The 55689-nt window shown below is 67.2% G+C and carries 56 protein-coding genes, 1 tRNA gene and 1 pseudogene (2 of these 58 cut by a window edge); 15 read left to right on the top strand and 43 right to left on the bottom strand.

Annotation, left to right across the window (positions count from 1 at the left end; genetic code table 11):
• The 8 genes from ABDZ81_RS04390 to ABDZ81_RS04425 all read right to left on the bottom strand — a co-directional run.
• On the bottom strand, positions 1-1270 hold the 5' portion of the coding sequence (locus ABDZ81_RS04390) for a nitrite/sulfite reductase (RefSeq protein WP_343772654.1). 470 nt of this gene lie to the left of the window's left edge; 1270 of the gene's 1740 nt are visible here — the first part of the coding sequence; it begins with the start codon at positions 1268-1270; its stop codon lies off the left edge, out of view.
• Positions 1271-1448: 178 nt separating this feature from the next.
• Entirely contained in the window at positions 1449-2132 is a 684-nt protein-coding gene (locus ABDZ81_RS04395) for a haloacid dehalogenase type II (RefSeq protein ID WP_343772655.1), read from the bottom strand.
• Positions 2133-2199: 67 nt separating this feature from the next.
• On the bottom strand, positions 2200-3474 hold the full coding sequence (gene ftsY / locus ABDZ81_RS04400) for a signal recognition particle-docking protein FtsY (RefSeq protein ID WP_343772657.1): 1275 nt from the start codon (positions 3472-3474) through the stop codon (positions 2200-2202).
• Positions 3475-3477: 3 nt separating this feature from the next.
• Positions 3478-3945 (bottom strand): prefoldin subunit alpha, encoded by a 468-nt coding sequence (gene pfdA / locus ABDZ81_RS04405; protein ID WP_343772659.1) that lies wholly within the window; start codon positions 3943-3945, stop codon positions 3478-3480.
• Entirely contained in the window at positions 3942-4115 is a 174-nt protein-coding gene (gene rpl18a, locus ABDZ81_RS04410) for a 50S ribosomal protein L18Ae (RefSeq protein WP_256391877.1), read from the bottom strand. The genes pfdA and rpl18a overlap by 4 nt, the downstream gene beginning before the upstream one ends.
• A 114-nt stretch (positions 4116-4229) precedes the next feature.
• The gene (locus ABDZ81_RS04415) at positions 4230-4895 is read right to left on the bottom strand and encodes a translation initiation factor IF-6 (protein ID WP_343772661.1); all 666 of its coding nucleotides are present in this window, start codon (positions 4893-4895) and stop codon (positions 4230-4232) included.
• A 2-nt stretch (positions 4896-4897) separates the two neighbouring features.
• A complete protein-coding gene (locus ABDZ81_RS04420; protein WP_343772663.1) occupies positions 4898-5176 on the bottom strand; it encodes a 50S ribosomal protein L31e in 279 nt (92 codons plus the stop codon).
• Positions 5176-5328, bottom strand: a complete 153-nt coding sequence (locus ABDZ81_RS04425) for a 50S ribosomal protein L39e (RefSeq protein ID WP_256391880.1) — start codon at positions 5326-5328, stop codon at positions 5176-5178. Before ABDZ81_RS04425 ends, ABDZ81_RS04420 begins: the two co-directional genes overlap by 1 nt.
• 201 nt (positions 5329-5529) lie before the next feature.
• On the opposite strand from ABDZ81_RS04425, the gene ABDZ81_RS04430 reads away from it, so the two are divergent.
• The gene (locus ABDZ81_RS04430) at positions 5530-6261 is read left to right on the top strand and encodes a class I SAM-dependent methyltransferase (RefSeq protein WP_343772664.1); all 732 of its coding nucleotides are present in this window, start codon (positions 5530-5532) and stop codon (positions 6259-6261) included.
• 81 nt (positions 6262-6342) lie between these two features.
• Positions 6343-7005: an MBL fold metallo-hydrolase gene (locus tag ABDZ81_RS04435; protein WP_343772665.1), complete on the top strand. Its 663-nt coding sequence runs from the start codon at positions 6343-6345 to the stop codon at positions 7003-7005.
• A 78-nt stretch (positions 7006-7083) separates the two neighbouring features.
• Here ABDZ81_RS04435 and ABDZ81_RS04440 read toward each other — a convergent pair whose 3' ends face one another.
• The 6 genes from ABDZ81_RS04440 to ABDZ81_RS04465 all read right to left on the bottom strand — a co-directional run bounded on the left by ABDZ81_RS04440 (position 7084) and on the right by ABDZ81_RS04465 (position 10541).
• The gene (locus ABDZ81_RS04440) at positions 7084-7524 is read right to left on the bottom strand and encodes a hypothetical protein (protein ID WP_343772666.1); all 441 of its coding nucleotides are present in this window, start codon (positions 7522-7524) and stop codon (positions 7084-7086) included.
• 112 nt (positions 7525-7636) lie between these two features.
• Positions 7637-8389, bottom strand: a complete 753-nt coding sequence (locus tag ABDZ81_RS04445; RefSeq protein ID WP_343772667.1) for an MBL fold metallo-hydrolase — start codon at positions 8387-8389, stop codon at positions 7637-7639.
• A gap of 109 nt (positions 8390-8498) precedes the next feature.
• Positions 8499-8744: a hypothetical protein gene (locus tag ABDZ81_RS04450; protein WP_343772668.1), complete on the bottom strand. Its 246-nt coding sequence runs from the start codon at positions 8742-8744 to the stop codon at positions 8499-8501.
• Between the two features lie 13 nt (positions 8745-8757).
• Positions 8758-9234, bottom strand: coding sequence for a DUF7112 family protein (locus ABDZ81_RS04455; protein ID WP_343772669.1), 477 nt, complete (start codon positions 9232-9234; stop codon positions 8758-8760).
• A gap of 26 nt (positions 9235-9260) precedes the next feature.
• Positions 9261-9971, bottom strand: a complete 711-nt coding sequence (locus tag ABDZ81_RS04460; protein WP_343772670.1) for a hypothetical protein — start codon at positions 9969-9971, stop codon at positions 9261-9263.
• A 153-nt stretch (positions 9972-10124) separates the two neighbouring features.
• Positions 10125-10541 (bottom strand): 30S ribosomal protein S6e, encoded by a 417-nt coding sequence (locus ABDZ81_RS04465; protein ID WP_343772671.1) that lies wholly within the window; start codon positions 10539-10541, stop codon positions 10125-10127.
• Positions 10542-10640: 99 nt separating this feature from the next.
• Here ABDZ81_RS04465 and ABDZ81_RS04470 point away from each other — a divergent pair, with 99 nt between their 5' ends.
• Complete coding sequence (locus tag ABDZ81_RS04470) at positions 10641-11873, top strand: MBL fold metallo-hydrolase (protein ID WP_343772672.1); 1233 nt, start codon at positions 10641-10643, stop codon at positions 11871-11873.
• 38 nt (positions 11874-11911) lie between these two features.
• Entirely contained in the window at positions 11912-12217 is a 306-nt protein-coding gene (locus tag ABDZ81_RS04475) for a cupin domain-containing protein (protein ID WP_343772673.1), read from the top strand.
• Positions 12218-12223: 6 nt separating this feature from the next.
• Here the strand turns inward: ABDZ81_RS04475 and ABDZ81_RS04480 are convergent, their stop codons facing one another.
• The 3 genes from ABDZ81_RS04480 to ABDZ81_RS04490 form a co-directional block, all read right to left on the bottom strand.
• On the bottom strand, positions 12224-12793 hold the full coding sequence (locus ABDZ81_RS04480) for an endonuclease dU (protein ID WP_343772674.1): 570 nt from the start codon (positions 12791-12793) through the stop codon (positions 12224-12226).
• The gene (locus tag ABDZ81_RS04485) at positions 12790-12963 is read right to left on the bottom strand and encodes a DUF5786 family protein (RefSeq protein ID WP_343772675.1); all 174 of its coding nucleotides are present in this window, start codon (positions 12961-12963) and stop codon (positions 12790-12792) included. Before ABDZ81_RS04485 ends, ABDZ81_RS04480 begins: the two co-directional genes overlap by 4 nt.
• A 176-nt stretch (positions 12964-13139) precedes the next feature.
• Positions 13140-14093 carry an aminopeptidase gene (locus tag ABDZ81_RS04490; protein WP_343772676.1) on the bottom strand — a complete coding sequence of 318 codons (954 nt, stop codon included), beginning with the start codon at positions 14091-14093 and terminating at the stop codon, positions 13140-13142.
• 422 nt (positions 14094-14515) lie between these two features.
• Here ABDZ81_RS04490 and ABDZ81_RS04495 point away from each other — a divergent pair, with 422 nt between their 5' ends.
• Complete coding sequence (locus ABDZ81_RS04495) at positions 14516-14917, top strand: hypothetical protein (protein WP_343772677.1); 402 nt, start codon at positions 14516-14518, stop codon at positions 14915-14917.
• A gap of 37 nt (positions 14918-14954) precedes the next feature.
• On the opposite strand, the gene ABDZ81_RS04500 is transcribed toward ABDZ81_RS04495, so the two are convergent.
• From ABDZ81_RS04500 to ABDZ81_RS04515, 4 genes are all read right to left on the bottom strand, one after another.
• A complete protein-coding gene (locus ABDZ81_RS04500) occupies positions 14955-16232 on the bottom strand; it encodes an MFS transporter (protein ID WP_343772678.1) in 1278 nt (425 codons plus the stop codon).
• A gap of 86 nt (positions 16233-16318) precedes the next feature.
• On the bottom strand, positions 16319-16855 hold the full coding sequence (locus ABDZ81_RS04505) for a GNAT family N-acetyltransferase (RefSeq protein WP_343772679.1): 537 nt from the start codon (positions 16853-16855) through the stop codon (positions 16319-16321).
• Between the two features lie 83 nt (positions 16856-16938).
• Positions 16939-18420: an MATE family efflux transporter gene (locus tag ABDZ81_RS04510; RefSeq protein WP_343772680.1), complete on the bottom strand. Its 1482-nt coding sequence runs from the start codon at positions 18418-18420 to the stop codon at positions 16939-16941.
• Between the two features lie 108 nt (positions 18421-18528).
• Positions 18529-18741, bottom strand: a complete 213-nt coding sequence (locus ABDZ81_RS04515; RefSeq protein ID WP_343772681.1) for a hypothetical protein — start codon at positions 18739-18741, stop codon at positions 18529-18531.
• A gap of 325 nt (positions 18742-19066) precedes the next feature.
• Here ABDZ81_RS04515 and ABDZ81_RS04520 point away from each other — a divergent pair, with 325 nt between their 5' ends.
• Positions 19067-21118: a DEAD/DEAH box helicase gene (locus ABDZ81_RS04520; RefSeq protein ID WP_343772682.1), complete on the top strand. Its 2052-nt coding sequence runs from the start codon at positions 19067-19069 to the stop codon at positions 21116-21118.
• 101 nt (positions 21119-21219) lie between these two features.
• On the top strand, positions 21220-21381 hold the full coding sequence (locus tag ABDZ81_RS04525; protein ID WP_343772683.1) for a hypothetical protein: 162 nt from the start codon (positions 21220-21222) through the stop codon (positions 21379-21381).
• A 13-nt stretch (positions 21382-21394) separates the two neighbouring features.
• Here the strand turns inward: ABDZ81_RS04525 and ABDZ81_RS04530 are convergent, their stop codons facing one another.
• From ABDZ81_RS04530 to ABDZ81_RS04545, 4 genes and pseudogenes are all read right to left on the bottom strand, one after another.
• On the bottom strand, positions 21395-21970 hold the full coding sequence (locus ABDZ81_RS04530) for an NUDIX hydrolase (protein ID WP_343772684.1): 576 nt from the start codon (positions 21968-21970) through the stop codon (positions 21395-21397).
• A 97-nt stretch (positions 21971-22067) separates the two neighbouring features.
• Positions 22068-22349: pseudogene (locus ABDZ81_RS04535) on the bottom strand (WNWW family protein); the annotation flags it as partial.
• Positions 22350-22374: 25 nt separating this feature from the next.
• Complete coding sequence (locus ABDZ81_RS04540) at positions 22375-22791, bottom strand: DUF5809 family protein (RefSeq protein WP_343772686.1); 417 nt, start codon at positions 22789-22791, stop codon at positions 22375-22377.
• Between the two features lie 25 nt (positions 22792-22816).
• The gene (locus ABDZ81_RS04545) at positions 22817-23275 is read right to left on the bottom strand and encodes a DUF5810 domain-containing protein (protein WP_343772687.1); all 459 of its coding nucleotides are present in this window, start codon (positions 23273-23275) and stop codon (positions 22817-22819) included.
• A gap of 700 nt (positions 23276-23975) precedes the next feature.
• Here ABDZ81_RS04545 and pyrE point away from each other — a divergent pair.
• The 3 genes from pyrE (at position 23976) to ABDZ81_RS04560 (ending at position 31763) form a co-directional block, all read left to right on the top strand.
• Entirely contained in the window at positions 23976-24500 is a 525-nt protein-coding gene (gene pyrE / locus ABDZ81_RS04550) for an orotate phosphoribosyltransferase (RefSeq protein WP_343772688.1), read from the top strand.
• 339 nt (positions 24501-24839) lie between these two features.
• Positions 24840-26789, top strand: a complete 1950-nt coding sequence (gene thrS / locus ABDZ81_RS04555) for a threonine--tRNA ligase (protein ID WP_343772689.1) — start codon at positions 24840-24842, stop codon at positions 26787-26789.
• A 342-nt stretch (positions 26790-27131) separates the two neighbouring features.
• Complete coding sequence (locus ABDZ81_RS04560) at positions 27132-31763, top strand: outer membrane protein assembly factor BamB family protein (protein ID WP_343772690.1); 4632 nt, start codon at positions 27132-27134, stop codon at positions 31761-31763.
• Positions 31764-31846: 83 nt separating this feature from the next.
• Here the strand turns inward: ABDZ81_RS04560 and ABDZ81_RS04565 are convergent, their stop codons facing one another.
• The gene (locus ABDZ81_RS04565) at positions 31847-32383 is read right to left on the bottom strand and encodes a YqaA family protein (protein ID WP_343773368.1); all 537 of its coding nucleotides are present in this window, start codon (positions 32381-32383) and stop codon (positions 31847-31849) included.
• 203 nt (positions 32384-32586) lie between these two features.
• Between ABDZ81_RS04565 and ABDZ81_RS04570 the strand changes: the two genes are divergently transcribed.
• Entirely contained in the window at positions 32587-33306 is a 720-nt protein-coding gene (locus ABDZ81_RS04570; RefSeq protein ID WP_343772691.1) for a phosphoribosyltransferase family protein, read from the top strand.
• Here ABDZ81_RS04570 and ABDZ81_RS04575 read toward each other — a convergent pair.
• From ABDZ81_RS04575 to ABDZ81_RS04600, 6 genes are all read right to left on the bottom strand, one after another.
• Positions 33303-33533 (bottom strand): DUF8002 family protein, encoded by a 231-nt coding sequence (locus tag ABDZ81_RS04575; protein WP_343772692.1) that lies wholly within the window; start codon positions 33531-33533, stop codon positions 33303-33305. The genes ABDZ81_RS04570 and ABDZ81_RS04575 overlap by 4 nt on opposite strands.
• Positions 33534-33585: 52 nt before the next feature.
• On the bottom strand, positions 33586-34239 hold the full coding sequence (locus ABDZ81_RS04580; protein ID WP_343772693.1) for a helix-turn-helix domain-containing protein: 654 nt from the start codon (positions 34237-34239) through the stop codon (positions 33586-33588).
• 241 nt (positions 34240-34480) lie between these two features.
• Positions 34481-34565 (bottom strand) — tRNA-Leu (locus tag ABDZ81_RS04585).
• A 40-nt stretch (positions 34566-34605) separates the two neighbouring features.
• A complete protein-coding gene (locus tag ABDZ81_RS04590) occupies positions 34606-34950 on the bottom strand; it encodes a ferredoxin (protein ID WP_343772694.1) in 345 nt (114 codons plus the stop codon).
• Positions 34951-35015: 65 nt separating this feature from the next.
• On the bottom strand, positions 35016-35855 hold the full coding sequence (locus ABDZ81_RS04595) for a formate/nitrite transporter family protein (RefSeq protein ID WP_343772695.1): 840 nt from the start codon (positions 35853-35855) through the stop codon (positions 35016-35018).
• Between the two features lie 502 nt (positions 35856-36357).
• Positions 36358-37203, bottom strand: coding sequence for a formate/nitrite transporter family protein (locus ABDZ81_RS04600; protein WP_256391834.1), 846 nt, complete (start codon positions 37201-37203; stop codon positions 36358-36360).
• Positions 37204-37722: 519 nt separating this feature from the next.
• Between ABDZ81_RS04600 and cynS the strand changes: the two genes are divergently transcribed.
• Positions 37723-38187 carry a cyanase gene (gene cynS, locus ABDZ81_RS04605; protein WP_343772696.1) on the top strand — a complete coding sequence of 155 codons (465 nt, stop codon included), beginning with the start codon at positions 37723-37725 and terminating at the stop codon, positions 38185-38187.
• A gap of 191 nt (positions 38188-38378) precedes the next feature.
• Here the strand turns inward: cynS and ABDZ81_RS04610 are convergent, their stop codons facing one another.
• From ABDZ81_RS04610 to ABDZ81_RS04630, 5 genes are all read right to left on the bottom strand, one after another.
• Positions 38379-38741 (bottom strand): hypothetical protein, encoded by a 363-nt coding sequence (locus ABDZ81_RS04610; protein WP_343772697.1) that lies wholly within the window; start codon positions 38739-38741, stop codon positions 38379-38381.
• 159 nt (positions 38742-38900) lie between these two features.
• Positions 38901-40334, bottom strand: a complete 1434-nt coding sequence (locus ABDZ81_RS04615; protein WP_343772698.1) for a proton-conducting transporter transmembrane domain-containing protein — start codon at positions 40332-40334, stop codon at positions 38901-38903.
• A gap of 194 nt (positions 40335-40528) precedes the next feature.
• Entirely contained in the window at positions 40529-43186 is a 2658-nt protein-coding gene (locus tag ABDZ81_RS04620) for a DUF2309 domain-containing protein (protein WP_343772699.1), read from the bottom strand.
• 249 nt (positions 43187-43435) lie between these two features.
• Positions 43436-45208: a nitrite/sulfite reductase gene (locus ABDZ81_RS04625; protein WP_343772700.1), complete on the bottom strand. Its 1773-nt coding sequence runs from the start codon at positions 45206-45208 to the stop codon at positions 43436-43438.
• Between the two features lie 383 nt (positions 45209-45591).
• Positions 45592-46134 (bottom strand): peptidylprolyl isomerase, encoded by a 543-nt coding sequence (locus ABDZ81_RS04630; RefSeq protein WP_343772701.1) that lies wholly within the window; start codon positions 46132-46134, stop codon positions 45592-45594.
• 543 nt (positions 46135-46677) lie between these two features.
• On the opposite strand from ABDZ81_RS04630, the gene ABDZ81_RS04635 reads away from it, so the two are divergent.
• On the top strand, positions 46678-46836 hold the full coding sequence (locus tag ABDZ81_RS04635) for an HVO_A0556 family zinc finger protein (protein ID WP_343772702.1): 159 nt from the start codon (positions 46678-46680) through the stop codon (positions 46834-46836).
• Positions 46837-46847: 11 nt separating this feature from the next.
• Here ABDZ81_RS04635 and ABDZ81_RS04640 read toward each other — a convergent pair whose 3' ends face one another.
• The 4 genes from ABDZ81_RS04640 to ABDZ81_RS04655 form a co-directional block, all read right to left on the bottom strand.
• Positions 46848-47819, bottom strand: coding sequence for a cobalamin-binding protein (locus tag ABDZ81_RS04640; protein ID WP_343772703.1), 972 nt, complete (start codon positions 47817-47819; stop codon positions 46848-46850).
• A 94-nt stretch (positions 47820-47913) separates the two neighbouring features.
• A complete protein-coding gene (locus ABDZ81_RS04645; protein ID WP_343772705.1) occupies positions 47914-49737 on the bottom strand; it encodes a S9 family peptidase in 1824 nt (607 codons plus the stop codon).
• Between the two features lie 105 nt (positions 49738-49842).
• Positions 49843-51357, bottom strand: a complete 1515-nt coding sequence (locus ABDZ81_RS04650; protein WP_343772706.1) for a carboxypeptidase M32 — start codon at positions 51355-51357, stop codon at positions 49843-49845.
• Positions 51358-51486: 129 nt separating this feature from the next.
• Positions 51487-52605, bottom strand: a complete 1119-nt coding sequence (locus tag ABDZ81_RS04655) for a M20 family metallopeptidase (protein WP_343772708.1) — start codon at positions 52603-52605, stop codon at positions 51487-51489.
• A 274-nt stretch (positions 52606-52879) separates the two neighbouring features.
• On the opposite strand from ABDZ81_RS04655, the gene ABDZ81_RS04660 reads away from it, so the two are divergent.
• Together ABDZ81_RS04660 and ABDZ81_RS04665 are read left to right on the top strand one after the other, a co-directional pair.
• Positions 52880-53995: a GNAT family N-acetyltransferase gene (locus tag ABDZ81_RS04660; RefSeq protein ID WP_343772709.1), complete on the top strand. Its 1116-nt coding sequence runs from the start codon at positions 52880-52882 to the stop codon at positions 53993-53995.
• Between the two features lie 147 nt (positions 53996-54142).
• A complete protein-coding gene (locus tag ABDZ81_RS04665) occupies positions 54143-55219 on the top strand; it encodes a TylF/MycF/NovP-related O-methyltransferase (protein ID WP_343772710.1) in 1077 nt (358 codons plus the stop codon).
• Here the strand turns inward: ABDZ81_RS04665 and ABDZ81_RS04670 are convergent, their stop codons facing one another.
• Complete coding sequence (locus ABDZ81_RS04670) at positions 55220-55540, bottom strand: DUF7553 family protein (protein WP_343772711.1); 321 nt, start codon at positions 55538-55540, stop codon at positions 55220-55222.
• Positions 55533-55689 carry the 3' portion of a glutathione S-transferase N-terminal domain-containing protein gene (locus tag ABDZ81_RS04675; protein WP_343773369.1) on the bottom strand. 98 nt of this gene lie beyond the right edge of the window, so the window shows 157 of its 255 coding nt (coding positions 99-255); its start codon lies off the right edge, out of view; the stop codon is at positions 55533-55535. Before ABDZ81_RS04675 ends, ABDZ81_RS04670 begins: the two co-directional genes overlap by 8 nt.

The following is a 55689-nucleotide window of genomic DNA, read 5'->3' on the forward strand; positions in this document are numbered from 1 at the left end:
CGCTGCCCGTGCAGCCCACCGCGCCGCGCGAGAACGGGCCGGGATCGGGCTGGTAGTCCGCCGCGAACGGTTCCGCGAGGAGGTCGTCGACGTTCTCCGCCGGAATATGGGTGATCAGGAAATTCTGGTCGGTCGCGAGGCGGACCGTCGACTCGTCGGTGCCGTACTCGCGGGCCGCCCGCGCCGCCGCGGCGAACTCGTCGCCGCCCATCCGGCCCGTGATCACGTTGAAGCCGACGTATTTGAGCCCGTCCTCGCGCTGGTCGTGGACGCCGACGTGGTCGCCGGCGTACCCCTCGGTGAGGTCGGTGCCCCGCTCGTGCAGGTCGACCGAACAGCGCTCGCGGATGGCTTCCTCGAATTTCTCGGGACCGAGCTGCTCGACGAGGTAGCGCATCCGGCAGACGCCGCGGTTGTTCCGATCGCCCAGCTCTTTGAACGTCTGGGCGACCGCGCGGCAGAACTCGACGGCGTCCTCGGGCAGGACGAACACGTCCAGGTTCGAGGCCATCCGCGGACCGTCAGAGAGCCCGCCGCCGACGCGGGCGTGGAAGCCGTAGTACTCCTCGCCACCGTCGGACCCGTCCGACGAGCCTCCGGCTTCGCCGGAGACGTCGATCTCCTTCCTGGCGGGCGTCATGCCGACGTCGTTGATCTGGGACTGCGCGCAGTCGTGCTTGCAGCCGGTGATCGTCATCTTGAACTTCCGCGGAAGGTTGCCGTACTCCCGGTTCTCGGTGAAAAAGTCCGAAACTGTGTCGATGACGGGCTGGGCGTCGAAGCACTCGTGGTCGTCCAGCCCCGCGGCGGGACAGCCCAGCACATTGCGCGCCGAGTCGCCGCAGCCCTGGATCGTCGTCAGCCCGACCTCGTCGTACCGGTCCCAGATCTCGGGGACGTCCTCGATCTCGACCCAGTGTTTCTGGATGTCCTGGCGCGTCGTGATGTCGAGGTAGGCGTCGCCCCACAGCTCGTTCTGCTCGGCGCCGCCGTGTTCGTCGGGCGCGGTGGCGTACTCGTCGGCGACCTCGCCGATCACCTCGGCCTGCTCGGGCGTCAGGCGCCCGCCCGGCACCTTCGTCCGCATCATGTAGTAGTCCTCGTGCTTCCCGTGGGCGTACATCCCGGCCCACTTCAGGCGCTCGAACTCGCCGTCGTCCTCGGCCGCGACGATCTCCTCGAACCCCAGCCCCTTCTCGGCGTACTCCTTGACGTCCTCGATGACGTCCAGCGGGTGCTTGTCCTGCTTCCACTGCTCTACCGTATTCATTTCAAGCACCTCCGTTCAACGCGTTTCAGAACCGTGATACTCGTTGCCATTTGTCGTAGGACGAAACTACGCCCACGCCTAAAGCCCCCCGCGTCACGGCGACACCTGACGCCGGTCCGGGGTGCAGGCGAGTGTCTCCGCTATCTATGATGGTCGTTGCTGATAGTATCCGTGCCGCTCAGGCGTCCAACTCGTCGGCCAACTCGTGGAACGACTCGACCGGCACGTCCGGCTCGATCTCGTAGGGACCCCACATCGTCCCCGATCGGTTCACCCACGCACCCTGCATCCCGGCGTCGACGGCGCCCGGCACGTCCCACCAGCCCGCCGCGGCGAACGCGACGTCCTCGATCGGCTCGCCGATCCGGTCGGCGGCGTGGCGGTACACCTCGGCGTCGGGCTTGAACGTCTCCACCTCGGCGACGCTGATCGCGTCCTCGACGTACTCGTCGATGCCGGCGTGATCGAGCAGCGTGTCGAGCATCTCGGGGCTGCCGTTCGAGAGGACGTACAGGTCGTAGCCCGCCTCGTGAAGCCGTTCCATCCCTTCCGGGGCGTCCTCGAACACGTCCAGTTCGTCGTACGTCGAGAGGATCGCCTCGCGCTCCTCGGCGGTCGTCTCGGCGCCCGCGGCGTCCAGCGCGTACTCCAGCGCGGCGCGGTTGTACTCGTAGAACGAGTCGTACTCGCCGACGTGGTTGGCGACCATCGCGTAGTTGAGCGAGCGCTCGCGCCAGATCTTCGAGACGAGTTCGGGCGAGTCGACGTGCTCGGCGAGCGGTTCTTCGACGGTCGTCACGTCGACGATGGTGCCGTAGGAGTCGAACGCGACGGCCTCGACGGCGTCCGGATCGAGCGACATGGGCCGGACTTCGACGCGCTCCGAAAAGAAACGTGGGGCGCCCGTGCGCCGGCGGCGGGCGACCGCGCTACCCGTCGATGCCGAGCAGGCGATCGACGAGTTCCTCGGGGTCGAACGGCTCGATGTCGTCGTACCCCTGACCGGTCCCCAGGAAGAGGATCGGCTTGCCCGTCACGTGGGCGATCGAGATCGCCGCGCCGCCCTGCGCGTCGGCGTCGGCCTTCGTCAGGACGGCGCCGTCGATCTCGGCGGCGTCGTTGAACTGCTTGGCGCGCTGGACGGCGTCCTGCCCGGCGACGGCCTCGTCGACGAACAGCGTCATGTCGGGATCGACCACGCGGTCGATCTTCGAGAGCTGCTCCATCAGGTCGTCGCTGGTGTGGAGGCGCCCGGCCGTGTCGCCGAGCACGACGTCGACGTCGTTGGCCTCGGCGTACTCGACGGCGTCGTAGATCACCGCGGCGGGGTCCCCGCCCTGCTCGTGGGTGATGATCTTCTTGTCCAGCGCCTCGGCGTGCTCCTCGATCTGCTCGTTGGCGCCGGCGCGGTACGTGTCGCCGTTGGCCAGCACCGTCGAGAGCCCGCGCTCCTCGAAGTAGCGGGCCATCTTGGCGATCGAGGTGGTCTTGCCGACGCCGTTTACCCCCGTAAACACGATCGTCAGGGGCTTGTCGGCCTCGGCGACGCGCTCGTCGAAGTCGAACTGCCCGACGCTGATCACTTCCAGCAGGGCGTTCTTGAGCGCGCGCTGGACGACGCCGGTCGTCGACTTCGTGAACCGGTGGGTCTCGCCGACCAGCTCCTCGCGGAGCGTCGCCATGATCTCCTGGGCGACGCTGAACTCGACGTCGCTCTGGAGCAGCGCCATCTCGAGCTCCTCGAGGGGCGCTTCGAGGTCTTCCTCCTCGATGACGGTCTGGCCGGTCGCGAACGACTTCGCGCGCTTGGCGAAGCCCGGTCCGCCGTCCTCCTCGTCCTCGGCGACGGTGTCGGTGACGGCGCCGGCGACGTCCGCGCCGCCGTACTCGTCGGCGTCGCTCGACGCCTCGGCGTCCGTCGACTCGCCGGCGTCGGCCTCGATCTCTGTTTCGGCTCCGTGCTCGGCGTCGTCGCCCTCAGGCTGGGTCGCGTCGGACCGGGCCGCCGCGGCGGCCGCTTTGGCGTCTGCGGCATCCGAATCGGCGGCACCAGCGTCGGCTTCCGCGGCGTCATCCTCGGTCTCCTCGACCGCTTCGGCTTCCGCGGCCGCGTCCTCGCTCTCGGCTTCCGCCGCCTTCTCCTCGGCGGTCTCCTCGACGTCCTCCCGGAAGCTCCCGAGCTTGTCCTTCAGGCTGTCGAACATGCGCTACTCGTCGCCTTCTTCCTCGCCCTGCATCTGCTGCATCTGCTGTTGCATCTGCTGCTGCTGGAGCTGCTGAGCCTTCTGCTCGAGCTGCTCGCTCTCGGTCTCGAGTTCGGCGATCTCCTCGTTGACCTCGTCGATGCGGTCGTCGAGCGTCTCCTTCTTGTTCTCGAGCGTGTCGACGGCGTCGCCCTGCTCCTGCTCTGCCGCGTAGCCGCCGCCGAGACTGACGATGACCTCGTCGATGTCCTGGACCTCCGCGCGGAGGTAGGCGTCGCCGCCCAGCGGGACCTGCACGGTCGAGCCGGTCTCGAGCGTCTCGATGGCCTCGATGGCCTCGTCGACCTCGGTCTTCTCCTGCTGCAGATCGTCGACTTCGCCCTCAAGGGCCTCGATCTGCTCCTGGAGCTCCTGGAGCTGCTGGCTGAGTTCCTGCAGTTGCTGCTGACCGCCGCCGCCACCGCCCATCATTGTGCCACCTCGTCGATCTCGATCTGGCGGCGCTTCAGACCGTGCTTGCTGCCGAAGTTCGAGTAGACGTACTCCTCGGCGACGTCGTCGTTCTCGGCCTCTACCTCTGTCTGGAACGTTTCCCACCCGTCGCGGGCCTCGAACCGTCCGCTAACCGAATACTGGTTCATGTCCTAACCTGCGTCGGGGAGTCGGAAGAATCTTCCCTTCCGTACCGGGTCGAGGATCGGCGATCGGAGCGTCGAAATCTGCAGGACAGCGGCGTCGCGGCCGGCGTTGGCCGATCAGTCGATGTAGCCCAGCGCCGACTCGATCCGACCCAGCTCGGGGCCGGTGGTGTCCTGGCCGACGACGTAGCCGTGCTCGTTGGCGAGCAGGCCCGAGCCGACCAGCGGCGCGCCGTAGTTGATCGTCCCGACGTCGGCGCGGACGTCGAGCAGGTCCTCGAGGTAGTCGAGTTCGGAGTCGGACGTCTTGGGGTGACAGAGCACGCCCTCGTCGTTGACGACGGCGGCCGTCCCGACGGTCCGGACGCCCGCGAGGTCGCCCTGCTCGACCGGGACCTCGAGCGCGCGCTCGACGGCGTCGATCGCTTCCTCGGGCAGCTCCGGGTGGGCGTACGCGCCGTAGTCGTTGGCGAGTACGACGTTCCCGGCGGCGTTGATCCGACCGGGCAGTTCGACGATCGGGGCGTCGACGGCCTCGGCGAGCCGGTCGCGCTCGCGGTCGGTGACGCGACTGCTGACCAGCAGTCCGTTCTCGTTACCGACGGCGAGCGCGCCGACGGTGGCCGAGCCGGCGATCGTCGTGGGCGTGGCCGGCACGCCCAGCTCGTCGCCCAGATCTTCGATCAGATCGTCGTCGGCGTCGGGACGCACCAGCAGGTGATCGTCCGTGGCGCGCGCGAAGACGCCGACGTACGCCGATCCTGTGAACGCGGCGCGAAGCAAAGTTACTCTGCGTGCTCGGCTTCGACGATTGCCTCGCCCTCTTCCTCGAATCGGGCGGCGCGCACGCGGAGCTTGCTCGGCGGTTTCTTGCGGCCCTGGGACCAGATCGCCTCGTTGATCGAGGGGTCGAGGCGGACCTGCTCTCCGTCGACGGAGAAGTGCTTGGCGAGGTGCTCGCGGAGGAGCTTCATCGCCTTGTCGGCGGCTTCGTGCTTGGGTGCGGCCTTGGCGTCGCGCAGGGGAACGGTCATGACCCGCTCCTCGAACTCACCGGCGCTCATTATTCGTCAGTGCTCTGGCGCCGCCAGTTGCGCCGCTTGGGGTTGCGAGTGACTTCACGGTCCGTCTTCAGCATGACCCACGCCGGAACGCGGCTGTTCTGGCGCTCCAGCTTGGAGAGGCGCTTCTTCTTGGCCTTCGATTTCTTACCCATAGTGGGCGCATCTACCCGACCGTAGCTTAAAATCTTGTTCCTTTGCGGGCGGAGCCCCGCCGCGGGCACCGAGGGCGCCGGGGAGCCACGTCGACGCCGTCGGAGCGACGTCGCGTCGCGCGCTCGCGGTCGACTGCCGCCAACGCTGTTTCTTCCGGCGATCGAACCGATGAAGTGACCGCCGGGCGAACGCCCGATCGCATGGATTCGTCCGCGCGCGAACGCTCCGGCCCGTTCGGCCGCATGGTCTGGGACTACCACGAGGGCGAGCTCGACGAGCAGCCCCGCCACCGTCGGGACGACGGCGAGGAGAGCGAGGCGCCTCTGGAGTGGTACTTTTCCGGTCCCGATGCGTGGCCCGAGGTCGAACACGAGGCCTTCGCGGACGTCAGTGGACGGGTGCTCGACGCCGGTTGCGGCGCCGGGCGCACCGCGTTGTGGCTCCAAAAGCAGGGGTACGACGTCGTCGGCGTCGACCGCAGCCCCGGCGCCGTCGCGGTGGCGCGCGATCGGGGCGTCGAGAACGCGGTCGTCGGCGACATGGGCGACCCCGGACTGTTCGGGGACAGCTTCGACACGGTGCTCGTCGCCGGCCAGCAGGTGGGCGTCGCCGGCGATCGGAACGGCGTCCGCGAGCTGTTCGACGCCTTCGCCGAGCTCACGGGGCCGGACGGACGGGTGATCGCGGACGTCTCGGACCCGACAGAGGCGCCGCCGGAGTTCCGCGAGTACCTCGGCGACGTCTCGGACGGCACCGCGACGCGGACGTTCCGTACCGTCTACGACGGAGCGATCGGCGATCCGATCACCCTGATGATGTTCTCTCCCGACGCGCTCCGTGAGCTCGTCGCCGAGACGCCGTGGTCGATCGAGACGCTGTACGGCGTGGACGAGGAGGGCGGGCACTTCTACTTCGTGCTGGATAAATCGTAGCCGGGATCGGCGTCGGCACGACGCCGATGGCCCTCGCCGCAACCCCACCGTTTTTCGACGCTGGCGTCCGTCCACCCGCGCATGGACGTCGTCACCGTCACGGCCGACGCCGAGAGTTTCACCTGCAACGCCTACCTCGCGCTGGGCGAGCGCGACGTGCTGGTCGACGCCGGCGCGATGCCGGGCGTCGAGGACGTCGTCGCCGAGCACACCGATTCGCTGGACGCCGTCGTGCTGACCCACCAGCACGGCGACCACGTCCAGGAGCTCGACGCCGTGCTCGACGCGTTCGGCGCCGAGCTGTACGCTTACGCCGACCACCCGCGCCGGACGCACGAGATCGCCGACGGCGACGAAGTGGCGATCGGCGACGAGTCCTTCGACGTGGTCCACACGCCCGGGCACGCGGACGATCACGTCTCGCTGCTCAGCGAGTCGACGATCTTCAGCGGCGACGTCGTCGTCCACGACGACGGCGCGTTCGACTACGGCAGCTTCGGTCGGACCGACATGGCCGGCCAGTCCCGCGAGGTGCTGATCGAGAGCATCGAGCGGATTCTGGAGCGGCTTCCCGACTCGGTTAGCGCGAGCGAAGCGAGTGCTGGCTCGTCAGACCGACGGTCTGACGGTGTCGAGCACATGTACGCCGGCCACGGCGACGAGTTCCACGGGGACGTCGAGGACGTGATCCGGACGGCGCTCGAACGGGCCGAGAAGCGCGAGCCGAAGTACCCCGACGAGTAATAGCGTTCTCCGGTCCGAACTGGTCGATTTCGTGATCCGGGCAGCCTGAACGACCGACGAGTGGAGTCGGTGCGATCGTCACTCCATCGTCACGTGCTGGCAGTCCGCCCCCATGCGGAGCTCCGGCGTCCCGTCAGTCCCAGTTTCGATCCAGAGTTCGATCCCGGCCCAGTTGGGATCGTCGCAGGGGAGCTCGGGCTGCTCGAACCCCGGCCAGTCGCGTTCGAACCGGGTTCCGTCGACCGTCACGACGACGGTCTCGGGGTCGGTCGCCTCGGGAAACGGAGCGTGCTCGTCGGCCTCGTTGCTGTCCGAAAGGGCGTAGTCCTTCTCGAAGACGGCGTCGCCGCTGTCGTCTCTCACGGTGACGCCGACGTCGTACGTCTCTTCACGGTCGGCGAGATACACTGTCACCCAGTGGGCGGGCGTCGGCGACGAACTCTGGGTGGTACACCCCGAGACGCCGACGAGTGCCGCCCCCGCACCGGCGAGCAGCGATCGTCTGTGTATGGAGGGCATCCACCGGGAGAAGTCAATTGTCTTACCTTAATCCTGCTATGAGGAGTACATAGCCGAACGTACTCTCACCTCGATTTCGCAGACTAATTGCTACTGATTCCGATGGATCTACTCAACCCAGATACGTCTCGAAATCCTGTCCCAACTCGAACCCGTGTTCTTCGGCGGTTTCGACCATCGTTTCCGTCGGACCGTCGAAAAATTCGTTGACGTGGACGAGGACCGTTCGATCCGCCGCCGCTTCGCCGACTATCTCCACGAAGTCGATCTCGTCGTACAGGTCCTCTTGAAGGATCGGCGACCCCTCCACGAACAGGAGATCGGCGTCCCGGTATTCGGCGCCTGCAGGTCGATCGGGACAGAATCGTTCGACGTCCGGAGCGTACACCACTTTGGTCCCCTCGTGATACACCGCGAATCCGACCGTATCGAACTCCGGTCGACCGTGCGCGACCGGGAACGGAACGACGGTGAGATCTCCGACTGTGACCTGATCACCGTGTTGGATGGTCTCAACGTCGATATCGTCGACCAGGTACTCGCGTTCGTTTCGGAGATGACTGATTGCAGTTTCGGTCATACGAACGTCGGTCCCCACGTGCGGCACGAGGAGACCGAGGTCGTCGATGCCGCCGGCGTGATCGTGGTGGAAATGCGTCACGAACGCGGCGTCGAGCGTGTCGATCTGGGCTTCGAGGACCTGTTCGCGCACGTCAGGACTGACGTCGAGCATGACGGTCGCCGCCGCAGTTTCGACGAGGAGTCCCGGCCGACGGCGTCGTCGTTCGGCGCCGATCGACTCCAGGTCCGTGAACATCGGCGGGACGCCCGTCATTTCTCCGCTTCCCAGTAGAGTGACATTCATATCTTTTCTCTCGAAGAGTCTCTGAAAAGCGTGCTGGTGGGTGGCCTGCTTACGCGTTTGCTCGCTACTCGGTGATTGGCCACTGAATTCCGGTCGGCCTTTCGGCGATTCACTCGTCGGAGTCTGGCAGTTCGACCCGGTAGTCGTCGGGATCGTACGAATCGACGAGCGAGAGCAGTAACAGGACGGAAAACGCAACGACGGTGACGTAGAACGCGTCCAACGACACCGGTCCGACGCCGATTCGGTGGATGCCCGGTTCGTGGAACGCCAGCGTGTAGGCCAGTCCGACGGCCCCGATCACGGGATGGTGGTAGTAATCGATCTTCGACAGAATCCGGAGCCAGCGTTCCATGCTGTAGCCGACCTCAGTTGTCTTCCAGTTGCTGTGCGATCGACGCCAGGCTGTCGTCGGGCGCCTCGGTGGCGTCGTAGAAGACGCGCTCGCCGGGCTCGCGGACGCCGTACTTGAACCCCTCCTCGATCACGTCGACGAGCACCGACTGGCCGAGTTCCAGCCCCTTGTCGTCGGCCCACTCGACGAGCCGGTTCGACGCCGAGTCCGGATCGCGCGCCATCGAGGGCGCGTCGTAGGCGCCGGGGATCGACCGGTCGCCGGCGTACTCCTCGATCTTCGCGTGGCGCTCGCTCCCGTCCACGACGAGGCGGACGACCTCGCCGGCGGGGAACGCGTCGGCGTCCCGACGAGACGACGCCGAGTCGGGGCTCGACGAGCTTTGCTCGTCGGGAAGTTCGATCGCCGGGCGGCTCGTCGACCCGCGCCGGGCCAGCGTGGCGCGGACGGTCGTGATCGACTCGTGGTCGGAGGCGACGCGGTCTGCCATCACCGGTTGGTCCGGTCCCGCTGCGCTTAAAACGTGCGTCGCCAGATCGCCAGCGCGCCGACGCCGAGCGTCGCCATCGCCCCGCCCAGCGCCGCGAGCGCGCCGGGGAGCAGCCAGCCGGCGCCGAACGCCGGTTCCCGGGAGACGGCCCGCGTCAGGCGCTCGGGCGGCGACCGGAGCCCGTCCGGAACGTCGAGCAGCGACACGTCGATCGGGTCGCCGCCGATCGATCCGGGCGCGTCGGCGTCCGCCGGCGATCCGTTGGCTGTCGCGCCCGCGACGCCGTCGACGCCCGTGAGGTTCTCCGCGGCGACGAGATCCGACGACCCGTTCGAGAGATCGATGCCGTCGACGGACACGTTCTCGAAGCCGGCGTCGGACAGATTTCTGATGTCGATCCCATCAGGGAACTCGTCGATCGATGGTGCGGATTCGGCATCGTCACGTTCCGCGTCGCCGCGATCGCGGTCGAGTTCGGTCACGACGGTTTCGGTCCCGGTGTCGGTATCGAGGACGACGAGGAGTACCGCCCGGCCGTCGTCGAGTTCGTTGACCGAGGCGTCGACGACGTGCGGTTCGGCAGCGTCGCTCGCAGTGGCGTTTTCGCCCGCTGTCGCGGAGGCCGAACCCGCGACCGCGCCGACCGACGCCGTCGCTACCAGAACGACGCCGACGACGATCGCGATCCTGCGGGCGACGCGACCCGCCGCCGCGGATCGATGCCGAAGCTCCCCCACGTTGTCTCGTAATCATCGACTTCCGTCATTAGTATGCGCAGCGTGAGGAACGGTAGACGGCGTCTGAACGGGAGTAAAGAGCTTCTACGGCAGTTGCGATCCGAGGAACGGTGCCGCGGCTGTCGGGCGTCGATCGACGAAAAAGTCGGGGAGTTACTCCTCGTCGTCGGCGTCCTCGGCGTCCTCGCCGCCCTCGCCGAGCAGCTCCTCGACGTCGGTGGAGCCGCGACCGGTGATCTTGGCGTTGATCTGGGCGACCGCGTCGCTGACCTCGGCGCCGCGGACGGTGACGCGCTTGCGCTCGCCGTCGCGGGAGGGGTCGTAGCCGACGCCGCCGGTCAGCAGCACTTCGCGGAGGTCCGGCCCGTCGACGTCCTCGCGCATCGGGCGCCCGGCGTCGTCGGAGCCGCCGGTGAGTTCGAGCGTGTAGCCGTCGAGGCCGACGGCGCCGCCGTCGACGTCCTGACCGAGCGATCGGCCGATGAAGCGGTTGGCGTCCTGTCCGTCTACGTCGCGCTGGTACGTCGCGCCCGTTTCGGGGTCCGCGACGACGACCTGAAAGCTTGCCATGAGCGAAAAGAGCGGGTGGCGACTCAAAAGCGTATTGAAACGGCGTTCGGGGCGGGGCGACCGACGAAGGGAAGCCGCTCGGGTCGCTTTACTCCGGCAATGGAACTCCGGATTCTGGGCGGTGCCCGCGAGGTCGGCCGCAGCGCGATCCTCGTCAACGACTCGCTGCTGCTGGACTACGGCGTCCTGACGGACAACCCACCGCGGTACCCCGTCGGCGACGTCGATCTGGACGCCGTCGTCGCGAGCCACGGCCACCTCGATCACGTCGGGGCGATCCCGTCGCTGCTGAGCGGGAGCGCCCGACCGCCGATCCACTGGACGCCGCCGACCCGGGAGCTCGCGCTGACGCTCGCGCGGGACACGTTGAAGCTTCACGGCGGAACCATGCAGTGTCCGTTCACCGAGAACGACGTCCGGCGCGTGACGCAAGTTTCGGAGCCCCACGGCTACCGGGAGACGTTCGAGGCGGCGGGCCACGAGGTGACGTTCTTCGACGCCGGCCACATCCCAGGGTCGGCGCACGTGCTCGTCGACGACGGCGAGACGCGACTGTTCTACACGGCCGACTTTCACACCGGGGATCAGCGCCTCGTCTCGGGCACCACCGCGCGGCCCGACGCCGACGTCGTGCTCTGCGAAAGCACGTACTCCGACGTCGACCACGAGGACCGCTCGGTCGTCGAGGAGCGGTTCGTCGAGAGCGTCGAGACGACGCTGTGGGAGGGCGGGACGGTCGTCGTGCCCGCGTTCGCGATCGGGCGCACCCAGGAGATGCTGCTGCTCTGCGAGGCCCACGACGTTCCATGCTACGTCGACGGCATGGGCACGGAGGTCACCGAGATGCTCCGCCGCCATCCCGAGTTCGTCCGCGACGCCGACGCCCTGCGGCGCGCGAAGTCTCACGCCCGCGTCGTCACGGGGCGCGACGGGCAACGGAAACGCATCGCCGACCAGCAGACCGCGATCGTGACGACGAGCGGGATGCTCTCGGGCGGCCCCGCGATGACGTACATCCCCGAGATCCGTGCCAACCCGACCAACAAGATCACGATGACCGGCTATCAGGTCGAGGGGACGCCCGGCCGAGACCTTCTGGAGACCGGCAGCGCCGAGATCGACGGCCGCGTGATGCCGGTGAGCGCCCGGGTCGAGCAGTACGACTTCTCGGCTCACGCCGACCGTGACGGAATCCTGTCCCTGCTCGAGGACTACCGCGACGCCGAGATTCTGGTGAACCACGGCGACCGCTGCGTCGCCTTCGCCGAGGAACTGCGCGAGGGCGGGTTCGACGCCAGCGCGCCGGAGCTGGGTGACGCGGTCACGGCGTGAGTCGAAATGCACTCGATCATCCCGACGAAAATACGTCTATGCGACGCGCTTCGCTCGACTTCGAGGGGTACTTCGAGGTCGTCGTGGAGACCGACGACGCCCAGGCCGCCCAGATGACCGTCGACCCCGGCCGCACGGTCGGCGGGCCGGACAACCGCCACCCCGACAGCGACCAGTGGCTGTTCGCCGCCTCGGGATCGGCGGTCGTCACCGTCGAGGGCGAGGACCACCGAGTCGAGGCCGGCGATCTGGTCTGCATCGAAGCGGGCGAGGGCCACGAGATCACGAACGACGGCGAGGCGCCGTTCGAGACCGTGAACCTGTACGTCCCGCCGCGGTCATAGCGCGAGCTACTCTCCGAACCGGTACGCGTGGCCCGCTCTGGCGACCTGGCGGGCCACCCGGAGCGGTTCCGGGCGCCCGCCGGCGGGCGTGAACTCCCGCACCAGCCGCTCGGCGGTCTCCTCACCGGCGCCGACGCAGCGCACGAACACCTCCTGGTCGTTCACCTCGACGCGACGCCGCGGCGGCTGGGCGCGGTACAGTTCGAGCCGCCGCTCCAGCGCGTCGCCCTCGAACGCCTGGGCGATGGCCGCTTCCAGCCCGTCGCTCTCCTCGAACGTTACCGACAGCACCGGCCGATCGACGGCGTCGTGGACGCCGTACAGGTCGACGACGTTGTACCACGACAGCGCGATACCCGCCAGAAAAACGTAGCGAACGTCCTCGCGCGCGAGCCGATCGGTCAGCGATCGGACGCTCTCGGTGGCGTCGGTGCCCCCGACCGTACAGCGCTCGAACCGGACTCCGTCGACCGCGCGGTCCGCGCGCACGACCGCGCCCGCCAGCGTCGACTCCTCGGCATCCCGCGACCCGTCGTACGATTCGGCGACGCCGAGCGCCCGCGTGCCGGGCTTCAATCGTCTTTGATGTCCTGTAGCCGATCGAGGAGTTCGTCGTTCGATGCGCCGATCTCGAACTCTACGTCCCCGTCGTGTTCGTTGCTCGACGAGTCTACGCCCTCGTCGTCGATGTCGGCGTCAAAATCCTGGTTGTCCTGTTCGGACTCATCGTAGCTACCGAATCCCATACGGGTATGGATAGGGACTTGACCCACAAAAATTCCACGCAGAAATCGACACCGTGCCGCGATTGTATTTAGTGTTTGCCATTACCGTCCGCATCGAGAGGCGGTAAGGCGTCCTTGCAGCCGACCACCGCCGACCTTACCGGCGACAACCGCTGGCGACCCTACTGGTGCCGACCCTACCGATCGACGGCGGGCAGTTCGATCGCCTCGCCGTCGACCTCGACGGTCGGCTCCCGGAGGATGCCGTCGAGGTGCAGCGGCGCGTCGGTGTCGCCGCCGATGCCCGCGTCGTCACCGATCGCGATGTGGACCGTGCCGCCGGCCTTCTCGTCGAGCAGCACCGACCCCACGAGCTCGTCGACCGCGAGGTTCGTGCCGATGCCGAGCTCCGCGAGGTTGTAAGCGTCTCGACCGACTTCTTCGGCGGCCGTCTCGACCTGCTCGCGGATCTCGTCGTCCGAGATCTCGGTGACGAAGCCGTCCTCGACCTCGAAGCGAAGCCGCTGGCCCTCGTCGAGCAGCCCGTGGGGGCGCATCGTCCCGTCGACGACGAACGTGCCCGTGGCGGTCTCGGGACTGACGAACACCTCGCCGGCGGGCAGGTTCGAGAAGTCGCCGGGCTCGTGGACCATCCCGGTGTCGGCGAGCCACTCGCGGGCGCCGATGCCGAAGGTGATGTCGGTACCCTGGGGCGTCGTCACGCGGACCTCCTCGGCGTCCTCGACGAGGTCGAGCATCCGGTCGCACTCGGCGTCGATCGACTCGTAGTCGGCGTCCAGCCCGGCCGTGAAGACGTCCTCGGTGATGCCGGGCAGCGTCGCGCCGCGGGCGCCGGCGTCGCAGGCGTCCCCGCGAGCGCGGGTGTGACTGATGCTCTTGGTCGTCGGCGCGAGGAACACGTCTGCGTCGGCCATCGCTACGGCGACGGGCGCGGGCGGCTCCTCGCCGTGCTGGTCGCCCGGGGGGTACCGGAGAATCGTCGCCTCGTCGTCGATCTCGCTGGCGACGTCGTACAGCGCCTCGCCGATCGGCTCGCGCTTGTCGTCGGTGACGATCACGCAGGACTCCTCGGGGTCGAGCGCCAGGCACTGGCGCACCGCGGTCTCGGCGGCGTCGCGGAGGTCGCTCATGACCGATCCGTCGGCCGGCACCGGGTTAGGCTTTGCCCTCGGCCGACGAACGGCGTCCGACGCGGGCGGCACCTTGTCTCGCGTCGGGCCGGATTCCCTCGGCTCGCTGGTTCGAAAGCACGGCCTATGCGAGGTCGATCCGCGATCGAGGTGCGGCGGCGTCGAGCCGCGGCGGCCCGCGCGCCGATCGCGACCGGCGGGATCGGTTCCCGCCGAGTGCGGATCGTCGCGACGAGAACAATCCAGGATTACCCGACGCCCTCCGGCGGTGTGATAGTCTGTCTCGCTCTCGCACATGAATCCCTATAGCCCCTCCCCCCGGGGGTGCCCCCTAACCGAATAGCCGATCGAAACTAACGGCTATCGCTGCTATAGGGGAGTATGAACGAGCGAAACCAGTTCAGAACGGGAGTGATTCGACAGTGATGTGGCAGGACTTCGTCTTCATGGCCGGAAGTTCGCTGTCGGTACTGTTCCTCGCGCCGACGATCCGCGACGCCAGCGCCCGGGTGCCGCTGGCGACCAGCCTGCCGTCGATGATCGTCGGCGGCGTCTACTCGATGACATTTTTGACCCTCGGGATGACGTTCTCGGCGCTGGGCGCGGCGGCGACCTGCACGATGTGGTCGATGATCGCCGCGCTGCGCTCGCCAGAGTCACCGCTGGCCGGCGGCATCCACCAGTCCGACCTGCTCCGTGGCCTCCAGCTGTTCGGCGCCGACGTCCGGCGGTGGGTTGACGACCTCCGCGGCGGCGACGACCGCCTGCAGGAGTTCGTCGTCGACCCGCAGTCCCACGACGGGTTCCTGCCCGCCGACGACTGAAGGCGGTTTCGTAGCGGCGTCCCTTCGCCGACGCAGGTTACCACTCCGCGAGCGCCCGCCGCCCGTGGAGCCGCACGAGGATCGCCAGAAACGCGCCGACGCCGGTGAGCGCGAACGCGCCGCCGACGTAGAACACCGACGCCATGCTCACCTCGGTCATCAGCCAGCCCCCCAGCAGCGGCGCCGCGACGCTGCCCGGCCGCCAGACCAGCTCGCGGATGCCGAAGCTCGACGCCACGCCGCCGTCCTCGGTGCCGGCGTCGGCAAAGAGCGCCATGCTCGCGGGCTCGCGGAAGCTGTCGGCGACGCCGAGCAGCCCCGAGAGCGTCACCAGCGGGAGGAACGCCGGCGAGAGCGGCCCGAGCACGGGTAGGGCGTCCGGCAGCCCCAACGCTCCGCCGATCGTCGGCGAGAGCGGGACCAGCAGCGCTACGACGCCGTAGGCGCCGCCGCCCGCGAAGACGAACAGCGCGCGGCCGTGGTCGTCCGAGAGGCGGCCGGTGAACGGCTGGCAGCACATGTTGGTGAACTTCTCGGCGACGACCGTGAGGCTCACCGCAAGCGCGCCGTAGGCCAGTCCGCCCGACGCCGCGGCGACGCCGGCGTAGATCGGCACCCACGTCCGAACGAGCGTCACGGCGAAGGCGTACTGGAACCGGAAGCTCGTGATCGTGAGGATCCGGCGGTTCAGGGCGAGATCGGAGAACGGGAAGCCCGAGACGCGCGTCTCGTCGCGTGGGAGGAATCGGAGCGCCACCAGCCACGCCAGCGTCGTCAGCGCGACGATCACGCCGAAGATCGGGCCGAAGCCGAACTCCTGGTACACCGCGCCGGCGCTGAGGCTGCCGACGATCGAGGCCGCGAACGCCGCGGCGTTCGACTTTCCGATGTAGTTCGCGCGCGTCCCGTGGTCGGCGAGCTGCCCGACCAGCGACAGCGACATCAGGCTGGTACCGGTGACCGCGACGCCCTGGAGCCCGCGCAGCAGGATAAAGGAGAGGCTGGAGTCGACCTGCGGGAAGAGCGCGTACGCGACGGCGCCGACGCTCAGCAGCGCCAACAGCACGGTTCGTTTGTCGAACCGGTCACCCGCCCACGACAGCGGGATCACCGCGAGGGTCTGGGCCAGCGTGAAGCCCGTGGTGTACATCCCGATGACGAAGCCGGCGCCGACGGTGACGCCGAAGATCGACGTCGCTGAGGGGTCGAGTTCGTTGATGTAGTACGGCAGCAGCGTGATCAGCGCGATGAACCCGAAGCCTTCCGCGAACCGCACGAGGTAGAGCGCGTAGAACTGCGACCTGTCGTCGTTCACGCCGGAGAGTGCCGGAGTGTCGACAAATCGGTTTCGAAAGGAAACTCGACTTCGGGGATCGGTTAGGAGAACAAAATTGCGACGCCTTACAGCGATCGGGCGACCATCTCGCCCCACGGCTCGAATCCGTGGCCACGGTAAAACGCCTGCGCGCGCTCGTTGCTCGGGTCGACGTCTAACACCAGCCGATCGAGCGGGAGATCCTGGCGCTCGGCGGTCTCGACGGCGGCGTCGAGCAGGTCGTCGGCGACGCCGGTGCCGCGGTACGGCTCGCGGACGTAGATCTCGTTGAGCACTGCGGCGTCCCAGATCATCGAGAGCTCCTCGGGAAGGACGAAGGCGTAGCCCGCGAGAGCGTCGGCCGATGCAGTCTGCCCGTCGTCATCGTCCGTCGCGGACTGGTCTTCGGCGTCGACCGCAGCGACGTGAATGCAGCCTTCGTCTTTCTCGACGCACTCGGCGACCCACTCGCGATAGCGTTCCCTGTAGGTGCGGTCGAGCTTCGCCTCGTAGGAGGCTTCCTTCTCGTCGCCGCCGGTGCTCGCGCCGAGTTCGCGTTCGAAGGCGCTCTTGAGGTCCCAGAGGTCGTCGAAGTCGTCCGGGTGCTCGTATCGCCTGACCATAATTTGGCTGGGAGATGCATCGCCGAAAAGGTTCTCGACCGGCTCCGATTTGCCGCGTACGGTCGGCGTCACGACGCCGCGGTTCAGTCGTCCACGAACTCGGCGTCGCCGTCGGTGTCAGCGGCCGCCGGGCCCGGTCCGGTGCCGGGCTCCTCGCTCTCCTCGATAACGCCCTCCTGCCAGTTCCCCAGACGGAACCACGCCACCGCCACGAGGAACGACAGGAACGCGCCCGTCGAGAACGCCCACCAGATCCCCTCGACGCCGATCGCGAACCCGTTCAGGGTGATGTCGACGCCGGGGATCGTCAGCGTCCAGGCGAACGCCAGCGCGATCGCGACGGGCACCCGGAACACCCACCGCGAGAGGATCGACAGCGCCATCGCGACCCTGGTGTCGCCCGCGCCCCGAAATCCGCCCTGGATCACCATCACGCCGCCGAAGAAGGCCCAGAACGGCGCGATGATCCGGAGAAACAGGACGCCCTCCGCGACGACCGCGGGGTCGTCGATGAAGATCCGCATCGCCTGAGCGGGGAACGCGAACACGACCGCGGCGACGCTCGCGAGCAGCGCCATCGTCGCCGCGGTGGCGACCCAGGTGACCCTGGCGGCGCGCTCGGGCGTCTTCGCGCCGAGGTTCTGGCCGACGCCGGTCGCGGTGGCCTGCCCGACGGCGCCAGCGACGCTCCAGGTGATCGACATCAGCCGGATGCCGACGCCGTAGGCCGCGGTCGGCGCGGCGCCGAAGCGCGCGACGAACCCGGCCATCACGACCGCGGCGAAACTTCGCGCCCAGCCGTCCAGCGTCGCGGGGTAGCCCACGTCGACGAGCTTCCGGAGAATCGAGAGGTCGGGCTCCAGGTCGCCCAGCCGCAGCCGGACGCCGAAGCCGCCGCGAAGCAGGACGTAGATGCCGGCCGCGGTCGCGGCGCCGCGCGAGATGAACGTCGCGACGGCGGCGCCGAAGGTGCCCCACGCGGGGAACGGCCCCCAGCCGAGCACGAAGAAGGGGTCGATCACGACGTTCAGCCCCGCCGAGAGCAGGACGAGCCACATCGCGGTCTTGGTGTCGCCGGCGCCCTGCAGCGACGCTCTGAACGCGAAAAACAGGAACGTGAACGGCAAGGCGAGGAAGATCACCTCGATGTACGCCAGCGCCTCGACGAACACCTGGCCGCGCGCGCCGATCAGCCACAGCAGCTCGCGGCGAGCGGCGAAGCCGACCGCGGCGAGCACCGCCGAGACGGCGAGCGTCAGCAGGATCGTCTGGGCGACGACCCGGTCGGCCTGTCGGTCGTCGCCGGCGCCGACGTGCTGGGAGACCAGCGCGATCGTCGACGCGGTGATCCCCATCGCCGTCGAGACGAACATCCACGACAGCGGGAACATCAGCGACACCGCGGCGACGGCCTCGGCGCTCACGCGGCCGACCCAGAACATGTCCGCGACGTTGTAAACGGTCTGGAGCAGGTTCCCCAGCACCAGCGGCCACGCGAGCCGGCCGAGCTTGGGCGCGATCGGCCCCGTCGTCACGTCGACGCGCTTGCGATCGGTCCCCGCCACGAGTCGGTCGGACTGACGGCGCCCCGGCGCTTAAGCCCGGCCCTCGGCGGCGCGGTTGCCGGTTCGGACGGCGTCCGGCGTCGGGTCGGCGCGGTGGCCCGGTCCGACTCAGAGATGGCGCCGGTACGAACAGCGGTTGCAGGCGAGCACGCCGCCGCGCGCGGTGACCCAGCCGCGGCCGCAGACGGTGCACTCCCAGCCGTCCGGCGTGGTCGCGGCGACCCGGCGTTCGAGCTTGGCGACGCGGCGCTCCAGCCTGTCGATCCGAACGAGGGCGTCGCGAAGCTCCTCGTCGTTCTCCTCCGGAACCGGCGGTTGCACGGGTTTCATGGTCGTCACGGTGCAGATAGGCGTCCGGGCGAGATGAACTAGCCGCTCGGCATCGGCGTCGAACCTACCCGACGAAACGCAGGACGGAGCCTCGACAGGTCACCCATCGGTTCCCTCGAACGTGCGATCCGGCGGGCGACGCCGCAGCGGTGCGACGCCGACGGCGAGGCGACGCTGACGGCGCAGTAAGGACGTCTTACCCGCGAGGATGCGACGGCGCCGCCCGCCGATTTCGGTGCGGCACCGGCCCGCACGGACCCGCTCGCGCTCCGCGGGTTCCGAACGGCTCAAATAGCTCCCCCGACTACACGCGTCCGTGTCACGGCAGGTACAGCAGGTCGACACGCTGTTCCTCCACGAATCCCAGGGGGACTACTACGTCGTCGCTCGCCGCGACGACGCGCGCCTGTTTCGGGCGCGGCTCGACCTCAAGGAGACGTCGGCCGGCCCCCGACCCGGCCGATTCCGCATCAAGGACGGTTCCAGCGAGGAGCCGCGCAACCCCGACGAGTTCGTCGACATCGCGCGGATGGCCGACCGCATCCGCATCTCCGAGCAGACCGCCCCGGAGCACCGCGACCGACTCCGCGAGATGCTGGACGGCTACCAGCTGTCGGCGAAGGTCGTCCGGACCTGCCGGATCTGCGCGTCGGCGGGCCGGTACTCCCCGCTGACGAGCGAGACGGCGATCCAGAAGGACGACGAGCACGTCTGCCCCGACTGCGCGAAGCAGGAACTGGAGCGCGAACTCTCCTACCAGGGCGGGCTGACAAGCGCCGCCCAGAATCGCCTCGAAGAGCTCCTGTTGGAGGTCCAGGACTTAGAGCGGATCACGAACCTCCTCAAGGGCGAACTCGACCCCGATCTCACGAAGTTCGACACGATCAGCGCGACGACCGACGAGGTCGACCCGGTTCCGACCGACTCGCTCGATCTCCACCCCGGCATCCAGAATATGCTGGAGAACCGGTTCGATACGCTCCTTCCGGTCCAGAGCCTCGCGGTCGAGAACGGACTGTTAGAGGGCGAGGACCAGCTCGTCGTGAGCGCGACGGCGACCGGCAAGACGCTGGTCGGCGAGATGACCGGCATCGACCGCGTTTTGAATGGCAAGGGGACGATGCTGTTTCTCGTCCCCCTCGTTGCGCTGGCCAACCAGAAACACGAGGACTTCGAAGACGAGTACGGCGACATGGTCGACGTGTCGATCCGCGTCGGCGCGAGCCGCGTCAAGGACAACGGCGAGCGGTTCGACCCGAACGCCGACGTGATCGTCGGCACGTACGAGGGGATCGACCACGCGCTGCGGACGGGGCGGGATCTGGGCGACATCGGCACCGTCGTCATCGACGAGGTCCACACGCTCAAGGAAGAGGAGCGGGGCCACCGCCTCGACGGACTGATCTCGCGGCTCAAGCACTACTGCGAACAGCGCGAGCAAGAACGTCGGGACTACTCCGGCGCCCAGTACATCTACCTCTCGGCGACGGTGGGCAACCCCCGCGAACTCGCGGAGGGGCTGCGCGCGAACCTCGTCGAGTTCGAGGAGCGCCCGATCCCGATCGAGCGCCACGTCACGTTCGCCGACCAGCAAGAAAAGACCAGACTGGAGAACAAGCTCGTTCGGCGGGAGTTCGACAGCGAGTCCTCGAAGGGGTACCGCGGCCAGACGATCATCTTCACCAACTCGCGGCGGCGCTGCCACGAGATCAGCCGCAAGCTGGAGTACGAGTCGGCGGCGTACCACGCCGGGCTCGACTACGGCCAGCGCAAGGCCGTCGAGCGCAAGTTCGGCAATCAGGATCTCGCGGCCGTCGTCACCACGGCGGCGCTGGCGGCGGGCGTCGACTTCCCGGCCTCGCAGGTGATCTTCGACACGCTCGCGATGGGGATCGAGTGGCTCTCCGTCCAGGAGTTCCACCAGATGCTCGGGCGGGCGGGCCGTCCCGACTACCACGACAAGGGGACGGTGTACGTGCTCGTCGAGCCCGACACCTCCTACCACTCCAGCATGGAGATGAGCGAGGACGAGGTGGCGTTCAAGCTCCTGAAAGGCGAGATGGAGGACGTCCGGACGGTGTACGACGAGCGCGCGGCCGTCGAGGAGACGCTCGCGAACGTCACGGTCGCCGGGAAGGGCGCAAAGCGGCTCAACGACCGGATGCTCGGCGACGTGCCGACCAAGCACGCGCTGGGCAAGCTCCTCCAGTACGAGTTCATCGACGGGTTCGAGCCGACCGAACTGGGCCGAGTGGTGACGAGTCACTTCCTCTCGCCCGGCGACGCGTTCACGATGCTCGACGGGATTCGGAAGGACAAGCATCCCTACGACATCGTCGCCGACATCGAGCTGCAAGACGAGTTCTGAGTGGGCAACGAGAAATTCTAAGTCGGCGCCGAGGGACGGCATCTCGACGCCGTTGTGCGGCGCCCCCGGCGATTAAGCCCGGCGCGGACGCGCGTTCGAATATGGCACGGGACACCGACCGACAGAAGCTGTCGCTGTTCGAACCGCTCGTCGACCACCGCGACGAGGGGGACGACACGGCGCCTGACGACCCCGCCTCGGACGACGATTCCGCAGAGGGAGAGCGACGTCCGGACGCCGTTCCGTACTTCCGCCACCGGTAGCTCGGGGCGGTCCCTACAGCAGCCCGTCCTCTTTCGCCAGCAGGATGCCGTTGAGCGTCGCGTCGTTCGTCGGATTCTCGCGCGCGACGTCGAGCGCGTCCTCGATCGGAACGGATCGTACTTCGAGGAACTCGTTGTCGTCCAGATCCGGTTCGACGGGTTCCAGCCCCTCGGCGAACACGATTCCTCGATCGTGCCGGAGGACACCGGTGGCGACCTTGTACTGCTGGAGCAAGGAGACGCCTGCGGGGTCGAAGCCGGTCTCCTCGCGGAGCTCGCGCGCCGCGGCGGTCGTGTAGGACTCGCCGTCCTCGACGATGCCGGCGGGCAGTTCGAGTTGCGTCTCGCGGATCGTCGGCCGGTACTGCTCGACGAAGATCACCTCCTCGCCGGTCGAGGCGACGATCACGACCGCCGCCGGGAGGTCGGCCCAGTAGTAGCGCTTCTCGGTGCCGTCGGGCTGCTCGATGAGGTCGTAGCCGCCGTCGTACCAGCCCGTCTCGTACTCGGTCGCGGACTCGAGGATCGGCCACTCGGCGTCGGCCGTCTCGACGTCGTTCGGCCCGCCATCTCGCTCGTTGTCGGTCATCTACTCGGACGTTAGGGGCGATCGCCTCGGGCCTGTCGGTTCGACGCCGAAACGCGGCGTCGATACGCGATCGAGTAGCGGCGTCCGGCGCGTCCGCTCACTCCTCGCGCTCGCGGACGGTGAACCGCTCGAACCCGCCGAACGCCAACCCGAGCGCGCCCATCCACCAGTTCCAGCGCTCGGCCGGCGACCCCTCCGGCGCGTCCGCGAGGTTGTCGAGGACGATCTCGACCGTCAGCTCGTGGTCCGCGGTCTCGGCGTACCGCCCCGAATCAGCGAGGTCGCGGGCCTGTCTGGCGACCACGCGGCGCTCCTCGGGTGTACCGCCGAAGGCGTCGGCGAGTCGCTCGTCGAGCCGATCGGGGTCGAGACTCATCGCGGGGGTTGGAGGGCGCTTGTGGCTGTCACTCCGCGATGATCTCCCTGTAGATGCGGCCGTAGGCCTGCCGGCGCAGCGTGCCGACGGCGGCGGTCTCCTCGTCCTGGAACGTCGCCGCGACGGCCTCGCCGTCGGGACCGGCGTGCCAGGCGACGTTGTCGACGTGCTCGGCGCCCAGCACGTCGACCTCGCCGTCGTAGTGCTCGGCCCACTCCTCGAACTCCTCGCTCGTGCCGACGCGGACCTCCAGCAGCGAGGCGAACATGGCGTCCCGCGCGGTCTCGATCACGTCGGCGTTGACGCGCTCGTCGTACTCCTCGGCGTCGAGTTCCATCGCCTTCGCGACCTCCTTGACGACGACCTGTGCGCCCGGCCCGACCGACTCGTAGGCCTCGCGGGCGTCGGCCGCGCTCTCCGGTGCGAGAAATCCGTCTGCGTGCATGCTCGAAGAGTCGAGCGCCGAACAGTTACCCGTTGTCGTTCGCGTCGTCGCCTTCCACCTCGGCGTCGTCCTCGTCGTCCCCGTCGTCGAGCATCTGCTCGGTCATCTCGCGGGCTTCGGCCATCACGTCCTGGGCCTCGGCGCTGAGGTCGCCCCGGCCCGCACCGCGGGTCTGGTGGGCGAGTTCCTGCTCGAACGGCGTCCCCTCGGGCGCGGCGCCGTGCTGGTGATCGTGGGCGCCGTGATCGTGGCCGTCGTGGTCCTGTGTCGTGTCGTCGAAGATCTGCGGAAACTCGGTTTCGGGGACCGAATCGACGACCTCCTCCGCGAGCGCTTCGGGGTCGGACTCCTCCCAGCCCGGCGCGTGCTCGTCGAGCCACGACTCGTGGTCCTCGCGGCCGAGCATCGCCGTGAACGCGAGGTGGTTCGCCAGATGCTCCCCGTTGGCCTGTGGCGCCTCGCAGACCGGACACGCGTATCCCATACTCGACGGGAGGGTGTGTGGCGTGAAAAGGGTTCAGACTGGACGCGAGAATCCGGATCGAATTCATCAAACACTCCCCACCCTCTTTCCGGCAGCAACAGGCACTTTGTAACGCTGAAAGCCCCCGCCGCGCTCGACCGATTGCGACTCGCTGCGCGCTTCCTTCGCTTCGCTCAGTCCAGTGCTTGCTTCGTCTCACCGGATCGAGCGCGGCGGCCCCTTTCATTCCCTCCCAACCGGCAGCCTCGTCCTCCCCAACCGGTTCGCTCGCTGTCGCTCGCTCACCCCTCGCGCGGCGCTGTCTCGTCACAGGGACTCGACAGCGCGCGCCACCGCAGCCGCACGGCCCGGTGCGCCCCTGTGGCGCACCGATGGGGAAGGGCCGGGGGGCGCGTGGTCGCCGGCAGGCGACCCGCGCGATGCGATGTGTCCTGGCGTCCTGCCGAGCGCAGCGAGTCTTCCGGCGGAATGAAAGGGCGAGGCGCGGTCGACGGTTCTCGTTCGGCTCTATCCGACCGAAGGGAGGATATCCGGGCGAGAACCGTCGAGCGGGCCGAGGGCTTTCGAGGCAGTCTCAATCACGTCGATAGTAGCTGTTGATAGGAGCGGGCCGAGGGCTTTCGTCGTCGTGGCACTCGTAACGCCACGTCCTCGACCCCGTTCCACGTCGCTTATACTCCACCCCCGACGAGAGTCCCGCATGGCAAACGACGATCTCATCACCGCGTTGCGCGATGCCGACGCCGTCCAGTACGGGGAGTTCGAGCTCTCCCACGGCGGCACCAGCGAGTACTACGTCGACAAGTACCTGTTCGAGACCGACCCCCACTGCCTCGGATTGATCGCCGAGGCGTTCGCCGAGCGCCTCGACGACGACAAGCTCGCGGGCGTCGCGCTCGGCGCGGTGCCGCTGGTCGCGGTCACCAGCGTCGAGACCGGGCTGCCGTACGTCATCGCGCGCAAGCAAAAGAAGGAGTACGGCACCGCGAACCTGATCGAGGGCGAACTGGAGGAGGGCGAGGAGGTCGTCGTGCTCGAAGACATCGCCACCACGGGCCAGAGCGCCGTCGACGCCGTCGAGGCGCTGCGCGAGGCCGGCGCCGAGGTCAACCGCGCGCTGGTCGTCGTCGACCGTCAGGAGGGCGGCGCGGAGAACCTCGCCGAGGTCGGCGTCGAGCTGGAGTCGCTGGTCACCGCCGAGGAACTGCTCGCCGACGAGCGGTAGATACCGCATACCTGCCGAGTAGCGACCGGATTACTACACGCCATCCCGCCCTCGCTCGATACGAGCGACGGTGGTGTAGCAGCGAACACACGGTCCCTCCAGGACCGTACCGCAGGTGCGAGTCCTGCCCGTCGCACTTCTCCTACCCGGGATCCCGCGTCGGCGTCCCGACGCCGCCGACCGGTCCCCGGATCACAATCCTTTTAGCCGGGCCCGCAGTACTCTCGGACCACGATGGCAGGTGTCTGCTTTACAGCGGGGCTCGTCCCCACTCATTAGCCACTCCAGACATCTGCCCGTTTTCCCGCTGGCGTCCACCGGCCAGCCGGAGGTTTATCAATGTCACAGGAAGCAGACTCACAGGACCAGATCGCTGTAGTGCTACCGGACGGCTCGGAACTCGAAGTCCCGCGGGGGGCGACCCTCGAGGACGTCGCCTTCGAGATCGGTCCCGGCCTCGGCCGGGACACCGTCGGCGGCCGAATCGACGGCGAACTCGTCGGCAAGGAGGTCCCCGTCACCGAGGACGGGGCCGAGATCGAACTCGTCACGGAAGACAGCGACGAGTACGTTCGCGTGCTGCGCCACACCGCCTCGCACTGCCTCGCCCAGGCCGTCCAGCGCCTCTACGACGACGTCGAACTGGCGATCGGCCCGCCGACCGACGAGGGCTTTTACTACGACTTCGACGACCTCGACGTCGACGAGGACGACTTAGAGGAGATCCTCGCGGAGATGGAGGAGATCATCGAGGCCGACTACGAGGTCGAGTACGAGCAGGTCTCGATCGAGGAGGCGCGCGAGCGCCTGGCCGACCAGCCCTACAAGCTCGAACTCCTCGAAGAGCTCGCCGAGGGCGGCGAGACCGTCTCGTTCTACAGCCAGGGCGAGTGGGAGGACCTCTGTAAGGGACCACACGTCGACTCGACCGGCGAGATCGGCGCCGTCGACCTGCTGGAGATCGCGGCGGCGTACTGGCGCGGCGACGAGGAGAATCCGATGCAGACCCGGATCTACGGCACCGCCTTCGAGTCCGAGGAGGATCTGGAGGAGTTCAAGGAGCGCCGGCGCGAAGCCGAGCGCCGCGACCACCGCAAGATCGGTTCCGAGATGGACCTGTTCTCGATCCAAGACGTCACCGGCCCCGGCCTACCCCTCTATCACCCGCCGGGCAAGACCATCCTGCGCGAGCTGGAGTCGTTCGTCGAGTCGCTGAACCTCGACGCCGGCTACGAGTACGTCGAGACGCCCCACGTGTTCAAGACCGACCTCTGGAAGGAGAGCGGACACTACGAGAACTACCAGGACGACATGTTCGTCTTCGACGTCGACGACGACGAGTACGGGCTCAAGCCGATGAACTGCCCGGGCCACGCGACGATCTTCGACGACAGCTCCTGGTCCTACCGCGACCTGCCGATGCGCTACGCCGAGAACGGGAAGGTGTACCGCAAGGAACAGCGCGGCGAGCTCTCGGGGCTGTCCCGAGTGTGGGCCTTTACCATCGACGACGGCCACCTGTTCGTCCGCCCAGACCAGATCGAGCGCGAGGTCGAACAGACGATGGACATGATCGACGAGGTGCTCTCGACGTTCGATCTCGACTACGACGTCGCGCTGGCGACCCGGCCCGAGAAGAGCGTCGGCTCCGACGAGATCTGGGAGCGCGCCGAGTCCCAGCTCCGGGACGTGCTCGACCGCCGCAACCTCGACTACGAGGTCGAGGAGGGCGACGGCGCGTTCTACGGGCCGAAGATCGACTTCGGCTTCGAGGACGCCATCGGTCGGCGGTGGGACGGCCCCACCGTGCAACTGGACTTCAACATGCCCGAGCGGTTCGACCTGAGCTACGTCGGCGAGGACAACGAGTCCCACAAGCCGGTGATGATCCACCGCGCGCTGTACGGCAGCTACGAGCGGTTCTTCATGGTGCTGATCGAGCACTACGCGGGCAACTTCCCCCTCTGGCTCGCCCCCGAACAGGTGCGCGTGCTGCCGATCAGCGACGACAACCTCGGCTACGCCCACCGCGTCAAAAACGAGTTCGACGAGTTCCGGGTCGAGGTCGACGGCCGGGACTCCACGATCGAGCGCAAGATCCGCGCGGCCCACGAGGATCGCGTCCCCTACATGATCGTCGTCGGCGACGACGAGGAAGAGGACGGCAACATCTCGGTGCGCGACCGCTTCGAGGATCAGGAGTACGACGTCGAGATCGAGGAGTTCCGCGACCACCTGCAAGCCGAACGCGACGAGAAGCGGACCGAACCGGACTTCCTGCAGGACTGAGCGTCGGCGTCCGGACGAACCGATCGACGTTTTTCGACGTTCGAGATGGCTTCGGCGTTCGCCGGATCGGCGGCTTCGAACGGTACTGACACAATTATTGCGACAGCGGCACACTTATGATATGTCAGAAGTGAATTGGCTTCAATGAGAATGTTCGCCGCAATTGATAGGCGAATCCTCGCGATCGGGGCCGTTCTACTTTTGATAACGACACCGATCGGAACAGCAGCAGGATCGACGGCCGTCGAGCAGTCGTCGGCATCCACGGGAGAGTCGGTCGAATATCAGACGGGAACGGACGTCAAGGGGTCGCTCTCCGATATTCGGGAACTCAATCAACGGGTGCGAATCAATCCGCGAGAAGACGTCACGCTCGCCCCCGGACAAAACTATACTGTCGCCGTCGTCACCGCTGTCGACACGGGATCCCTCATCGAGAACCCCTCGATCACCGATCCAAAACTCGAGGTGAACGTCTCGGGGACGGGCGACGCCTCCCCGGAGATCACGGGCATCGTCTCCTCCGAACGCGCTTACGGAGAACGGCACGATCAGCTATCGACTGATAACTTTACGCTGGTGGGCGAGGAGCTATACGCTGGTTCGGTCCACAGAACGATGGTTCGGATCCACGTCCCCGAGGAAGCTGATACGATCACCGTGGAGGCCCGGGCCGGGCGAAGCGGTTCGTACGACAACACCGCCAACAGCCGCGCCAACCAGACCTACACGGTTTCGCGTGCGGAGAATCGGACCGAGGAGATAGCGCGGCTCGCCGAGTCGCGCTCCCGAACTGCCGAAGATCTCGCAGAAAAATACGATACACTGATCAACGGTCGTTCGGTCGAAGAGATCGTCGACAGGGGGATGCAACAGACGTTCATCCAGTCGGGACTGTTCGTCAAAGACGTCTACTCGCTCTCGTTCACCGGGAGCAAGCTCTCGACGGCAACCGGCGCGAAATCGATCGTCACCCAGTTCGATGACTACTACGAAAGTACGCAAACCGAGGAGAAGTTCGACGGGCCGTGGGTCGGGCCGATCATTCAGGCGGAAAACCGGATGCTACAAGAGGGACTTCAACAGAAACAGATGACTCGCGTTGAGCGCGCCGGCCGGACGGGATACGCCTTAGAAAAGCTCGCACAACTCTCTGAAGAGGAGGCGACTGCATGGCGCAACGGAAACCGCGATCGCGCAGTTAAACTCCTCAAAAAACAACACGAGCTCGTAACGATAGAGAAAGACATTCATCCTGACACCATTCTCAAGGATAAGGACGGCAACCATTTCCAACCTGGTGAGTTTCGACTCCCGCAAGAAGCCTACGACCAGCGACAGGCAGTAGATTACAATCGCAACGAACTGACCTTGTTCACCACGCCCTACTTCAAGGGTGTCGAACAGTACGCAAGTGAGACGGCATCGGCAATTGGAACCGTCGCGCTTCCGCTGGCACGACCCCCGAAACTACGCGTTGGATTGGAGAACAAGGAGCACGTTGAGCGCCACATGTCGTCGTCTGGGACGTTCAACGCGACGTTCGCCGTCACGAACGGCGCCCGCGCCGGGGCGACGAGCCGGGAAGCGTATCTCTCGGTCGTCGCTTCCAACGAAACGCTCTCGATCAAGGACGTGACGCAGGTCGACGACCGCAGCGACGCCGAGCTCCCTGGCACCAACGTTGCGACCGGTGACGACCCGGTGTTCACGCACGACGGCGACCGCGAGTCGATCGACGGGACGCTGCTGGATATCAACGAACAGTATGACCCCGGCGAGACGAACGTCTACAACGTGACGCTACAGCGGAACGAGAACACGGACCAGCAGGCGACGCTCACGTACCGCGCCGCCTTCCAGCCGGCAATCCACGACGGTAACGATCAGTCCGAGTTCGTCCGCCGACCGACGGACGACATGTCCGGCGTTGAACGAGGCGTACAGGGCTGGTACGTCTACAACGTCAGCGGCGATTCCACGCCGCCAGAGGCCGCCATCGCAGTCAACAAGGAATCGCCCAGCGCCGGCGAGCAGGTCACGTTCGACGCCAGCGCCTCGACCGACGACACCGGCATCCGGAGCTACGCGTGGGACCTCGACGACGACGGCGACTACGAGCGGTACGGGCGGAACGTCACGAAGACCTACTCGGAGTCCGGCAACCAGGGGGCAAGAGTCAAAGTGACGGACGTGGGTGGCAACGTGGACCGGGGGGGCGTCGAACTCGATGTCAAGCCGGGCGTCGACCTCGTCGTGTCCGATCTACAGGTCAACCGGACGGCGGCGTTCCGCGACCAGCCCGTCCGCGTCACCGCGACGGTGACCAACGAGGGGACCAAGGCGTCGGACTACGGGTTCAGGCCGCTGTTCGACGGTCAGGGCCCGGCCAAGTTCACGTTCGACGAGCGGATCGAAGAGGGGGGGTTAGCTCCCGGTGAGACGGCGCAGCTGAACTTCACGGGACGGGTCGGGAGCGCGGGAACGTGGAAACTCAAGATCGACGATTACCTGCACCGAACGACGATTCCCGACCCAGTCACCGTCGACGTGCAGGCCAAACCGGTCGTCCGAATCGACCGAACGCCGAATCACGCCACCGTCGGCGAGGAGGTCACCGCGTCGATCGCGAACTCGACCGATCCGGACGGCGCGATCGACAGCTGGGAGTGGGACCTCGACAACGATGGCACGTTCGAGGAGTCAGGGACCGAACAAACGTGGACCGCGTCCGAGCCCGGCGTGGAAACGTACCGCGTCCGGCTCACTGACGACGACGGGCACAGCGTCACGCGGACCCGGCAGTTCGCCGTCCATCGCCCCTCTGACTGGCCGACGGCAGGACGCGAGAACGGCCGAAGCGCGTCGACGGATGCGGTGATGGGGCCGAAGAGCGACGTCGAGGTCGCGTGGGAGAAGAAGCTCAACGAGTCCCTGACGATTAGCGATTCGCTTCAGGGGACGCCCATCGTCGTCAACGACACCGTGTACGCGGGTATCGAACTCGGGTCCAACGGTCGGGTCTCCGCCTTCGACAAGCAGACCGGCGAGACGAGGTGGACGAAGTCGATACAGCCGGAGGTGACCGGATCGCCAGTCACCTGGGGAGATACGCTGATCGTCCCCGTCGAGAATGGCACCCCGGCCGAAGAAAGTCTCGTGACGTTCGATCGACACACGGGCGAACGACTGTGGCAACAGACGAACGCCAGCGGATCGCCGGCAATCGTCAACGGGACCGCCTACACGCCGAGCGGCGATGCGGTCGACGTCGACACCGGCGAGATGGTCTGGTCGACCGGACGGACGGCCGATGGCGTCGCTGTCAGCGACAGCCGTGTGTTCCTGCCGATCGGCAGTCGCCTCGTCGCCCTGCGCGCGTCGAACGGGAGCGTCGCCTGGGACCGAAGGAACGTCCAAACCGGCTTCGCTGCGCCCGCAGTCGCCGACGGGACGCTGTTTACCGGGGACGGACGCGTCAGGGCCCTCGATGCGGCGACCGGGGAGACGCGGTGGCAACGCGCGATCGGCGGCCGGAACACGAGTCAGGAGGTGTCACCGGCCCTCGCGAACGGGACGGTGTACTTCTCGACGCACAACGACAGCCGGGCCGTCGGCGGCCGGCTCGTCGCGCTGAACGCGTCGACGGGCGACGAGGAGTGGACCGCAACGTACCCCCACTGGGGCGAATCGGCTCCAATCGTCGTCAACGGGACGGTGTATGTCGGCAGCAACGCGTGCGAGGAGGTGTGTGACACGACCTACTACCCCGACGGGATCGTCTGGGCGTTTGACGCCGAGACGGGCGAAGAGTACTGGACATTCAGGGTCGACGAGCACCTGCGCTCCGCTCCGTCCGCGTCGGACGGCAAACTCTACGTCGGCAACGGGATGGGGACGCTGCGGGCGCTCGGCGGCGATACGACGCCGCCCGATAATAGTCCGCCGGACGCCGCCCTGTCAGCCAACGCCACGAACGTCACGGTCAGAACGCCGATCCGGTTCACGGGCGAGTCCTCGTCCGATCCGGATGGCGACTCGCTCGCCTACGAGTGGGACTTTGACGGCGACGACGCCGTCGACGCGACCGGCGAAACGGTGACCCGCGCGTTCGACGCGTCGGGGAACTACACCGTCTCGCTGACCGTTTCGGACGGCGAGGCGACCGCGGACGATACGGTCGCGATATCGGTCGCGAACGCGACGAACGAAAGCGGCGGGGCGACCGACGAGGGGAACGAAAGTGGAGGAAATGAAAGCGGTGGCTCCACCGACGACGGCGAAACCGGCGGTTTGACGCCGACGATCCCGTCAGGAGGTGGAGGAACGATCGACCCAGTGCCGGACGAGGACCCGTCCACCTCGAACGCGAGCAACGAGTCGGAAGCGAATGCGACGACCGGGCCGAAGAACGGCTCGATCACCATCGTCGAGGTGACGCCCGAGACGACGTCGCTGAGCCCCGACGAGACGGTGGGCGTCTCGGTGACCGTCGAACGGACGGCTCGGACGACGGAGGCGGCGCAGCTGAATCTGACGACCGACGGCCGACGCCTCGACGCGGCCAGCGTCGCGTTCTCGAGTAACGAATCGAGAACCGCGGAGCTCACGGCGACGTTCGACGAGCCAGGGACGTATCCGCTGACTGTCGACGGCTCCGAGGCCGCGACGATCACTGTCGAACAGCAGGGAGAGGAGAGCCGGAACGGAACGGCAACGCACAACGGGACGGAAGCGGGGAACGGAACGGGGTCAGAGAATGAGACCGCAGCTGGGAACGAGACGGAACCAGCGAACGTATCGGGGACGCAGAACGGTACGGCGGTCCGCAACGGGACGAGTGCGGAGAACGGTACGGAGGCGACGAACGAATCGGACGCAGCTCAACCTGACTCCGTCCCCGGTTTCGGCGTCGTCCCCGCGCTCGTCGCGTTCCTCGTTCTGGCGATCGGGGCGCGACGGCGGACGTCGTAGGCCGCTCCGGCGATCGCCGACTCATCCTAGAAGTTCGACCGCGCGGGGACGCCTCGGCGTTCGGAGGCAAACCAGGACGCCGCCTAAAACAACGTGATCGCGCCGCCCAGGATCACCAGCGTCACCACCAGACGGCCGAGGCTGCCGACGAACGTCGCCGCGGCGAACTTTCCGTAGTCCTCCTCGAGGATGGCGAAGGCGTAGATCGAGATCGTGTCCGGGAAGAATGGGACGCACAGCGCCAGGGCCATCCCGGCGTAGCCGTACTTGCGAGCGATTTCGACCGTTCGGTTCTCGGACCACTCGACGACGTCGAACCGGGACCGGCGAAGCCAGCGCACGACGGGGCCGGCTTCCTTCGCCTCCTGGCCGATGTGAAAGGCAAAGAGACTTCCCAGGGCCTTTCCGGTCGCGCTGACCAGCATGATGAGCGAGAGGCTCGTCCATCCGGGAAGCCCGAGGTCCAGCGGCGCCGCGAGAACGATCTCGCTGGGGCCCGGGAGGACGAACGCGATCAGGAACGAGTACGCGAACACGATACCCATCCCTGGCCACCCGGTCGCGGTCTCGACGGCAGTCTCGACGCCGTCAACGAACAGCGAAACCACCTCGGCGAGCACTACGGGGACCTGAACCGCCGCTGCGAGCACGTGGGATAATCCGTCGAGAGTGTTCGTAAACCTTCGTATTTATCCTCGCGGATCACCCCGTCCCGTTGTCCGGGCGATGCACGGGAAAACCGCGGATCCGCGCCACGGACTTGCACATGTCTACGCCGGACCCGCACCGAAACCACCATAGTTGTGGAATCGTGCGTGTTCGTATGAACCGCGCAGAGAAAGCTGCCCTCCAGCTGCGGGCCGTCTCCGTGCTCCGGATGCTCAAGGAGACCCGCACGTACGACGAACTAGCGGAGCTGACCGGCCTGCCGGCGGGCGATCTCAACCGATACGTGAACGGCCACGTCCTCCCGAGCGACGAGCGCGCCCGCGAAGTGGTCTCGGGCGTCGGCCGCGAGGCGCTGGCCGGTGAGCTCGAACGGCGCGTCACCACCGACGAGGAAGGCTACGTCGACAACTCCGGCGCCGTGTTCGACCAGGCGTTTCTCGATCTGGTCGCGCCGATCGCCGCCGAGGCGTTCGAGTTCGATCGGCCCGACGTCGTGCTGACGGCGGCGACCGACGGCATCACGCTCGCCGCGGCGATGGCCAGCTACTACGGCGTGCGCTGCGCCTACGCCAAGCAGTCCAAGGAGACGGCCGTCGAGGAGTTCATCGAGTCGCGCCAGCGCCTGCAGTCGGGGATCGAACTCACCTACTACCTGCCGGCGTCGTCGATCGACCCCGGCGAGACGGTGCTGGTCGTCGACGACCTGATCCGCTCGGGCGAAACCCAGGAGCTACTGCTCGACATCGCCGAGCGGGCCGACGCCTCGGTCGGCGGCGTGTTCACGCTGATCGCGGTCGGTAGGGACGGCGTAGAGCGGGCCGAGGAGCGCACGGACGCGCCGGTCGGCGCGTTGCTGGAGCGGAGTGACGCCTAGATGACCTGGTGGTCCTCGGGGCCGTCTTCGAGTCGGTGGTGCTGCTCGACGAGGTAGTCCATCAGGCGCTTCGCGGACGCCTCGACGTCCTCGAGCGAGTCCGACTCCGATCCCCTGACCGACACGTCCAGTTCGTACAGCGACAGCTCGACCGTCGGCGGATGCTCGGCGGCGTCGTCGCCCGCCTCCGCGTCCTCGTCGGCCGAAACTGCTTCCTGCTGGGCCATACCGCCCTATTGATCGGGCCCGACACATATACTAATTCATCTCCCGGCGCAGCTATCCGTTGTCGCCCGCCAACAGCGTGTTCGACACCAGCGCGTCGGTGCCCCGACGCAGCCGCTCGGTGACGGCCTGATCGGAGACATCCAGCTCCGCTCCCAGATCGGCCGTCGAAGAGCGGCGAGGGACGTCGTAGTACCCCCGCTCGACGGCGAGCGTCAGCGTCTCGTGCTGGCAATCGGTGAGCCCGTAGCCCGCCGTCCCGTCCGGTTCGTCCGGTGTGTACACCCGCCGGATCGAGGGATCGAGTCCGCCGTCGCGAAGCTGCGATTGATAGGCCGACAGCGCGTTGCGCGCGGGGAATCTGACCTGAAACTGCCAGTCTTCGGCTTCGCCGGTCGCCTGCAGCAACTGGCCCCCCTCCGCGCCGATCCCCCCGATCACGCGGTCGGCCCGTCGGTCCCACTCGAGCGTGTACAGGCGTCGCGCCTCCAGCGTCTGGACCGCGATCAGTTCCTCGACGGCCCCGTGATCGCGGACGCGGCGCTCGAACGCGTCGGCGTCGACGCCGTCGGTCCAGAACGACGGAATCGCGCGCTCGCCGGTGGGAATTACCGCTTCGAGCTCTAGCTCCTCGCCCGCTTCGAGTTCGAGGATGCGTCCGAGCTCGAACTCGCTGCTGTCGAGTCCGAACTCGACGACGACGCTCATACCAAGTGCCAGAAACCCCAGGGACGTATTCCTTGTGACACGGTAACACCCAGATTAGTGGCACAACCAGTATCCCATTCATTGCCACCGCTCCCCCGTTCGGTCGAGCCGAAAAATGCGAGGAATGGGATTTGAACTACGCGGAGACGGTCGCCCTCACTCGGTTCGGGCGCTGCGACTCCTCTCGTTCGAATCCCCTCCGTGAGATTGCTGCGGCTCACGGAGTTGTTCGCCGCAGCAATGCGAGGGATGGGATTCGAACCCATGGACCCCTAAGGGAGCGGATCTTAAGTCCGCCGCCTTTGGCCTAGCTCAGCCACCCTCGCGCAGATGCGGATTGCCGCCTCTGTGGCAAGTGGGTTTCGCTTACCAGTCGACCGACAGCGTCCCGTCGCCGTGGGGGTCGGGAGCGAGCTCCTCGTCGGTCCGCCGGTCGATCACGTGGATGCAGCCATCGCCCTTCTTGGCGGGACAGACCTCCGCCGCCCGGACGTTGTGATCGAGATCGTCCTCGCCGACGTAGTACGAGCGGGGTTTGGCCATCTCGCTTTTGAGGTCCATCTCCCAGTTCTTCGAGACCTCGGCGCACTTGCCCGCGCCGAAGCACTTGTTCGCCTCGAAGATGATCTTGTAGGGCTTCTCCTCGACCGGCGGGGCGTCGGCGCTCCCGACGTCGCTGGGATCCTGGATCTCGGCATCGAGGTCGCTCATTGTTCGTATCTGGGGTCGTTCCGACTTTCAGGTTTCGGTGTTCGATCGAAAGAGCGGCCCGCCGGTCAGTCGTCGTCGCTGACGACGACGTTCCCGGTCTGGGTCGAGGTGTCTTCGAGGCCCCAGTTCCAGGAGTAGCCGTACGACGACGTCACGTAGTAGTAGGCGGCGCCCATGCAGACGACGCCGCTGACGATGTTGCCCGCCGTGACGATGGTGAGGTTGTACGCCATCCCCTGCCAGGAGACGCCGGCGGCGCCCGGGACGACGACGTTCGCCAGCCCGAGGATGCTCATGTTGGCGATGCTGTGCTCGAAGCCGGAGCCGACGAACGCCAGCAGGCACCACCAGACCATGATGAGCTTGGCGACCGGGTTCTCCAGCTGGAAGTTGCTCCACACGGCGAGCACGACCAGCCAGTTACAGAGGATCGCGCGGGTGAACAGCTCGATCGCGGGCGCGTTCATCTTGTAACTGCCGACCGACGCGAGCAGCGAGCCGTCGGGGAACACGCCCGCGAGGAACGCCAGCCCGACGATCAGCATCGAGCCCATGAGGTTGCCGATCCAGGAAACGCTCCAGACCGTGCCGAGGTCGCTCCACGTCGTGCGATCGGTGAGCGCGCCGACGGACATGATCATCGCGTTGCCCGTGAACAGCTCCGAGCCCGCGACGATGACCAGCGACAGCGCGATGCCGAACACCGCGGCCATCACGATGCCGCGGACCGGCTCGAACACCGTCTGGTACAGCGACTGGCCGAAGATGAACGTCATCACGACGGCGAAGGCGATGTACACGCCCGCCATCCCGGAGTGGACCAGGTACGCCGGGAGGCTCTTCTTGATGAGCTCGACCTGCGCGGCAGCGGCGTCGCTGATGTCGGTCAGAGAGTCCTCGTACATCCTAGGTACCCCCCTCCGCGCCCGTCGAACGGTGACGCTTCGTCCAGTTTCCGGGGGCGTCGACGCGAGGTCGTCCACCGACCGCGGCGACAAAGCGGCGAGTGGTTGAACAAATACTGTTTTCCCGCGTATCGGTGCCAAATCCAAACCCTATTTCCAAGTTTGCTGACTTCATGTTCATATCTCGTCTGCCTTCTCGGATGAATGGCCAACCTGTGCGAACTTAGGTCTATCGATCTAAACGGCTGAAACGGCCAAATTCATACAGTACAATCCCGGATAACCAGTAATAGCTTCATCAAGACGGTTAATGATTGGTCGAACGTCAACCGTCCGGCAGCGACGGCGACCGCCGGCGGTTCGGCCGGTGGCCGTCGGATCTCCGGCCCGTAGCCGAGAGCGCCGGGGTCCGACCGCTCCGACCTCCGATACCGAGCCCGACCGAATTCGCCAGCCGTTTTCGCCGCACGTCGAAAAAGGGGATTCGTTTCCGATCGAACGATCAGTCGTCGTCCTGGGAGGCCGCGGTGCCGGCGCCGACGTTCATCGCGACGTTGTCCTCCATGCTCCACTCGTACTCGATGCCGTACGAGGTGGAGATGTAGTAGTAGACGGCGCCCAGGCAGAACACGCCGCTGGCGACGTTGCCGGCCGTGACGATCGCGATGTTGTACGCCATGCCCGACCACGAGACCGCCGGGTCCGCGATTGGCAGGAGGTTCGCCGAGGTCAGGATCGCCATGTTGGCGATGCTGTGCTCGAAGCCGGCGCCGATGAACACCAGCAGGCACCAGAAGATCATGATGAGCTTGGCGACCGGGTTCTCCAGGCGGAAGTTACACCACACGGCGAGCACGATCAGCCAGTTACACAGCATCGCCCGGAGGAACAGCTCCAGGGGAGCCATGGTCATCTTGGCGGCGCCGATGGCCGCGAACGGTTCGGTCGGCAGCGTTCCCGAGCCGACGAGCATCGCGGCGATGATCACCGAGCCGATCAGGTTGCCGATCCACGACCACGCCCAGACCTTCAACGTCGCGCCCGCGGGGACGCGGCCGGTGAGCTGACCGATCGTCATGATCATCGCGTTGCCCGTAAACAGCTCCGAGCCCGCCATGATGACCAGCGACAGCGCGATCCCGAAGCTGGCGCCCATCACGATGCCCTGGAACGGCTCGAACTGGGTCCCCATGAGATCGCCCGCGAAGATGAAGGCGATCGCGACCCCGAAGCCGAGGTAGGCCCCGGCTAGCGCCGAGTGCGCGAGGTACGCCAGTAAGCGTTTGTTGATCAACTCCATCTGCGCGGCCGCCGCGCCCGAGACGTCCTCGATGGTTTCGCTGTACATGGTCAGTACCACCTCGCTTCGGTCGCACCGGACCGCACTACGGTTGACGTCCGTACGCTGCTGCCCACGTTAGCAGTCGTTTCGGTCATTTGTTTCCAGTTCCGAGAATCAATTGAACACATATAACGCTAATCCTTGGATGCCTGCTTTCGCCTTAACCACTATTATGCCACAAAGGGGTTATTCCGCGAATCGACCCGCCGTCCCGGACGGGCACCCAGCTTCTGGTAGCGAGTCGAGGGACCGACGCCGAAACTCGGGTCGCACCTGCGCCCGCGGAGCACGTCGAGAGTACCCGCGAAAGCTCTCGAAGCGGGTGATTTCGGTTCATTGTACGTCGCCAGCCCCAGTACTGGCCCGTACGAGTGATCGCCACCGTACCGTCTTTGGAGCGACGCATATCCATATTTTTGAGTTATACCTGGACGAACATCCTAATATAGTCCATTTACACTAGCAGACTACCCCTAATATCAGGAGAAAACTTTAATATATCCTCTGCAACCTCGCAGATGGGAAATGATCCCACGCAACGAGATCAACGACAAGTCGGAGACGCGCAGCAAGATCCTCGCGGCCAAAGAGGAGAAAGGAATGACGTTCTCGGACATCGCCGAGCAGGTGGGCGGCGACAAGACGTTCCTCGCGTCGGCGACCTACGACGCCGCGAGCATGACGAAAGACGACGCGATGGCGTTCGCGGAGGTGCTCGACCTCGGTCGCGACGTCGTCGAGGAGCTCCAGAAGCCGCCGATGAAGGGCCAGGGCGAGCCGACGATCCCGTCGGACCCGTGTCTCTACCGCTTCTACGAGGTCCCGCAGGTGTACGGGCCGGCGATGAAGGCGCTCATCCACGAGGAGTTCGGCGACGGCATCATGAGCGCGATCGACTTCGAGGTCAGCGTGGACAAGGAGCCCCACCCGGAGGGCGACCACGTCGTTATCACGTACGACGGGAAGTTCCTGCCGTACAAGCGCTGGTAGGCGCCGCCGCGCGGTAGCCGATTTCTTCTTACGGTTCTATCGATACTGGCGGTTCCGTTCTACGCAGCTTGGTTCCGCTTGTTGCCGGTCGATGTCGGTAGAGCAGTTCATAGCGTGTTCTCGTACGCCACCGAATAGAAGTAGTATCGCGGCGCCTTCAGACGTACTGCGTCACTCCTCGATGGCGTGTGTTAGTGCCGGTGTTCGTTCTGTCGTTGGGCTTCCGAGATGAAAAGCAGAAACGCAATCGTTCCCATGAATAAAACCACAAATGGGAGCGTCGTATCGCCTTGTTGCCCGTAGTACTGTGCGAGCGCCATCGGACTCACACAGAGGCCGAACAGGCCAATAGCGTAGCCGAGCTTGTCTATTGGGTTGTCGAATTGGGTAGCACTGCCAAGGAGGGAAATATCGTATGCAAAATAGAAGTACCCCGCACCAGCGTAAACCGCCGCTATCCCTGCCCCGATAAACCAGTTAGTGGAGAGAAACCAGTACGTACCGAGTCCCACTAACAGCCCACAGAGGACGGCGAGGGGGAGGTTCTTGTCCATATCAGCAGTGTATCGAGTAGACGTATAACCCTGGTGCCAGTTGGATAAGTTCGATGTGCGCGGATGTCTTTCTGCAGACGTTGGATTCGCGGTTCCACTGATCGGGCCGTCGAGTGCAGCCGAAAAAGAAGGACCACAGGGAGCTGCCGATCGCTCGCGCTACTCGCTCCGCGTCGGGATCGTCTTCGGATCGGGCTGGGAGGAGTTCAGCAACGCGACGTAGAGGCGACCGTTCTCGCGGTGCCAGCCGGTTTCGAGCGCGATGTGGCCGAGCACGAACAGCCCCAGCACGAGCCAGTGGATCGGCGTCATCTCCAGGTGGGGATGGATCATCGGCAGCCCGCCCATCATCGCGGAGATGCCGTTGTAGATTCCGGCGTACACCGCGACGGCGGGCAGCAGGGACAGCGGGATCGCCACCGCGCGGGCCAGCGGCGATAGCGACGCCTGCCCGACGAGCGTCCGGGTGCCCCGCAGCGCCGAGAGCACGACGATCGCGGTGAGGAACACGCCCGTCCCCGGCCCAGTCAGGCTCTTACCGGTGAGCTGGGCGAACAGCACGCCGGCGGCGATCGCCGCGAGGACGCCGACGCCGAACGTGAGCGCTTTCGATCCGGCACCCTTCTTCGATTTCTTCGGCGGGACCTTCTCGACGCGGGAACCGACCGAGAGGAACATGTACGCCTTGTAGAACCCGTGGACGATCAGGTGCGTGACGGCCGCGGCGAAGAAGCCGAGCCCGCACTGCAGGATCATAAAGCCCATCTGGGCCACGGTCGAGCAGCCGAGCCGCCCCTTCGCGGAGGGCTTGACCAGCATCCACGCCTGCGCGAGCACGGCGCTGACCGCGCCGGCGACGACGACCACGAGCATGACGACGACGTCGCCGGCGAACACGGGCGCCAGCCGGCTCAGCAGGACGCCGCCGGCGTTGACGAAGCCGGCGTGCATCATCGCGGAGGCGGGCGTCGGGGCGGTCATCGACGACAGTAGCCAATTGTGGAACGGGAACAGCGCGGACTGGATCATCGCGGCGCTCAGGATCAGCCCGGCGGCGACGGCGGTGGTGGCGGGCGACAGGCCCGCCACGTTCGCCAGGATTTCGGAGATGGCGGTCGCCCCGGTCGCCGCGCTCAGAACGGCCAGCCCGGCCCCGAGCAGGACGCTTCCGGCGAGGAAGTACCGGCGCGCGAGCCCGCCGGCGGCGTCGGCCTGCGGCCAGTCCCGGACGTGGCCGATCAGGTCGGCCATGATCAGCCCCATCGACGTCCACGCCAGAACAAAGAGGGCGACGTGGTCGGCCGCGGTCAGCAGCATGACGACCAGCGTCAGCAGGAAGACGAGGCCGAAGAAGCGCTCGACGTCGGGATCGGCGGCCATGTACCGACGCGAGAAGCTGTGGACGATCCCGCTGAAGAAGGCGACCGCCACCCACATGACCGCGGTCAGCCCGTCGATGCGGACGATTCCGTCGATCGTCAGTACGCCCCCCGGCCCCGCCATCCACGCGGCGACGGCCGCGTTGACGACGAACAGCGCCCAGACGAGGCGAGTCGATGCGCTCGGCAACCAGTTCACACGTTTGGCGGACATCCGTTTCTACTCATCAAATGTCCATTGTATCGGTTAAATCCTCTGTATAAGACCAACTGCGATCGTTTAATCCCTAAAACAGAGCTATATATGGACAAACTGTGTTCGCACGTCCAGTTCTTTCGTGCGCTCAGTGATGCCGGTGCGCCCCCGTCGAGAAACCGTCGCCGAAGAACGGCCCGACCGGTCGGTTCTCAGTCCGCGGACGCCGGCGGCGCGGCGGCGGGCGGGACCTCCCGCTCGGACTCCCACTCCAGATCGCCCCGGTAGTGGAACGCCTCGTTCCCTCGTTCGGGGTCCAGCACGGTCAGTTTCAGCCAACCGTTGTCGAAGAGTCGGCGGACCGCCTCGTTCTCGCTGAGGATCCGTTCGATCCGATCGACGGGCGCCTGAATCAGCGTCGTCAGGCGCAGCGGCGAGTGGTACGCCTCGCCGGCGTCGTCGTGGAGCGACTGGAACGGCAGCCCCATCCGGATGTCGCCGCCGTTGCCCTGGTAGACGCCGACCTTCCCGACGGGGTTGTGCGTGACCTTCGTGCCGCTCCCGTAGACGTCGTTGTCGACCGTCGAGAAGTAGTACTGGGCGCTGATCATCTGGACGACGACCAGCGGTCCGACCATGATGTTCTCGAGGGCGTCGCCGTCGGGGTCGGTCGCCCAGTCGTACGTGTGGAGGAAGGCGCGCCCGTCGAGGTCGGCGTCGCTGGTCAGCTCGCGGCGTCCGATGACGAACCCGGCGTTACCCGAGAGGCCGATCTCGGGGCGCGGTTCGGCCCAGTCGGCCGCGCGACGCTCGGTCTCCCGCGCGCTCTCGGCGGGCGCCTCGCCGTCGATCGTCTCGACGCGCTCGGCGGTCGCACCCTCTCGGGCCGTCTCGAGATCCGCTTCGAGCCGCTCGAACACGTCGGGATGGCGCTCCCGGGCGTCCGCGTCGGCAAAGAGGGTGACCTCGTCGGTCGTCGTGTTGTGCTCGGCGGCGACGAACACCGTCTCCTCGGGGATCTCGTGGCCGCGCTCGCGCAGGTTCGCGCGGACCTCGGGGTCGTTGCAGATCTCGGCCAGCGCGCGGGCGTTCGGGACGCCGGAGCTGCCGGCGCAGGCGCCGCAGTCGATGCTCGACTCGTAGGGGTTGTTCACCGTCTGGCTGGCGTGGCCGGCGAACACGACGACCGGTGCAAACTCGTCCCAGCCCATCAGATCGAAGGCGGCCTCGGCGTAGTAGGTGCGCTGCTCGGTCGAGATCCCCGCCGGGAGGTCGTGTTCGGGTTCGAGCGCGAGCGTCTCCTCGGCGGCCGTCTCCGAAGACAGCTCGTCGGCGGGCGGCGACGCGGTCCCGGGTTCGGAGTCGTCCTCGCCCGCCTCGTCGGGATGGTCGACGCCGGGCTCGCAGAACGCCTCGTCACGCGGCGCGCCCGCGTTCTCCCGGAGGTCGTACATCCGCGAGGGCAGCAGGGTCCGGGCGGTCAGCGCCGCGCCGAAGAACCCGCCGGCGCCCTCGACGAAGCCGAACGCGCCCGCGACGTCGTTCTTGAGCGACTTCATCAGCTTGTGGCCCGCGTGGGACAGCGAACTCCAGCGGTCGTGGCGCTCGGCCGGCGCGTCCTCGGTCGGACGCTCGGCGACGCGGTGCTTGGGATCGACCATCACCGGGCAGGAGTCGGTCGAGACGTGCTCGCCGTACTCCTCGTGTCTGATCGGGATGCCGAAGAAGCCGGCGTACCCGTGGGTCTCGTAGGGCCCGGAGTCCTCGATGTGCCGCCGGATGATCTCCGAGCGGGTGTCGATGCAGAACACGAGCTGGGCGGCCGGCGCGTCGACGTCGCCGCCGCTGGACGCCGGTTCCGGGTCTGCGTCGGCCACCGTCTCGCCGCCGTCGGGCGACGCCGTCGCCGCCGCGGCGTCGGCGGACCTCGGCGTCGGCGCGTCGGCGTCCGCCTCGGAACCCGACGTCGACGCGCCGACCGACGCGTCGACGGCGTCGACGAGATCCCGCCGGTAGCTCTCCTCCCAGGCGTCGAGCCAGACCTCGGGGAGCGGCGGCTCCTCGTCCGCGTCGCCCGTGGACTCGGCGCTCGCCTCGGGCGCGATCGGCTCGCCCATGTGCTTGGCGAGGATCAGGCGCACCGCGAGGTAGTCGACCAGCGTGATCGGGTAGGCGTCCTGCCAGGGGTTGTTCTCGTCTTGCTCGCGCTGCTTGATCAGCCCGGTCCAGCCCGGCAGCGCAGCGAGGTGGTGCTCGAAGATCTCCTCCCAGCGCTCCTCGGAGTGGTCGGCGAGGACGGCGTACAGCGCCTCCATCGCCGTGTCGGGCAGGTCGGTCAGCCGGTCGCGGTAGAACGACGCCACCGGCGTCTCCGACGCGGGGATGTCGGCGTCGTACTTCGCGAGGGCGCTCCAGGCCGCGTAGAACCCCTCCTCCCGGTTCGGCATGGCCCACGCGGTCTCGCCCTGATCGAGGAATGCGGCGAGCCACTTCGAGAGCAGCCGGTCGAGGGGGTCGTCGCCAGCCTCGCCCGGAGATTCGTCTTCGGCGTCCGCCATCCGGTCGAGCAGCGCCTCGGGGTCGTCCTCGAACCCGGCGGCAGCGAGGCGCTCGGACAGCAGATCGGGGTCGATCTCGCCGCGCTCCCAGGCCCGCCGGAAGTAGTCGGCGGGCGGGTAGCCGCGGCCGCCGTAGAGCGCTTCGCCCCGCGTCACCGCCTCGTCGAACGGCAGATCCTCGAATCCCGACAGCGGGTTGGCCGCCACGTCTGCGTACAGCGGCCAGACCCGGCCGATGCTCTCGGCCGCGTTGTCGACGCGAGCGCGCACCGAGTGCGGCCCAACAGTGCCCGAGTGGTTGTCTTCACTCATTTGCTCTGGACGAACGTAGACCAACAGATAAGAGTTCTGTATGTATACAGTATTAATCCGCGTACGTCCTAAAACACTATTATCGCGGAGCGGCGTCCGCGCCGATCCGGACAGCGCACGGGCGGGACTGTTCGGAGTCTCGTCCGATCCCGAATCGGAAGATGGGCGCAGCGGAAGAAACGGGCGTCAGTCGTCGGACTATTCGTCCGATATCACGATCACTCGGCCCGTACGAGCACTCGCGACCGATTAATCGTCGGACGGAAGCGGCTCGCCGCTCGGATCGGTCGGCGCCGGGCTCTCGCCGTCGGCGAAGGGGTACCACGACTGCTTGGCGTCGTTGAGGCAAGGATCCTCGTACCCGTCGGCCTCCTCGGGCTCGGCCAGCTCGACCAGCGCCTCCTCGCCGGTGGCCTCGACCCACTGGCGGAACGTCTGGCCCTCCTGGCGGTGGGCGGCGAACGCCTGGGTGAGATTCTTGATCAGCCCCGGCACCTCGTCGGCGGGGACGCGCTGGCGGATCCAGTCGATGAACGTCGGCTCCTCGCCGATGCCGCCGCCGACGCCGACGTCCATCGCCTCGACCATCTCGCCGTCCTTCCGGGCGCGCATTCCCTGAAGGCCGATGTCCGCGGTCATCGCCTGCCCGCAGTCGGCCGTGCAGCCCGAGTAGTGGATCTTGATGCGCTCGACGTCGTCCTGCAGGTCGACGTTCTCGCGGAGCCAGCGCAGCATGCGGGCCATGCGCGCCTTCGTCTCCGTGAGCGCGAGCCCGCAGAACTCCGTGCCCGTGCAGGCGACGGCGCCGCGCTGGAACGGGTTCGGCTCGGGCTTGTGGGTTTCCAGCAGCGTCTCCTCCAAGAGCGCGTCCAGATCCTCGTCGGGAACGTCCATGATGATCGGGTTCTGGCGGCGGGTGAGCCGCACCTCGCCCGAGCCGTACTCCTCGGCGAGGTCGGTGAGCTCGATCGCCTCCTCGGCAGTGATCCGGCCGACCGGCACGCTCAGGCCGACGTAGTTGCGGCCGTCGGGCTGGTCGTGGACGCCGACGTGATCCGACTTTCCGGCCTGAACCGGGCGACCCGCGTTGTACGTGTACTCGTCGCGGACGTCCTCGCCGGCCTCCCGTAGCTCGAAGTCGACGTAGTGCTCGTCGAGCACCTTGCGGATCTTGGTCGTGCCCCAGTCGTCGACGAAGAACCGGGCCCGGTTCTTGTTGCGATTTTCGCGGTTGCCAAGCGCGTGGTACAGCTCGACGAAGCCCCGAACCAGCTCGTAGGCGTTGTCCGGCGTGACGAACACGTCGAGCTCGCGCGCCTCGCGGGGTTCGCGACCACCCAGGCCGCCGCCGACGCGGACGTTGAATCCGCGGACAGCTTCCCCGTCGATCTCCTTCTCGGCGGGTTCGAGCCCGACGTCGTTGATCGAGTCCTGCGCGCAGCCCTCGCAGCAGCCCGTGACGCTGATGTTGAACTTCCGGGGCATGTTCGCGAGCGCGTCGTCGCCCCGCAGGTCCTCCTGCAGGCGGTCGAGCAGCTCGCGCGTCTCGACGAGTTCGTTCTCGTCCTTGCCGGCGACGGGACAGCCCGAGATGTTGCGCATCGTGTCGCCGCCCGCCGAGCGCGTCGTGACGCCGACCGATTCGAGCTTGTCCCAGATCTCGGGGACGTCCTCGAGCTTGATCCAGTGGAGCTGGACCGACTGGCGGGTCGTGAAGTCGATCCAGGCGTCGCCGAACTCGGGGTTCTCGACGGGCCCTTTCGCGTACTCGTCGGCGACCTCGGCGATCGCCCGGAGTTGGCCGGGTTCGAGCATCCCGTCGCAGTTGGTGAGCCGCATCATGAAGTAGCTCTCCTGGCCGGAGCGCTGGTGGAACACGCCCCAGAACTTGAACCGGGAGAACCACTTGTCGGCCTCTTCGTCGGGAATCGACTCCCAGCCCTTCTCCGCGAACTCGAGGAGCTTTTCGCGCACTTCGTCGCCGTACATTCCGTCCTTCCACTTCTCTTTTTTGTGAGGCATGATTTGAGGTTCCGTCTGTGTCGGCGTTTGCGGATGGATTAACCAAACGTCCGCGTTTTCACGATATTGGGTACTGGATGTTCACTTATAGAAGTGTCTCTTTAACAAACTGTGTTATTCGGCTGTTCGTCGAGAGAACGTCGAATGTTCTAGGACCTAAATGCTCTTCGAGCGGTTCAACGGCGGATTGCTCCGGGCGGGAACGGTGAAAGACTGGACGAACGTCGAACGCGGTCGGTCGGGAGATCGACGGTCGATAGCGGCGCAGCCGGACGCCGTGCGCGCCGCTGCGCGGCGTCAGTACTGCGGTCCCGAAGCTATCAGAACGTCGGCGTCGGGCGAAAGAAGGGGGCGGCGATATCGACGGTTCGAGAGCGGCGTCGTTACTCGTCGTGGACGGTTACGGACTCCAGCAGAACCTCCTCGTTGGGGTTGTCCTGCGCGTCGGTCGGCACGGAGCCGAGCTCCTCGACGACGTCCATGCCGTCGGTGACCTTGCCGAAGACGGCGTGGCGGCCGTCGAGGTGGGGCTGGGCGGCCAGCGTGATGAAGAACTGCGAGCCGTTCGTGTCCGGGCCGCTGTTGGCCATCGAGAGCACGCCGGGGCCGTCGTGAGAGAGGTCGTCGTGGAACTCGTCTTCGAACTCGTAGCCGGGGCCGCCGCGGCCGGTGCCGGTCGGGTCGCCGCCCTGGATCATGAAGTCCTCGATGATCCGGTGGAACTCGACGTCGTTGTACAGCGCGTCGCCCCGCACCTCGCCGCTCTGGGGGTCCTCCCACGTCGTCGTCTCGGGCGCGGGCTCGTCGTCCGCGGCCGGGTCGTGTTTCGCGAGGTTGACGAAGTTCTCGACGGTCGTGGGGACCTTCTCGTCGTACAGCTCGACCTCGATGTCGCCGTGCGTCGTGTGCAGCGTTGCGTCGCTCATACCCGTCCGGACGGCCGTCGCACTGAAAAAGGCTTGCAGTGTCGCCGCGAGCGAGAGACGCGACACCTCGCCGCGGGACCGAGGACGCTAACCATCTCGGTACTCGAAGTTGCATCCCTTCGAAAGCCAGAATCGTCTACCAACTATCGTGTGTAATCTCGGGTTACTCGCCCGTGTGAGTAGTTAACTGCAGCAAGATGCCGACAGCGCTCGCGCGACACCGACAGCGGGCGCGCGTCACGGCCCTTCGGCGGCGTCTCGGCGCGTCGCTACCTCGTGACTCCGTCCGCGGCGAGGGCGAACGATACCTCCGCGAGCGTACGCGGTTTCAGGGCGTCGCCCCGAAAGCCGGAGTTATTCGTTCCGTTCGCGACCGTTCGGTCGGCATCCCCCGTATAACAAACCGGCTCCCGCTCGTACGTCCGACCGAGTACGCCGGACGAGCACCGTCCGGCACCGCACCACCATGTCACCACACTCTCACCGACTCGCGCGTTCCGCACCGACGCCGCAACCGCCCGCGATCGAGGGAGGTGTCTGATCGTGGCGACCGTCGACAACCGCAGCGTCCTCCGGAACCTGGAGGGCGACGAGTGCCCCTGGACGGAAGACTGCTCGGGGGAGCTCGAACGCGGGGAGTACAAGGACACCGACGCGCTCGTCTGTCCGAACTGCGACACCCCGATCGTCCGGGTCTGGTAGCGGCGTCGAACCTACTCTTCTTCCGCACTGACGCGACCCGCGAGACCGGAGAGCGGCGTCACCACGTCCGCGGAGGGATCCGGTCGACCGTCGGCCGCCGCGCCCGACGCCGAAATTCGGTCGGGATGGAGCAGCGCCGCTAGATGTTCGAGCGTGTCGACCAGCCGCGGCCCCGGGCGGTTCACGAACTCGTGGCCGTCCATCGCATACGCGCGGTCGGTCTTGACCGCACGCAGATCATCCCATCCCGGCCTCGCGGTCAGGTCGTCGAGGTTCTCGCGGGTCTGGGCGAGGTCGAACCCGCAGGGCGCCGCGATCAGCACGTCCGGGTCGTATTCGCGGATCTCGCCCCACTCGCGGGGCCGCGAGCGCGCGCCGGGATCGGCCAGCCCGTACTCGCCGCCCGCCCACTCGACCAGTTCGGGCACCCAGTGGCCCGCCACCATCACCGGGTCCATCCAGTCGAGGATCGCTACCGAGGGACGCTCTGCGTCCGGAACGCTGGCGGTGGCATCGCGCACGGCGTCGATGCGGGCTTCGAGGTCGTCTATCAACTCCGCGGCGCGCTGTTCGCGCCCGGTCGCCCGCCCGATCCGCTCGATATCCTCCAGCACGTCCCCGACGCTGTGGGGGTCGGTAGTGAGAATCTCGGGATCGGCGTCGATCCGGTCGACGGCCTCGGCGACGAGCACCGAGTCGACCGCGCAGACGTCGCAGATCCCCTGCGTGACGATCAGATCCGGGTCGGCACGGTCGAGCGCCTCGACGTCGATCTCGTAGACGCCGCCGTGGTCCCGCTCGGCGCGGACGACCTGCTCGTTGATCGCCTCGCTGCTCGCCCCGGCGTCGATCCGCGACCGGTTGATCGACGGCCGCTCGGCGGCCTCGGGCGGGACGTCGCACTCGTGGGAGACGCCGACCGGCTCGATCCCCAGCGCGTAGACGATCTCGGTCCCCGAGGGCAGCAGCGAGACGACGTTCATGGGTCGACTCTGGGACGGCGCGGTGTTAAAGCTGTGTTCGGCCGCTCGAAGGGGAACAACCGCAGTTGGTCACCACAAACGTCGTCGAAAGCCCCTACAGCCGCCGATCCAGGAAGTCAGCCAGGATCTCGAACAGCCGGATCTTCTGGTCGATATCCGACGAGGCGTGGCCCTCCTCGCCGAGTTCGACGTACTCGAAGTCGCCGTCCTCGCCCTCCGCGAACCCCAGGTCGAGCAGTTCATCCCGGAAGATACGGGCCTGCGAGACGGGGACGCGGCGGTCGTTGACGCCGTGGACCATCAGTAGCGGCGCCGAGAGGTTCTCGGCGTGGGTGACGGGACTACGATCGCGGTAGAGGTCGGGGTTCTCCTCGGACGTGCCGATGTTCTTCTCCAGCAGCTCCGTCCGGTAGTGGGGCATCGTGTTCTCGTACATGTCCTCCAGGTCGGTCAGGCCGATCCAGGCCACGCCGGCGTCGTACAGCTCGGGATACATCGTCATCTGGCAGTACGTCGAGTAGCCGCCGTAGGAGCCGCCGAACGCCGCGATCCGGTCCTCGTCGATCCACTCCTTCTCGCCCAGTAGCCGTGCGCCTTCGGCGATGTCGGCCTGCTCGTCGCCGCCCCAGTCGTCGTACAGCAGTTCCACGAACTCCCGGCCCCGGCCGGTCGAGCCGCGGTAGTTCACTTCCAGCACGCTGTACCCCTGGCTGACGAGGAACTGGGTGTACAGATCGAAGCTTCGGGTGTCCTGGCCGCGCGGGCCGCCGTGGGGTTTGACGATCGCCGGCGAGGGCCGTTCGCCCGAGTCGTACAGCAGCGCCTCGATCTCCAGCCCGTCGTGACTCTCGAACGTGAAGAACTCGGCGTCGGCGAACCGGTCCGGATCGAGGTCGCCGTACTCGGCTTCGAGCAGCGGCTCGTACTCGTCGGCATCGAGGTCGTACGCGAGCAGTTCCGGGCGCCGGTCGGCGGTGGTCTGGGTGAGCAGCACGCGGTCGTCCCCGAGGACCGGGTCGCCGCCCTGACGACCGTGGTACTGCGTGACGCCCTCGGGGACGTCGAGTTCGCGCCCCTCTCCGGTCGCGACGTCGTACACCAGCGGGACGACCGCGGCGTCGCGCGTCCGGTGAGCGAGGAAGCGATCGCCGTCGGGCAGAAAGGCGACCGGTTCCTCGACGGCGTCGAGGTCGCCGTACCACGTCACTTCGTCGGCGTCCAGGTCGTAGACGCCGCAGCGCGAGAGGTCTTCGGTGTTGTCCGAGACGAGCAGCCGGTCGGCGTCCGGACCCCAGTCGGCCGGGGCCGCTTCGGCCCCCGTCTCTCCGATTTCCAGGTTTCGGGGGTCCGAGCCGTCGACGTTCGCGACGTACGCGTCCACGTTCTCGTAGACGTCCGTCTCGTTGGTCGCGTACGCCATCCGGTCGCAGTCGGGCGAGAGCAGGCCGCCGTAGGCGGCGCGCTCGTAGTCGGTCACCTTCGCCGTCTCGCCGGTCGACAGGTCGTGGCGGTAGAGGTTCATCTGGCCCCCCGCCGAGGAGCCGACCAGCAGCGTCTCGCCGTCCTCGCCGACGTCCGCGAGCGCGACCTGCCCGTCCATCTCGACGACGGGCTCGACCGATCCGTCGCGGTCGATCGCGTACACGTCGTTTTGCTCGTTGCCGGCGTCGTCGAGGTGAAAGTACACCCGCTCGCCGTCGGCGTCCCATTCGAGGGGCCAGCGGGCGTTGCGGGGCACCTCGCCGTCGCTGACCTGCGTCAGTTCGCCGGTCTCGGCGTCGAGCAGGTGGAGCTCGTTCCGTCCCGTGACGTCGTAGTAGATCGCCACCTCGTCGCCGTCGGGCGACGCCGTCGGATGGTGAAACGTCGGGAGGCTCGCGAGTTCTTCGAGGAGGTCGCGGTCGCTGTCGTCGGTCATACCTTCACGTGCAGCCGTTCCAGCGATAAATGTACGTGCAGCGGAAAGAACCGAGGGCGTCGATCGGGGCGGCGCGGTGCAGACGGAGAGGCTCGACGCCGGGCCTCAGACGCCGTATAGCTCGCCGTACTTCTCGGTGACGTGATCGACGAAGTAGTCCGCGGTCAGTTCCTCTCCGGTCGCGCGCTCGATCAGCTCGTCGGTGGTGTACCGGCAGCCGTGGGAGTGGACGTTCTCGGTGAGCCACTCGTGGATCGGCTCGAACTCGCCCTCGCGGACGAGCTCGTCGACGTCCAGCTCCTCGCGGACGGCGGCGTCGATCTGGGCGGCCAGCACGCTGCCGAGCGTGTACGTCGAGAAGTAGCCGAAGCTGCCGTGGCTCCAGTGGATGTCCTGCAGGCAGCCGTCGGCGTCGGTGTCGGGGCGGATCCCGAGGTACTCCTCGTACTTGTCGTTCCAGGCCTCGGGGACGTCCTCGACGTCTAGCTCGCCGCGGATGAGCTGCTTCTCGATCTCGAAGCGCACCACGATGTGCATGTGGTAGGTCAGCTCGTCCGCCTCGACGCGGATCAGGTTATCGTCGTACACCTGGTTGGCGGCCTCGTGGGCTTCCTCGACGGTGACGTCCTCGATCTGGGGGAACTGCTCTTTCATCGCCGGCAGCATCAGCTCCCAGAACGCTCGGGTGCGCCCGACGTGGTTCTCCCAGAACCGGGACTGCGATTCGTGGACCGAGAGGTCCCGGGACTCGCCCAGCGGCGTCCCGTAGTGCTCGTCGGGCAGGCCTTGGGTGTAGGTGGCGTGGCCGAACTCGTGGACGGTGCTCAGCAGCGCGCCCATCGGATCGTCCTCGTTGAACCGCGTGGTGATGCGGGCGTCGAACTGCGTCCCCGACGAGAACGGGTGGGGCGCGGTGTCGAGCCGGCCGCGGTCCCAGTCGTAGCCCAGCTCGTCGAGCACGTCGCGGACGAACGACTCCTGCTTGTCCTCCGGATACTGGCCCGAGAACGCGTCGGTAGCCAGATCGGCGTCCGAATCCGCGACGTCGTCGATCAGGGGCACCAGCTCCTCCTTGAGCCGGGTCAGCACGCGATCCGCGGTGTCGATGTCGAGGTACGGCTCGTACTCCGCGAACAGCACCGCGTAGGGGTCGGCGTCGGGATCGACGTGCTCGGCGTACTCGCGCTTGAGCTCGACCAGCTTCTCCAGGGTGGGCGCGAAGATCGAGAAGTCGTCCTCCTCGCGGGCTTGCTTCCACTTGGGGTGGGCCTCGCTGGTCGTCTTCGAGATCTCCTCGACGAGCTCGGTCGGCACGCTCGTCGCCCGGTCGTACTCCCGGCGGACCTCGCGGACGTTCGCGCGCTGGTCGCCGTTCAGGTCGGCCGCTTCCAGCGCGTCGAGGTACTCGCCGGTCTCCTCGTCGGTCAGCAGCTCGTGGCTCACCGCCGAGAGCGCCGAGAGCTGCTGGGAGCGGGCGGGCGTGCCGCCCTCGGGCATCATCACTTCCTGGTCCCAGTTGAGGATCCCCGCCGCGTTCCGGACGTTCGTCAGTCGCTTGACCGTGCCGAGAAACGCCTCGTACTCCTCGGGCGTCTCCTCCGCTGTCGCGTCTGTTGCCATGGTCGCGAGTTAGAGGGCGACCACGTATGAATCCAACTGTCGCAGAAGATCATTCGGAATACGGCGACGAATCGGCCGACGGCAACGCGTCGACGGCCTCCCTCGACCGACCGCCGCGCGACGACGTCACTACTCGGCCGGCCACAGCTCGGCGACGCCGCGGTAGAGCTCGTAACACCGCTCCAGCACGTCGAGCGAGACCGACTCGTCGGCGGTGTGTGCCTCGCCCGGTTCCGCCGGGCCGCAGACCACGCACGTCGTTCCCGCCTGCGCGAGCCACCCGGCGTCGGTGGCGTGGGGCTTGGTCACGAGTGCGGGCTCGCCCTCGGCGTCCCCCGGGACGGCGTCGTGCGCTTCCGCGGCGGCGTCAAGCGCGGCCTCGGCGAACGCGTCGTCGTCGCAGCGCATCGGCGGGAGATCCTGCTCGATCTCGACGTCGACGCCGGAGACCGTCTCGACGCGCTCGATCGGTGCGCGCTCCCCCGGAACCGTGCGCTCGTCGACGGTCACCTCGCAGGCGTCGGGGACGACGTTCCAGGCCGTCCCTCCATCGATCTCCGTGGCGACGAGGCTCCCCGAGAGCTCCTCGCCCGCGACCTCGACAGTCGGCGGTGCGATCGCGCGCAGCTCGTCGACGGCGTCGGTCGCGCGGTAGATCGCGTTCTCGCCCTCCTCGGGACTGCTCGCGTGCGCGCTCGCCCCGCTCGCGCGGATCGTGCTCGCGCGGCGACCCTTGTGCGCCACCGCCACGTCCGTCACGCCGGGCGCCGAGTAGCCCGTCGAGCCCTCGCCGACGACCGCGTAGTCGGGCGCAAACCCCTCGTCGATCGCCGCGCGGGCGCCGACGCCGCCCTGCTCCTCGCCGGCGAAGCTGGCGAAGACGAGCTCGATCGCGGGCTCCGCGTCGCGGAACGCCAGTAGCATCGCCGCCACGGCGCCTTTCATGTCCGCGCTCCCGCGGCCGTACAGTCGGCCGTCGCGGCGCTCGACGGCGTATTCCGTCTCGCCGCCGTCGGTCTCGTCCACGACCTGCGAGTCGTCCGGCGGCACGACGTCGTGGTGGCCGACGAGCGCCAGCGACCGATCGCCGTCGCCCGTCCGCGCGATCACGTTTCCGCTGTCGTCGATCTGCACCGACGCCGCGGTCTCCTCGGCCAGCCACTCCGCGATCGCCTCGCCCGCCTCGCGCTCGTCCTCGTGGCTCGGGATCGCGACGAGGTCCGCCGCGAGTCGATCGAGTTCGTTCACGCCCGGACGTTGTCCCGCCGCAGCAAAAATTCGTGGCTACCGGAGCGAGGATGGCGCGGCTGCGACGCCGTCGCAGCCGCCTCCCAGAAACGAACGCGCCACGCGATGGTGCGAACTGGCTGCGACGAGTGGCGGGTTGCGTTCGGTCGGTTCGCGTAGGTCCGGGTTGCTCGCGGATACTGACTGGTTCCGTACCCGACGCACGCGAGCTTACTACGCCGGCTTCTAGCTACCCGCGCCATTACTTTGGGTGCTACGCGGGTTCAGTGACACGATGCACAGCGACGCGCTCGACGCCACGTACGAGGTGCGCCGGTACCGTCCGGAGGATCGGTCCGGCGTGCTCGCCCTCGACGAGGCGGTGTGGGACCGCAACAGGGGCGGGCGCTGGTTCGACTGGAAGTACGGCCAGAATCCCTACGTCGACCACGTGCCGCTGTTCGTCGCGGTCACCGACGACGAGGTCGTCGGCGCGCGTCCGTTCATGGCGTTTCAGCTGCGGGCTGGCGACGAAACCGCGCTGGCGCTCCAGCCCGCCGACACGATGGTCCACCCCGACCACCGCCGGCAGGGGCTGTTCACGCGGATGACCGAGCGCGCGCTGGAGTTCTACCGCGAGCGCGGCGTCGAGCTGTTCTTCAACTTCCCGAACGAGGCGTCGCTGCCGGGCTACCGCAAGCTCGGCTGGCGATCGGTCGACGACAAGCGCACGTTCTACCGGGTCCAGAGCCCCGACGCGTTCGTCCCGCAGTACGCAGACGGCCGGGCGGCGACGCTGCTGGGACAGCTCGCCGCGCCGATCGTCCGGGGATACCACGATGTCCGAACCGAGCTCGCCCAGCCGCCGCCCGAGCTGTCGGTCGACCGGCGGGCGGGCGTCGACGCCGAGGCGCTGACCGAACTGTATCGGCGGAATCCGCCGAGCCAGCTCCACGCCCGCCGCGACGTCGAGTTCTACGAGTGGCGCTTCGACAGCCCCGTCTGGTCGCACTCGACGTACGTCGCCGCCGCCGACGGCGACCCCGCCGTGGGGCTGGTCACGCGCACCCGGACGACGAACGACGACATCGCGATCGCCCAGATCGCCGAGGTGGTGCCGATGGACGGCGGCCGGCGCTGGCGCGAGGGCGTGGCGGAACTGCTCGGCGACGCGCTGGGCGACCACGCCGACGCCGACGTCGTCGCGATCACCGGCGCGGTCGTCCCCGACGACGTGCTGACCGCATACGGCTTCTCGCCGGACGATCGCCTGCCCCTCTCGAAGTTCTCCGACCACCGCTGCGCGCTGGTCGTCCGCCCGCTCGACGGCGAGTCGTGGTCGCTCAACGGCCGGGATCTCACCCGGTCGGTCAACTGGCTGCTGAGTTACGGCGAGCGGGACACGACCTGAGTGGCGGCGCTGGCGGCGTCAGCGACGGCGAAAGCTTGGATTACCGCAGGATAGCGTCCGGCTTGAAGTCCCGATGCCGATGGTAAACGCCGACCGTTTTCAGAATGGCTGATAATAACAAACACCGCTCGTCGGAACGCTCAACCGATGCGATCGCGCCAGTCAGACACAGCCTCCGATTCGACGCCCGGCCTCCATCGGCCGACAGAACCCGATCAGCCGTCCAGTCCCGATAGCGGGGAGCCGTCCGCGTCCGGGCCGCCAGAGGACGCCGATCGATCGCCCGATTCGACCGCCGAGGCCGCCGGTCCGGACGCGTCCGATTCGACCGGCCGGATCTCGGCCGCCGTCGCCGCCGCGCTGCGGTGCTACAGGCTCGCGCTACTGGTCGCCAGTCTCCCCGTGATTCTCGGCGAGTACCTGCGCCCGGAAAACGGCGCGCAGTACGGCGTCGGCGTCGCCGACAAGCTCGTCCTCGCGGGGAAGATGCTGCGGAACAACCGCGCGATCCCGACCGGCTCGTCGTTCGTCGAACATCTCGTGATGGCGACGGAGGTGCTCTCGACGCCCCGAGACGTCGAGGGGACGATCGTCGAGTGCGGGGCGTACAAGGGCGGGAGCACCGCCAACCTCTCGCTGGTCGCCGGGCTGTGCGACCGCGATCTCGTGGTGTTCGACTGCTTCGAGGGGATGCCCGACCCCGGCGACGCCGACGCCGAGCACCTGCTGGTCGCCTCCGAGCGCGTCCACACCTACGAGGAGAACTCGTGGTCGGCTTCGCTCCGAGAGGCCGTCGACAACATCGAGCGGTACGGCGATCCGTCGGCGGTGACGATCCGCCCGGGCTACTTCGAGGAGACGATGCCGGCGTTCGACGAGCCGGTCGCGCTGGCGTTCCTCGACGTCGGGCTGCGCTCCTCGGCCGAGACGGCGGTCCGGGAGCTGTGGCCGCTGCTCGGCGACGACCGCTACCTGTTCACCCACGAGGCCAAACACATGGAGATCGCGGGGCTGTTCTTCGAGCGCGAGTGGTGGCGCGAACATCTCGACGCCGACCCGCCGGGGCTCGTCGGCGCCGGGAGCGGACTCGGCCTCCATCCCGGCGCGAACGGCTTTTCCAGCTTGCTCGCGTACGCCCGCAAGAACCCCGACACCGGGGCGTTCGACACCGTCGCCGAGACCGGCGAGGACAACACCGTCGACGCCTCGGTCCGCAAAAACTGATCAGGACTCGGGCGCCTCGTCCTCGGCGTCCCGCTGGACGCGTCCGAGCCGTTCGAGCGCGTCGCGAAGCCGCTCGTCGGTCTCCGGCGCGGCGTCGCTGCGGAGTTCGACGAGTTCGCGCTGGATCGACTCCAGGCGGTCGGGCCGCGCGTCGGTCTCCGCGCCCTGCATCCGATCGAGCGCCTCCGCCACCTCGTTGAGCGGGTCGTTCAGTTCCGGCTTGGCGTCCTCGCGGGCGTGCTGGAGCCGGCTCTGGACGGCGTCGAGTTCGTCGGCCGGTTCGTGGCCGTCGTCGCTATTTTCGTCCGGCGAGTCAGGCATAGTGCTCCTCCAGATGCGCCACGATGTCGTCGCTCTCGTAGAGCGTCGTCTCGCGATCCGCGTCGACGAGGTAGGGAATTTGATCCTGTCCGCCTTCCTCGACGAGCCGGCGATGGCTCGTCTCGTTTCGCACGTCGCCGTCGACGCTC

Source organism: Natronoarchaeum mannanilyticum (genome assembly GCF_039522665.1).
Taxonomy (GTDB): Archaea; Halobacteriota; Halobacteria; order Halobacteriales; family Natronoarchaeaceae; genus Natronoarchaeum; species Natronoarchaeum mannanilyticum.

Coding starts and splice junctions, on each gene's coding strand:
- ABDZ81_RS04395 (WP_343772655.1), bottom strand. CDS start 2,132: ATGTCGCTCGATCCGGACGCCGTCGAGGCCGTCGCGTTCGACTCCTAC.
- ftsY (WP_343772657.1), bottom strand. CDS start 3,474: ATGTTCGACAGCCTGAAGGACAAGCTCGGGAGCTTCCGGGAGGACGTC.
- pfdA (WP_343772659.1), bottom strand. CDS start 3,945: ATGATGGGCGGTGGCGGCGGCGGTCAGCAGCAACTGCAGGAACTCAGC.
- rpl18a (WP_256391877.1), bottom strand. CDS start 4,115: ATGAACCAGTATTCGGTTAGCGGACGGTTCGAGGCCCGCGACGGGTGG.
- ABDZ81_RS04420 (WP_343772663.1), bottom strand. CDS start 5,176: ATGAGCGCCGGTGAGTTCGAGGAGCGGGTCATGACCGTTCCCCTGCGC.
- ABDZ81_RS04425 (WP_256391880.1), bottom strand. CDS start 5,328: ATGGGTAAGAAATCGAAGGCCAAGAAGAAGCGCCTCTCCAAGCTGGAG.
- ABDZ81_RS04430 (WP_343772664.1), top strand. CDS start 5,530: ATGGATTCGTCCGCGCGCGAACGCTCCGGCCCGTTCGGCCGCATGGTC.
- ABDZ81_RS04435 (WP_343772665.1), top strand. CDS start 6,343: ATGGACGTCGTCACCGTCACGGCCGACGCCGAGAGTTTCACCTGCAAC.
- ABDZ81_RS04440 (WP_343772666.1), bottom strand. CDS start 7,524: ATGCCCTCCATACACAGACGATCGCTGCTCGCCGGTGCGGGGGCGGCA.
- ABDZ81_RS04445 (WP_343772667.1), bottom strand. CDS start 8,389: ATGAATGTCACTCTACTGGGAAGCGGAGAAATGACGGGCGTCCCGCCG.
- ABDZ81_RS04450 (WP_343772668.1), bottom strand. CDS start 8,744: ATGGAACGCTGGCTCCGGATTCTGTCGAAGATCGATTACTACCACCAT.
- ABDZ81_RS04455 (WP_343772669.1), bottom strand. CDS start 9,234: ATGGCAGACCGCGTCGCCTCCGACCACGAGTCGATCACGACCGTCCGC.
- ABDZ81_RS04465 (WP_343772671.1), bottom strand. CDS start 10,541: ATGGCAAGCTTTCAGGTCGTCGTCGCGGACCCCGAAACGGGCGCGACG.
- ABDZ81_RS04470 (WP_343772672.1), top strand. CDS start 10,641: ATGGAACTCCGGATTCTGGGCGGTGCCCGCGAGGTCGGCCGCAGCGCG.
- ABDZ81_RS04475 (WP_343772673.1), top strand. CDS start 11,912: ATGCGACGCGCTTCGCTCGACTTCGAGGGGTACTTCGAGGTCGTCGTG.
- ABDZ81_RS04485 (WP_343772675.1), bottom strand. CDS start 12,963: ATGGGATTCGGTAGCTACGATGAGTCCGAACAGGACAACCAGGATTTT.
- ABDZ81_RS04490 (WP_343772676.1), bottom strand. CDS start 14,093: ATGAGCGACCTCCGCGACGCCGCCGAGACCGCGGTGCGCCAGTGCCTG.
- ABDZ81_RS04505 (WP_343772679.1), bottom strand. CDS start 16,855: ATGGTCAGGCGATACGAGCACCCGGACGACTTCGACGACCTCTGGGAC.
- ABDZ81_RS04525 (WP_343772683.1), top strand. CDS start 21,220: ATGGCACGGGACACCGACCGACAGAAGCTGTCGCTGTTCGAACCGCTC.
- ABDZ81_RS04530 (WP_343772684.1), bottom strand. CDS start 21,970: ATGACCGACAACGAGCGAGATGGCGGGCCGAACGACGTCGAGACGGCC.
- ABDZ81_RS04540 (WP_343772686.1), bottom strand. CDS start 22,791: ATGCACGCAGACGGATTTCTCGCACCGGAGAGCGCGGCCGACGCCCGC.
- ABDZ81_RS04545 (WP_343772687.1), bottom strand. CDS start 23,275: ATGGGATACGCGTGTCCGGTCTGCGAGGCGCCACAGGCCAACGGGGAG.
- pyrE (WP_343772688.1), top strand. CDS start 23,976: ATGGCAAACGACGATCTCATCACCGCGTTGCGCGATGCCGACGCCGTC.
- thrS (WP_343772689.1), top strand. CDS start 24,840: ATGTCACAGGAAGCAGACTCACAGGACCAGATCGCTGTAGTGCTACCG.
- ABDZ81_RS04570 (WP_343772691.1), top strand. CDS start 32,587: ATGAACCGCGCAGAGAAAGCTGCCCTCCAGCTGCGGGCCGTCTCCGTG.
- ABDZ81_RS04575 (WP_343772692.1), bottom strand. CDS start 33,533: ATGGCCCAGCAGGAAGCAGTTTCGGCCGACGAGGACGCGGAGGCGGGC.
- ABDZ81_RS04580 (WP_343772693.1), bottom strand. CDS start 34,239: ATGAGCGTCGTCGTCGAGTTCGGACTCGACAGCAGCGAGTTCGAGCTC.
- ABDZ81_RS04590 (WP_343772694.1), bottom strand. CDS start 34,950: ATGAGCGACCTCGATGCCGAGATCCAGGATCCCAGCGACGTCGGGAGC.
- ABDZ81_RS04595 (WP_343772695.1), bottom strand. CDS start 35,855: ATGTACGAGGACTCTCTGACCGACATCAGCGACGCCGCTGCCGCGCAG.
- ABDZ81_RS04600 (WP_256391834.1), bottom strand. CDS start 37,203: ATGTACAGCGAAACCATCGAGGACGTCTCGGGCGCGGCGGCCGCGCAG.
- cynS (WP_343772696.1), top strand. CDS start 37,723: ATGATCCCACGCAACGAGATCAACGACAAGTCGGAGACGCGCAGCAAG.
- ABDZ81_RS04610 (WP_343772697.1), bottom strand. CDS start 38,741: ATGGACAAGAACCTCCCCCTCGCCGTCCTCTGTGGGCTGTTAGTGGGA.
- ABDZ81_RS04615 (WP_343772698.1), bottom strand. CDS start 40,334: ATGTCCGCCAAACGTGTGAACTGGTTGCCGAGCGCATCGACTCGCCTC.
- ABDZ81_RS04620 (WP_343772699.1), bottom strand. CDS start 43,186: ATGAGTGAAGACAACCACTCGGGCACTGTTGGGCCGCACTCGGTGCGC.
- ABDZ81_RS04625 (WP_343772700.1), bottom strand. CDS start 45,208: ATGCCTCACAAAAAAGAGAAGTGGAAGGACGGAATGTACGGCGACGAA.
- ABDZ81_RS04630 (WP_343772701.1), bottom strand. CDS start 46,134: ATGAGCGACGCAACGCTGCACACGACGCACGGCGACATCGAGGTCGAG.
- ABDZ81_RS04640 (WP_343772703.1), bottom strand. CDS start 47,819: ATGAACGTCGTCTCGCTGCTGCCCTCGGGGACCGAGATCGTCTACGCG.
- ABDZ81_RS04645 (WP_343772705.1), bottom strand. CDS start 49,737: ATGACCGACGACAGCGACCGCGACCTCCTCGAAGAACTCGCGAGCCTC.
- ABDZ81_RS04650 (WP_343772706.1), bottom strand. CDS start 51,357: ATGGCAACAGACGCGACAGCGGAGGAGACGCCCGAGGAGTACGAGGCG.
- ABDZ81_RS04660 (WP_343772709.1), top strand. CDS start 52,880: ATGCACAGCGACGCGCTCGACGCCACGTACGAGGTGCGCCGGTACCGT.
- ABDZ81_RS04665 (WP_343772710.1), top strand. CDS start 54,143: ATGCGATCGCGCCAGTCAGACACAGCCTCCGATTCGACGCCCGGCCTC.
- ABDZ81_RS04670 (WP_343772711.1), bottom strand. CDS start 55,540: ATGCCTGACTCGCCGGACGAAAATAGCGACGACGGCCACGAACCGGCC.